Below are 57,671 nucleotides of genomic sequence, written 5' to 3'. Positions count from 1 at the left end.
GACCCGTACTAGTAAACAATCAACGCGTACTGGTTGGTTTTGATGTACAACAGTATACTGAATTTTTAGCCTGACATTTCCAGAAATACAAACAATGAACACCACTATCTTTATCTCTGATTTACATCTGTCTGAACAGACGCAGCCATTAACAGAATTATTTCAGCACTGCCTGCAACAATGGCAAAATAATATTGATGCTTTATATATACTGGGCGATTTTTTTGATGTCTGGATTGGTGATGATGACAACAGCGAATTTATTCAGCTCATCAAAACTCAGCTAAAAAACTTCACAGCTAACACCCCAGTATATTTTATTCATGGTAATCGCGATTTTTTGCTGGGCGAACAATTTGCAGCTGAAAGTGGTATTAAGCTATTGACAGCACCGAAGCTGATAAATCTCTATGGTCATGATTATATAATCATGCATGGTGATGAATTATGTACTGATGATGTGGCCTATCAGCAATTTCGTACCCAGTCCCGCAATCCGCTATGGCAAATGGCAGTACTGAGTAAACCCATCGCAGAACGGCGTCTGCTGGCTGGACAAATCCGACAAATGAGTGAAACACGCAAAAATAATGAAGGCAAGAGTGAAATTTCCGACGTGACTGAAAATGCCATTCAATCATTAATGGCTAACTATGCTCAGTCCACGCTACCTACACTGATTCACGGCCATACACACCGTCCGGCAGTGCATGAGTCACAGTTAAACAATCAGCCTTTCAAGCGTTATGTCATACAGGACTGGGCTGAAAACTACGGTGGCTACCTGGCTATTGACGCAGAAGGCGTACACGTACACGATCTGAAACGCTAAACAAATATATTGGTTGTGGTAATAATGTAGTCAGTACTATAACCAATATATTATTTCGGAAAATATTTACATATCAGTTACTTCGTCCCGACACTCATCGATCAGCAGGACAAGCCATTCTGCATTTGGATAATAGCAGTCGTTGCACGGACAATGTTTTGCAACATTACCGTTATACAAAATCCGTATGGCACTATTATTACTTCTCAACCATTTTTATTTGTACTATTGATCAATACATACAGTATTAATTGCGCTCAATTTATGGCTGGAATATTTAGTATTTGTATACACCGCTATTCAGTAGTAAATTTTGCAAACTTACCTAAACTGTAAAGCTAGAACATAGTCAGATTTTAGTAGCAATGGTTTAAAAAAACCGTGTTTATAGAACTAAACACGGTTTATATGAACTGGAAACTGTCTACTTGCTGCCACGCATCAAATCAAAAAAATCTGCATTATTTTTAGACTGCTTCAATTTATCAATAATAAATTCCATTGCTTCAATATCATCCATCGGATGCAGGAATTTACGCAGCAGCCACATTTTTTGCAGATGGTCATTGGAAACCAGCAATTCTTCACGACGTGTACCAGAACGATTAATATTGATTGCCGGAAACAGACGTTTTTCAGCCATACGTCGATCCAGATGCAATTCCATATTACCCGTGCCCTTGAATTCTTCATAAATCACGTCATCCATACGGCTACCAGTTTCAACCAGAGCTGTAGCGATGATGGTTAATGAGCCACCTTCTTCCACATTACGGGCAGCACCAAAAAACCGTTTGGGTCGATGCAGAGCATTGGCATCAATACCACCGGTAAGAATCTTGCCAGAAGCAGGAATAACGGTATTATAAGCACGCGCCAGACGAGTAATTGAATCCAGCAGAATGATGACATCCTTTTTATGTTCAACCAAACGCTTGGCCTTTTCCATCACCATTTCTGCTACTTGTACATGGCGGGTAGCTGGTTCATCAAAGGTAGAAGAAACTACTTCACCACGCACTGAGCGAGTCATTTCGGTTACTTCTTCCGGACGTTCATCAATCAACAGTACAAGCAATTCTGCATTAGGATAATTAGCGGTAATTGCATGGGCGATGTTTTGCAACATTACTGTTTTACCGGATTTTGGCGGAGCCACTAGTAATGCACGCTGACCAAAACCAATCGGAGCAATCAAATCAATGGCGCGGCCAGTAAGATTTTCGCCAGATCGAATATCCCGCTCTAGCACAAACTGGCGATCTGGAAATAACGGTGTCAGGTTTTCAAACAGAATTTTATGTTTGCACACATCCGGGTTATCACCGTTGATTTTATCAAGGCGTACTAGTGCAAAATAACGTTCGTTATCCTTAGGCACACGTACACTGCCTTCAATCGTATCACCAGTATGCAGATTGAAGCGACGAATCTGGCTTGGGCTGACATAGATATCATCTGGACCGGCCAGATACGATGTATCCATACTACGCAGAAAACCAAAGCCATCAGGAAGAATTTCCAGCGTACCAGAACAGGTAAACGCCTCTCCCTGCTTCATTTTGATTCGTACAATCGCAAAAACAAGATCTTGTTTACGTAAACGATTGGCGTTTTCAATGCCAAACTCCTCAGCTATGCCCAATAGTTCAGACACATGTTGGTTTTGTAATTCAGAAACGTGCATAAAGATATAAATGAACTTATTTATTAGAATTTAAGATAAAATGAGTCGACAGACTCAAAATAATTTAGGTCACCGATTCTTATATACATAAGAAATGTAAAAGAATAGTAAGGTTTTTATTGAATGTCGATTTGATTTAAACCTGCCACAATTGACATTAAAAAGATTTAGAATTGACCTCTTCTTATAAGATCTAATTCTATTCTGCGTGTCTGATAGTGTCAAGTTATTATCAACATTCAAATAACACTGGCAACAAGCATACCTGTAAAATACAAATCTGACATCCAAAATTACTGTTCAATAAAATTGGCATAACTAATTTTCTTATCAGTCCACATAAACAGCCCAGCAAAGCTATAATTCTGGTTAATATAAATTGTATATTGTTATATTAGCCGTTTATTTTTAAGCTTATACTGTTATTCAGTGCTTTAACTTACCTTATTTTTAAATTTAGTGTTTAAGTGTAAATTAAAACTAAAGGTATCAGAAAGACAACAGCTATAGCCGATTCGAACTGTCCAAACAAATTACCATTATCAGTTTTTGCAAAATTCGTTTTATGGCATTTCATTCAACCCTACTCTAAGTAATATCTCTTATTAACCAGATGTACCCATTCCATGTAGAGCTGAATGCTTAAAACAGATACTCTTTTGTACAGAACAGAAATTTATTTTTCCTGAGGCTGCTATAATTACTCTTCTTCCAATATTAAGAGAGAAATTATGAAACGCTGGTCTTTCACTATTATAGGAATCACTACTTTGCTGGCTATATCGGCCTGTAATTCCACTGATAACAATTATAAAAATACCGGCAGTGAGCCGGTAGCTGTTACCAAATCGGCTGCCACAAACCCACAGGTGGCAGGAGATGAGTTTCTGGCCAAAAATAAAACGGCAACAGGCGTAAAAACCACTGCTTCAGGTTTGCAATACAAAATTAATCATGCAGGTTCAGGTAAGAAACCTCAGGCTACAGATATGGTTACCGTCCAGTACGAAGGTCGCTTAATTGATGGCACCGTATTTGATAGCACCGCACAACGGAATAATAAACCAGCCACATTCCCACTTAATGGCGTAATACCGGGCTGGACTGAAGGTCTGCAATTAATGTCTGAAGGCAGTGACTTTACCTTCTACATTCCGGCAAATCTGGCCTATGGTGATCAAAGTCCGACTAGTGCCATTCCGGCTAACAGCGTATTAATCTTTGATGTAAAACTAATTAAAGTTGGTATGTAATCAATTATTAGAATCAGCAATGAGAAAAGCACTCAAACATTTGAGTGCTTTTTTTAATCTGGCTCCCCGACCAGGGCTCGAACCTGGGACCTGCGGATTAACAGTCCGTCGCTCTACCGACTGAGCTATCAGGGAATGAGGCGAAATTATAGCGTTTGTAATTTTACTGTCAAGCTTTTTAAACGCATTTGATACTAAAATTTTATTAAATCTTTAATTTCACGATAATTAAATACCACCAAGCAGATCAAATCAGATTACTCTGCCTGTTCATCCCGGCCAAGAATCATCGTACCAACCCCTTTATCAGTAAATATTTCCAGCAACAAAGCATGGGGGACGCGCCCATCAATAATATGAATATTGTGCACGCCATGCATAGCGGCTTGCAATGTAGCATTGATTTTAGGCAACATACCATTTTGCAAAGTGCCATCGGCGATTAAAGCATGGATATCAGCGGGAGTTAAGCGGGTAAGTAACTGATTGTTTTTATCAAGCACACCAACAGTATTGGTAAGCATAATCAGCTTCTCTGCTTCCAAACTTTCTGCCAGCTTACCGGCTACTACATCAGCATTAATATTAAAAGCTTCACCCTGCTCGCCTACACCAATAGGCGCAACAACAGGAATATAGCCATGCTCTACCATTTTTTTAATCAAAGCTGTATCAATCGCCTCAACCTCGCCAACCTGTCCGATATCCTGCTGTGCATTTTCAGGTGTTGCCACAAACATTTTCTTTGCTTTAATAAAATGATTGTCACGGCCAGTAATTCCCACTGCATGGCCACCATGTTGATTCAGTAGAGAAGTAATTTCCTTATTAACACAGCCCCCCAGTACCATTTCCACAATATCCATGGTTTCACTATCTGTTACCCGCATACCTTGAATAAAGTGATTTTTCTTACCTACTCTCTGTAACAATTCATTAATCTGTGGGCCACCGCCATGTACAATAACCGGATGAATCCCTACTAGCTTAAGCAGCACCACATCCTTAGCAAAACTTTCCTTCAATTGCGGATCAGTCATTGCATTGCCGCCATATTTAATTACCATAGTAACGCCGGAAAAGCGACGAATATACGGCAATGCCTCAGCGAGAATATTGGCTTTAGTTTTGGCTTCAATAGTATTAAGGTTGATAGTACAGTCTGTATTCATCATTTCTCCTAGTATAGGTGAATCATTTCTCTGCTTAATGAAATTAAGTTTATCGCCGGTTCAGATAAAATAAAACCCTATTTTGTCATAAGAAAATGATTTCGGATAATCGAAATATCCAAAGAAGGCAAAATGATAGGCTGGTTTTACCTATCATAGAATAAAAGTAGAACAGACTACAGACAAACGTACATTGAAAATAAGTGAACTATCTGGAAAACAGCTCAACTAAAATTAATTAATCCAGTCGTGCTTGGCTGGCTCCGGCACTAAAAAAAGTAGTCAGAATAGCCTGTGCTGCTACCTGATCCAATACCTGTTTGCGCTTTCTGCCAAATACGCCTGCCTCACTTAACAAGCTGTCGGCCACGGCTGAAGTCCAGCGCTCATCTACCCAATATACGGGTAAATGAAAGCGCCCATGTAGCCGGTTACCGAATCGACGGCATAAAGAAGTTGCCTCATCAGCTGCGCCATCGGCATGAGTAGGTAAACCAACAACCAGTACTTGAGGCCGCCATTCTTTAATTAGTGCTGCAATACGGCTGAAACATTGTTCATTGCTGACAACTTTAATAGTCTCCAGTGGATGTGCTGTGGCCAGCTCCGCTTCACCGACTGCCACACCAATTCGTGTGGTACCAAAATCAAAGCCAAGTACAGTACCATACTGAATAGGAGGAATAATTGTCTCAGGCATGTCCTACCAATCCACTCAGATTAGTAATATCAATATTTAATAGCTGCAAGGCTGCTTTATAACGTTGTTTATAAGGCATATCAAACAGAATCTGCATATCAGCAGGCGTTGAAATCCAGCTATTATTCGCCAGTTCCTGCTCTAGCTGGCCAGCAGACCAGCTAGAATAGCCAATAGTGGCGACAGCTTTATTTACTTCATTTTCCTGCGTAAGACCCATAATAATATCGCGTGATGTAGTGATAGCAATATCATCAGTAACCATTAAACTACTTTCCCATGATCCGGCAGGAGTATGTACCAAAAAGCCACGGTCTACCTGAACCGGTCCGCCCATCAATACGTTTTGTCCATGAAAACGCTCAGGAGTTGGTGTCTTGGCTGAATCAAACAGCAAATCCATCATAATTGGAGATGGTTTGTTTACAATAATGCCCATTGCACCGTCTGCACTATGTTCACACAGATAAATCACGCTTTCTTTAAAAAACGGGTCTTCCATCGCCGGCATGGCAATGAGAAAGTGATTGGCCAGAGAAAAACTTGAAGGAGTGCCTTGTTGTGCAGCCATATTGTGCTATTCCATGAAAATGATATCAGACTATACAGAATTAATTTATTGTTAAATTGGGTCTGTCTGGTTGTTTCTCAAGCCAGTGCTTTTCGCTATAATCCTATCTTACTCTAAACAAGATTATTTTATCCGGTACTTAAACCGTATATCTACTGATATTGCTGGTAGGCTATATTCAAAGCAGCCACACTCCATCACAGAAAGGCCAACTGTGTCATTAATCAAACCTATTGTTCTTTTAATTCTGGATGGTTTCGGCCATCGCGCCGATGGTGATGACAACGCTATTTTACTAGCACATACACCACATATAGATAATTATCGCCAGCATTATGCTTATGGCACTATTGATGCTTCCGAACGTATGGTTGGATTACCTATCGGCCAGTTTGGCAATTCCGAAGTAGGCCATCTAAATATCGGAGCCGGACGGATTGTGCCACAGGATATTACCCGTATCGATATGGCAATTGAAGACCATACCCTTGAACACAATTCTGTATTGCAACAGGCATGGAAGAATCCCAATCGCACAGTCCATTTGTTAGGACTGTTTTCTGATGGTGGTGTACATAGTCATATAGAGCATTTTTTTGCGGTAATGGACGCGGCAATAGCCGCAGGCATGCAAAAAATTGTTATTCATCCATTTCTGGATGGCCGTGACACTCCGCCTCAAAGTGCACATCCTTATCTACAGCGTCTGGAACATTATATGCAGCAGCATCCGCAAGTTTTATGTGGAGCAGTAGTTGGACGCTTTTTTGCCATGGATAGGGATAACCGCTGGGATAGAATAGAGGCTGCATACAACGCATTGTTTGGTGATGCCCCCTATCAGGCTGCATCACCCACAGCGGCACTGGAAGCAGCCTATGCGCGTGGCGAACAAGATGAATTTATCAAACCCACAGTTATCAGCCCAAAAGTTGGCCTAACCGATGGTGATGCCATTTTATTTCTTAATTTCCGTGCAGATCGTGCGCGTGAATTAACTCAGGCACTCACCTTTAGCAATTTTTCCGGTTTTGAGCGTAAGTATCGTATACAGCCCGGATATTTTGCCAGCATTACTGCTTATGGCACACAGTTTACCCATCCTGCGATGTTCGAGCGCCAGACGGTAACTAACGGTCTGGGCGAATTTCTGGCAACACAGGGACTTAGACAGTTACGCATAGCAGAAACTGAAAAATACCCGCATGTAACCTATTTTTTCAGTGGTGGAAGAGAAGAACCATATATTGGTGAAGAGCGGATTATGATACCTTCGCCCAAAGTCACCACATATGATTTGCAACCAGAAATGAGCGCCATTGGCATTACCGAGCAGATTATTGACAGCCTGCAGCATCATCGCCATGACGTTATTATCTGTAATTTTGCCAATGGTGACATGGTTGGTCATACAGGTTCACTTGATGCAGCCATTAGAGCCGTCGAAACGCTGGATAGCTGTGTAGCTCGTGTGGTTGATACAGCACTGGCCGTCGGCGGAGAAGTTATCATCACCGCTGATCATGGTAACTGTGAACATATGTATGATGAGCATAATCAGCAGCCACATACTCAGCATACAATTGAACCTGTACCGTTTATCTATATTGGCCGTAAAGCAATCATTCACACCGGTGGTGCACTGAAAGATGTGGCTCCGTCATTATTAACTGCTCTGGGACTGACACCCCCAGCAGAAATGACTGGGCAAAACCTGATTGAATTTGTAGATAAATAATGAAATCTCTACTCAGCCTTTACCTGATCTGTTACAGCATTGTTACTTCTGTGGTCATGGCTGCCAATAATCAGAAGATACAGCCAACTGGTGAGCTGAGACAGGTACATCAGGCCATATCCGTAACCCAGAATCAGATTACAAAAACCACCGTTGAGCAGAAAAAAATTGATGCTTCGATGGCTGCAACAGGTCAACAGCTGGAGCGTGCTAAGAATGAACTTAGCCGTATCCAGCAGCAGCAACGAGCCAGCATGCGGCAATTGCAGATACTGCAAACTAATCTGGATAAAACCCGTACTCAGATTACAGAAACACAGACCCAGATAGCACGTCTGCTTAATGCACATTATCGCAACCGTCAACCCAACAGTGTGTATTTAATGCTTAAAAAAGACTCTTCTGATCAGAAAGGTCGATCTTTGCAATACATTCGTTATCTGAATGAAGCGAATGAAAAGGTTATTCAACGTCTACGCAAACAGCAGTTGCGTATGAATGCCCAGCAACAGGCAGTAAATACCCAACAAAAACAGCTAGCCGCATTACGGCAACAGCAACAGCAGATTATTAACAAACTGCATGCACAACATGCAAACCAGTTAAATAAATACAGCGTTATCAACCAGCAGTTATCAGCACAACATAAACAGCTGCAATCATTAAAGGCTGATGAAAAACGATTGAATAAACTATTAAGCCGCCTGTCTGCGCAGGCAACCATGCGCCGACTGGCACACACTCCTGCCAAATCCAGCAAAGACAATCCTGATAAATCTAAAACTTCAGCTCAGGCACATACAACCACCAATAACAATATTAATCCAGACAACACCAAACTAATCTCTACTTTAACCGCAGAAGACATGGCATTGCAGGCTACAGAAGGTATCCAGACACCGATAGTTAAAGGGCTAGCTCAAAAACAAGGGCGTCTGCCACGGCCTGTTAACGGCACTATCGCCGGAAAATTTGGAGAAAGCAGACCCGGTGGCGGTATCTGGAAAGGTCAGTTTTTTGCCTGCAACCATGTCTTAGTGCATAGTATTGCCAGCGGTACTGTCGCCTATGCGGCCTTTTTACAGGGCTATGGCAATACTGTTATTATTGATCATGGTGAAGGCTATATCAGCATTTATACAGGCTTGTCTTCAATCAGCGTCTCAACCGGCAACAAGGTTGGAGCTAGTCAAAACATTGGTATCAGTGGTCATTTACCAGATGGTCAAAATGGATTATATTTTGAAATTCGTTACCATAATCAGGCAATGAACCCATTATCATGGTTACGCTAAAACTCATTATGGCATTATTCTATTACCTCAGGTAACTTTATAGTGTACACTTTGCCCGGTTTAGAATTTTTGTGAATCCTGTTACAAACAGGACATTTATCCCCTGAATTATCGTCGTTATCAGAAAGAACTACAGAAATAATGGCTAAATCTAGATTAAAAAAAGCTGCTTTATATACCTTAGGTGCTTTCAGTGGCATGATTCTTACGCTGAGTGTACAGGGTTATGCCAATGAAAAGTCTGAGGCTTTACCAGTAAGATCGCTGCATACAATGGCTGAAGTATATGGACAGATTAAAGCCAATTATGTCGAGAATAAAACCGATGATGCGATTCTGGAAGGTGCAATGAAAGGTATGGTCAATAACCTTGACCCACACTCAGAATACCTAACAGGTAAAGATTATACTGACTTACAGGAAAGCACCACTGGTGAATTTGGTGGTTTAGGTATGGAAATCAGTTCAGAAGACGGGCTGATTAAAATTGTGGCGCCAATTGAGGACACACCGGCTGATCGCGCTGGTATTAAAAGCGGAGATTACATTGTTAAAATCAACAATGAGTCTACCCGCAACATGACAGCAACTGAAGCCGTGAAAAAAATGCGTGGTAAACCAGGAACCAGCATTACGCTTACACTGGCACGCAAAGATGAGACCCAGCCTATAGTGGTACACCTGACAAGGGCAATCATCAAAGTTAAAAGTGTGCGCTATAAACTACTGGAACCGGATTATGGCTATGTGCGCATTACTCAATTCCAAGAACATACAGTAAGCTTACTGGCGGATGCCATTAAAAATCTGGAACAGCAGAACAAACAGCCACTTAAAGGTTTAGTACTGGATTTACGAGATGATCCAGGCGGTTTATTAAATAGTGCTGTTGGTGTATCCGCAGTTTTCTTGAAACCCGGAGTAAAGGTAGTCAGCACCAAAAACCGAGATAAAAAAGAAGGAATGGTCTTAAAAGCAATTCCAAAGGATTATGTCGTAAAAGGCAGTGATCCACTAATTAATATATCTGATGAAATGAAGACTATCCCAATCACAGTTTTAGTAAATTCGGGTACTGCTTCTGCTTCAGAAATCGTTTCTGGTGCATTACAGGATTACAAGCGTGCTGTGATTGTAGGTACACAGAGTTTTGGTAAAGGTTCTGTGCAAACAGTTATTCCATTATCCAATGGTGGTGCTGTTAAACTAACTACAGCTTTATATTACACTCCTAATGACCGTTCTATACAGGCACAAGGCATCGTACCTGATGTTGAAGTGAAAGATAAAAACCGCAAATTTGAAAGCCGTGAGGCTGATTTGGGTGGACATCTAAGCAATCCATTGGGTGGCAAGGAAGTTAATGGTGAACTGTTAAGTGGTCAGAAAAAAACTACTCTGCCGCCTACCGCCAGCGAACCTGCCATTCATAATATGGATGATAATGCTGATAAAGCTAGTACCAAGGACACTAAAGCTAGTACGCCAAAAAGTAACAAGAAAAAAGATGAAGATGATTGGCTTGCTCGACGTGAGCCCAACCCAGCTAAAGATGAGCAATTAAAAACGGCTCTTGACTTGGTAAAAGACCCAGTTAAATGGAATCAATCGTTAGGACTTGCGGCCAAAAAACCAGCCAAAGCCACCGATAAAAAAGATAAGAAATAAGCCACCATCTAAAAAAACAGATAGCTTTGCTATCTGTTTTTTTATTACAGTATACGCTTCCAATATTTCATAACCAAAATTCGTTACAAACAGTTATCAGCCATATAACTTATACAGAAAAAATTTCAACAAATTAAATAAGATTTATTCTGAATACACAATAAGATCCTCTGCGCCACCATACAAGTAATATTGCAGCCTTCATTTTCATTGGCTAAATCATTACATTTCTAAAATTCTATTACCCTATATCATATACTGCAAAGCATCTAATTAGCATTATAAGATTTAGATTGTATGTATCAGAAAGGACTAATATCAAATTGGCTAATTAATTCCAGACTATATTTCAGCTGTTTGAAAAGCTAAATGAGTAAAATCAATGCATTCATATATTTATAAAATAAAGGCCGCCATTAAAATAGCGACCTTTATTATAATTAATTGAAAAAATTATTTTTTCAATTCTTTTGCCAGATACAACCAAGTTTCAATCACAGTATCAGGATTGAGAGAAATAGTTTCAATTCCTTCTTCAATCAACCATTTGGCAAAATCAGCATGGTCAGATGGCCCTTGTCCACAAATTCCAATGTATTTATTTAACTTGCGGCAAGCTTGGATTGCCAGACTAAACATTACTTTAACAGCCGGATCGCGTTCATCGAAAGTACCTGCAATCGCACCGCCACTATCACGATCCACACCCAGAGTTAACTGAGTCATATCGTTGGAACCGATAGAGAAGCCATCGAAGTATTTCAGAAACTGTTCAGCCAGTACAGCATTACTTGGCAATTCGCACATCATGATTAGCCGCAGACCATTTTTTCCGCGCTCCAGACCATTGTCTTTCAAAGCTCGCACCACATGTTCTGCTTCTTTCAGAGTGCGTACGAATGGAATCATGATTTCGACGTTAGTCAGTCCCATTTCATCACGAACATATTTTAGCGCTTTACATTCAAGCGCAAAGCAGTCTTTGAAATCATCTGAAACATAACGTGCTGCACCACGGAAACCCAACATTGGGTTTTCTTCATGTGGCTCGTATTTATTACCACCAATCAGATTGGCGTATTCGTTTGACTTGAAGTCAGACATGCGCACAATCACTTTTTTCGGATAAACTGAAGCAGCTAGAGTGGCAACACCTTCAGCAATTTTATCAACATAAAAATCTACTGGAGAGGTATAGCCAGCCATACGATCGGTGATGGTAGCCTGCATCTGCTCATCCTGCTGGTCAAAATCCAGTAAAGCGCGAGGATGTATACCAATCTGGCGGTTAATAATAAATTCCATGCGAGCCAGACCAATACCATAGCCGGGCAAACCAGAGAAGCTGAAAGCCAGCTCCGGATTACCTACGTTCATCATGATTTTGGCAGGGGATTCCGGCATATTGTCTAGCAGTATTTCATTAACATCAACTTTCAATAAGCCTTCATAAACATAGCCTGTATCACCTTCGGCACAGGATACTGTTACTTCCTGACCATCTAGCAAAGCGGAAGTGGCATTACCACAACCCACTACAGCGGGAATACCCAGTTCACGAGCAATAATGGCAGCATGACAGGTTCGGCCACCACGATTGGTAATGATCGCAGAAGCGCGTTTCATTACTGGTTCCCAGTCCGGATCAGTCATATCGGTAACCAGCACATCACCTGGTAAAACCTTGTCCATTTCATCGACGCTTTTAACCAGTCTTACTTTGCCCTGACCCACTTTCTGGCCAATGGCACGCCCTTCAACCAGAACGGCAGATTTATCATTAATCTGGTAACGGCGCAGTATGCGACTACTATTTTCCTGAGATTTTACTGTTTCAGGACGTGCTTGCAGAATATAAAGTTTACCATCGATACCATCACGTCCCCATTCGATATCCATCGGACGGCCATAATGTTCTTCAATAATCAGCGCATACTGAGCCAGCTCAGTGATTTCTTCAGCGCTGATGGAGAATTTCTTCCGCTCAACAGGATCAACATCTACAGTCTGAACTGATTTACCAGCCTGTGCAGCATCGGTGAAAACCATTTTTATCAGTTTTGAGCCCATGGTTTTACGAAGAATGGCCGGACGGCCTGCACGAAGAGTTGGCTTATGGACGTAAAATTCGTCAGGATTGACTGCGCCCTGTACTACCGTTTCACCTAATCCATAGGATGAAGTAATGAATACTACCTGATCAAATCCAGATTCGGTATCCATGGTGAACATTACACCGGATGCGCCTTTATCAGAACGTACCATCCGCTGTACACCAGCCGAAAGAGCAACTACATCATGAGCAAAATTCTTGTGGACACGATAGGAGATGGCTCGGTCATTATACAATGAAGCAAATACATGATGCATAGCTTCCTTGACATTATCATAGCCACTGATATTCAGAAATGTTTCTTGCTGGCCTGCAAATGATGCATCTGGTAAATCTTCAGCCGTAGCAGAAGAGCGCACAGCAACACAAATCTGGTCTGTACCGGCATCAGCCACCATTTTTTCCCATGCAGCCTGTAAATCTGATTCCAGTTCAGGTGGAAATGGGGTATCCATAATCCATTGACGGATTTGTTTACCTACTCTTGCCAATTCGGCAACATTATCGACATCTAGCGCCTTGAGTTCGTTATTAATTCGTTCACTCAAACCTTCGTAGGCAAGAAATTTGCGATAGGCTTCGGCAGTGGTAGCAAAGCCACCGGGAACACGCACACCTTTTTCGGTGAGCTGTGAAATCATCTCGCCAAGAGAAGCATTTTTGCCGCCAACGCTTTCAACGTCAGTCATGCGCAAATTTTCAAACCAGATTACGTTATTACCGGCCATGATGGTTATCCAGTGTGGAGTGGGGAAGTTGAAGACGATCTATTCTAACTAGTCAGGTTTAAAATGTCATGTATTTTTGGCTATTTACCTGCACTTTGTAAGCATAGTTTAGCCTTAGTCAAACACATTTTACCTACAAATTATTGATAGTTTAAGTATTTTAATTATTAACTCGATTTTTAGTTAAAAATACTAATTTAATTGCTTTGCTGGCAATTTAAATTTATCTGAAAATTAGATTACAACTGCATATATATGCCAGAGTAGTGCAAATTAAATGTTATTTTTCTCCAAAACTGTTATTGAAAAAAACCAACACCAGAACATGAGCAAGGGGTAAATTTCATTTACAATAGGACATCCATTTAGTTGTGGCAATTTTTAACTTTAATCGTGTAAATATTATGAAATCAGTACGCCAAGTTTTTTTTGTTTCCGACCGCACAGGAATTACAGCTGAAAGCATGGGACTGGCTTTGCTGAATCAGTTTGACAATATTGAATTCAAATGTGCTACCTACCCTTTTATTGATACAGAAACAAAAGCACAAGAAATTGTTGCTTTAATCAATGAAGCTGCAAAGCTTTGTGATGCCCGCCCGTTGGTTTTTTCAAGTATTGTTGATGAAAATATCCGCACGCTGATAAAAACCAGTGCCGGTTTTCATATGAGTTTTTATGATGCTTTTATTGGCGAACTTGAAGATGAACTGGCCACTGCGGCAAACCACTCGATTGGTCGTACTCATGGTATGCATGATACCGAACGTTATGATAAACGTATGGAGGCCATTAACTTCACTCTAAATCACGATGATGGCATTACCGATCGTGAACTGCAAAAAGCCGATGTGATTCTGATGGGCGTGTCCCGTAGCGGTAAAACCCCCACTTGCCTGTATCTGGCTCTACAATATGGCATCCGTGCTGCTAACTATCCACTTATTCCTGAAGATCTGGAAAGCAACCAATTACCCAGAATGTTACAACCATTCCGGCAAAAACTATATGGATTGACTATTGAAGCTGATCGCTTGCATCATATCCGTTCTGAGCGGCGCCCTGATTCACGCTATGCCAGCCGTGATAATTGCCGGCGTGAAATTTTAATAGCAGAAGAGATGTTCCGTCGTTTCAACATTCCTTATACTAATACGACGCATATGTCTATTGAAGAGCTGGCTGCAAGCATTATTCTGGCAGCGAAGTTACAGCGCCGATTCTGAAGTTGTTTAAACCCATGCATTCTTGCCCCGAGTATTTTGGGGCTTTTTTATTATCAGTCATATTTTGTGTAGTATTCAGTTCAGACAAACAAAAACCGTTCTGCCTCATGTGTAGCAGGCATTTGCTTTCATATTTGATACTCAAAAATTTTTTCGCTTGAGTACTTTAACTTAAGAATTCTTGCCATTTTTTTAACGGCATGGGATTATGCAATACAGTGTTCAGAAATTCTCTTAACTATTAAAACTTTGAGACTGATTTATGCAATTGCGCCCAGTAATTGGAATACCATGTGACGTGAAGCAGATAGGTAAGTTGAATTTCCACGCTGTGGGTGAAAAATACATTCGGGCAATGCAGGATTGTGTTGGTGATGTAATTTTGCTGCCAGCTTTAGCTGACCAAACTGTACTACAGCGATTACTGACACTGGTAGATGGTATTTTTCTACCCGGTTCATATTCCAACATTGATCCACAATGGTATGGCGAAGCTATTATACGCGAGGGAACGCTACAGGATCCTGCTCGCGACCATACTATTTTACCGCTTATCCGCCAACTTATTGACATAGGTATACCACTTCTTGGTGTTTGCCGTGGCTTACAGGAAATTAACATCGCTCTTGGCGGCACACTTCATCAACAACTACAGGAAATCCCCGGTTTTCTGGATCATCGCGAACCAGCTAACCAACCAATTGAAGTGCAATATGATGATGCTCATGTTGTCAATTTGCATGCAGACAGCTTATTAATGAGGTGGCTGGCTACAGGCCAGCAACAATATGCAGTTAATTCTTTACACCAGCAAGGAGTCAAAACTTTAGCACCTGGGCTTAGCATAGAAGCAACCGCACCAGATGGCCTAATTGAAGCATTCAGGATTGATGCCGCACCCTTATTTGGCTATGCGGTGCAATGGCACCCTGAATGGTTGTATGGGCAAAAACCGCTTTCTAGCGCTATTTTTAAGGCATTTCGTGAAGCATGTATGCAATATAAATTGTATAAGCAAAAGGAATCATTTTAAGGTGACTTATGTATGATGGCATTTTTAACTGGCTCAAAGAACATGGTATTACCGAAGTGGAATGTATCTTGCCAGATATTACAGGTGTAGCTCGCGGCAAAATTATTCCCAAAGACAAATTCATATCTGAACCGGATATGCGTTTACCTGAAGCAGTGTTACTGCAAACGGTTACAGGCGAATATCCGCAATCCAGTCTGCTGGATGAAACTGATGCAGATATGGAATTAAAACCAGATCCTAGCACTTTGCGGTTTGTTCCCTGGGCACAGGAACCCACGGCATCACTTATATTTGACTGTTTTTCCCCAGACAATTTACCGGTAGAAACCGCACCACGCAATGTACTCAAACGCATACTGAAACTGTATGAAAATATGGGATTGGAGCCGATTGTTGCACCTGAGATGGAATTTTATTTGATTTCACCCAACCCTGACCCAGATGTACCATTACAGCCACCAATAGGACGTACCGGACGCAGTGAATTCGGCCGCCGCTCCTATGCAGTTGATGCCGTGAATGAATTTGATCCGTTATTTGAAGAAATATACGATTATTGCCACGAACAGAATCTTGAAGTAGACACCTTGATTCATGAAATTGGTGCGGCACAGATGGAAATTAATTTTCTGCACGGCAATGCGCTAGATTTAGCTGATCAGGTATTTCTGTTTAAACGTACTGTACGGGAGTCTGCATTTCATCACAAAATGTATGCCACTTTTATGGCCAAGCCTATGGAGTGCGAACCGGGCAGTGCCATGCATATACACCAAAGCCTGAATGAAGTTAAAAACGGTAATAATGCTTTCAGCAATGCTGATGGCACACCTTCTGAGTTATTTTTCCATTTTATTGCCGGTTTGCAAAAATATCTGCCTCTGACCATGCCATTTTTTGCACCGTATGTGAATTCTTTTCGACGTCTGACTCGTTTTACTGCGGCGCCGACCAATGTAGAGTGGGGTTATGACAATCGTACGGTTGGCTTACGTGTTCCTCGTGCCTGTGCCAAAGGCAGGCGCATTGAAAACCGGCTGGCCGGAGTGGACGTTAATCCTTATCTGGCGATAGCCTGTTCGCTGGGTTGTGGTTATCTGGGGATTAAAGAGCAGCTACAACCACGCGCACCTTTAAGCACTAATGCATATTCCCTGCCCTATCAATTTCCTACCACGCTGGAAGAATCCATAGAACGTATGCGCCAGTGTGAACCCATTCACGAGCTATTGGGACAGCGTTTTGTTGAGATGTACATTGCAGTCAAAGAACAGGAAGTATCTGAATACTTTCGTGTAATCAGTCCATGGGAACGTAAATTCCTGCTGTTACATGTTTGAATCATAAACATGGCCGATTTTCTGCCGGTTGCACTATTTGCAACAAGATCAGCATACAATTTATACCATTTAACAAAGGAGTACTTTATATGACTAAAAAAAACGATACCAAACATGCGGTAAAACATCACCTGCACCCATTTTCGGATAATGGCCAGCTGAAAAAAAATGGTGTGCGCATGATGGTTAAAGCTAAAGGTATTTATGTCTATGATAGTGACGGTACTGAAATCATTGATGGCATGGCCGGATTATGGTGCGTGAACATTGGTTACGGGCGCAAGAAACTGGCTAAAATTGCCAAGAAACAAATGGAAGTGTTACCGTTTTATAACACTTTTTTCAAAACCAGCCATCCGGCCGTAATTAAATTATCTGAGAAACTGATAGAGATTACGCCGGATGAATTTAATCATGTGTTTTATACCAATTCTGGTTCTGAATCAATTGATACCATGATGCGTATGGTGCGTCATTACTGGGCATCAGTAGGACAACCATCAAAAAAAATCATTATCGGTCGCTGGAATGGCTATCACGGCTCAACCATTGGTGGTGCCAGCTTAGGCGGAATGAAAAGTATGCATCAACAGGGTGATTTGCCCATAGCCAATATCGTACATATCGAACAGCCGTGGTATTACGGTTTAGCCAACGACAATGAGAGTGAAGAGGAATTCGGTATCCGTGCGGCTAACTGGCTGGAAGAAAAAATCTTATCCCTTGGCGCAGATAAAATCGCTGCTTTTGTTGGCGAACCCATTCAGGGCGCAGGAGGCGTGATTATTCCTCCAGCAAGTTACTGGCCTCGAATTGAAGAAATATGCAGAAAATATAATATTTTACTGGTATCTGATGAAGTAATCTGCGGCTATGGCCGTACCGGAAAATGGTTTGGCTTCCAAACACTAGGCTTTACGCCTGATATCTGTACTACCGCTAAAGGACTATCTTCTGGATATTTACCTATTGGTGCCGTGCTGGTAAATGATAAAGTCACCGAAGGCCTGCTGGCTGGTGGTGAATTCAATCATGGCTTTACTTATAGCGGACATCCGGTTGCAGCGGCAGTGGCGTACGAAAACCTGAATATACTGGCTGATAAAAATATTATCGAAAAAGTATATACAAAAACCGGCCCGTACCTACGTAAACGCTGGCAGGAAACATTCAGTCAGTTTAAATACGTTGCAGATATCCGAACTGAAGGGCTGATGTGTGGTTTTACGCTGGTAAAAAACCGTGAAACGCGGGAATTTTTTGAGGATTTTGGTACTACAGGTTTACTTTGCCGCGATATTTTTTTCAAAAACAATCTGATTTTCCGCGCCTGTGGCGACCATATAGTAGCAGCACCACCACTGATTATTTCCAAAAAGGAAATTGATACCATGTTATCCATTGCCGCTACCTGTATGCGTGAATTTGAAGAGCTTATGGATCAAAAGCTGAGCCATAACACGGATAGCACAGTCTGACATCCATAGATAACTAAAAGACCTGAGTGAATTCAGGTCTTTTAGTCAGTTCAAAATGATATTTTAATAGTTCTAATCACATTCCAAGCCTTTTAAAGCCACATTGGTTACTGGATTCAGCATGGGATTCACTAGCTGTTGTGTTAAAGTAAGAGAAACAGTCCGCTTAACCAATACCAAACCATATACTGCGGCCAGATGTGGCCACCAGCGATTACCCATGTACTCAATAGTGTTATGGTTTGTTCCGAAGCAGGCTGGGATACCGTAGCCCATAAACTGCCCTTCTTCCAGATACAGACCATAACGCTTCATTCTGTTAACCACTGTACTTGCAGATAAAAGATTTAAAGCTGGCTGGCAATGTATGCTGCGCTGATAAAACAGGCGCCAATAACCCTGAGCATTCAACCCAGTTAGTATGATATGGCCGCCCGGTACCAATACCCTTATCATTTCCGCCAATGCTGCATCATGGCAACATATCGTATCCAAACCATGCGGCCAGATTATTGTATCTATACTCTGGTTCGTCCAAGGTAAAGCTGTATTGTCTGCAACAATGGCCACATTTCCGTCTGCCTGTTCACTTTGTACAAGGTATTGCGAATCTGCGGCAAATACATCGTGAAACTGCCATTGTGACAAACTACATTGCAAAATGGTACCAAAACGCAACGCTGATAATTTATGCCGTATGAACTGCTGTTCAAGCTTGCTCAGATACAAACCAAAAGCATGCTCGCCCAGCCAGCCTTCCAATTGAGGATAACTCATTCACTACACCATCATGTATATTGTTAAATCAACGCCATAGCCGTTTGATTAAATTTATTGCATTTACATCATTACTGTAAAAATAGGGATTTATCCTTGACCGTAAAGAACTTCCTCTTTAGTATTAATATGATTTTGCACAAATTTTACGGTTATACGAATGGCTCAATTGAAGCATATGGTACTGGCACTCACCAGTCTGGTACTAGCTCCCTCTATCTCATTTGCCCAATCTTACACCAGTAATGACATTGGATTATCAATCATGAATCTGAATGCGGCCACCCTTAAGGGGGAGACCTATTCCAATCATGATATCTGGGAACGGATACGTCAGGATTTCCGTATGACTGAAGTCAATCCTGAAATCATTCGCAGACACGAACAATACTATTCAAGCCACGGCAATTACTTCAACCGCACCATTTTGCGCAGTCAGCCTTATTTATATCATATAGTGAATGAGGCAGAAAAACGCCAGATGCCGGCAGAAGTAGCTTTATTACCGTTTATTGAAAGTGCTTTTGTCAGCAAGGCTCAGTCTCGCGTGGGTGCATCAGGATTATGGCAATTCATGCCTAGTAGTGGCCGCCAGTATGGACTGGAACAAACCAACCTTTATGATGGCCGCCATGATGTATATGCTGCTACCGATGCCGCTTTAACCTATCTGCAATATCTGTATAGTTTATTTGGTGATTGGTCGCTGGCATTGGCTGCCTATAACTGGGGTGAAGGCAATGTGGGCAAGGCCATCAAGCGTGCCCAACTGGCAGGCATTGAGCCTACTTATGAAAATCTGCGCATGCCAAACGAAACGCGTAATTATGTGCCTAAATTGCTGGCCGTGCGTAATATAATCGAAAACCCACAGGCATTTGGCATCAATCTGGTGTCTGTACCAAACCGACCCTATTTTGAAGCCATCACCATCGACCAGCCGATTGACATTGATGCTGCTGCCCGTTTAGCCAACATTTCTACTTCCGAATTTTTAACGCTTAATCCGAGTTTCAAGAGTCCGGTATTTATTCCGAAAGAAAACCGCAAAATGCTGCTGCCAATTACTGCGGTAAACACATTTGAGCGTAATTACCGTAATGCAGATAAAAACAGCCTGCTGTCTTGGAATATCTTTAAAGCTTTTGCACCTACCAGTGTGGCAGATTTAGCCGCTCAGACTGGTATGAGCAGTGCAGAAATCAAACGTCTGAATAATCTGAGTAGTAATACCGTACCAACCGGCCGTAGCCTGCTACTCAGCAAAAACACTTTAAATAGCCAGAGTCTGGATTCTTTCAGCAATAGTGATACCGACTCATTACTGAATATTGCTACGGCACAGCCAGTGCTGCCTCCCAGTACATTCATCACTCATCAGAATGTAGCAGTAGCTCAGTCAAACGATGTCGTTAATGATAATCTGGAGACGCCAGACCTTACCCGTACGGCCAAAGTGGCTACAGCCGTGCTTAAAACCGAACAATCAGTACCGGAGAACTCAACAGCTCAGACAGTAACAATGGCTGCAACTACACCAACGCCAACTGATCTGCCTGCACCAGCAGCAGAAAATAATGATGCACTGATGCAAATAGCACAGGATGCTCAATTACAGGCTGCTGCTGCCGCTGCGGTACAAAAAGCTCTGGCACAGGCTGAGCACGAAGAAGCACAGGTTTCCCGTGTAGCTGAAAATCGTTCTGAACGTACTGCGCGCAATATAGTTAATGTTGCCGACAGCCGCCGTAATATCGCTCATAAAGTGAATAAAGGTGATACTCTATTCTCCATTGCCCAGCGCTATAATATCAATGTTGCCGATCTGGTAACAACGAATAATCTGCGTGGCCACAATCTACAGGTGGGACAGGTACTGAAAATCAATACCAATGGTGACAACAAACGCTTAATGGCATCTGTTCGTAAGAGTAATACCAGTGGTAAGGGCAACATTGTTCCGGTATCGTATACAGTTAAAAAAGGAGATACACTTAGCAGTATTGCTCAGCGGCTGAATATCCCAGTGAGCAAATTGCAGAAAGTTCACGGCAAACAGGTATTGCGCCCAGGACAGAAAATCAAACTAACCAATATGTAATATTGGTCAAAACAGTATTATTAAAAACGGGGTTGGAGCATGACGCACCACCCCCGTTTTATTGTTGAACTCTTTTCTGAATAAATACACAGATAGTTTCTGATCCATTAACCATACCAATACACACATACTGATTTAGAATGGCGACAACTTTTGCACCTTCTTGCCAATTCTTTTATACCACGCCAGCAATCTTTACTACAAAATGGATTTTTAACAACAGCTTAGATATTGTCCAGATCGTATTTATAATCTGCTCAAATGGTTTCAAAACTTACGCAATTTTCGCGCAAAAAAGTACAAAAGCTGAATTCCAAATTTTCACCTAGAACACCCGTACTTCGTATATTTCAGCCTTTTATGTATGTGTTACAGAAAGGTTCAAAAGAAAGCACTACCCCACACTGAGCGATTATTTAAGCAATATAATTACTATTATCTTTACCTATCACCTAAATAAATTATTGCGCCTATGCCTTATAGCAATAGTGCACACATCATATACAGCCAGTACCTGTAACACTGGCAAACCAAACAGTATACGCAGTATTTTGCTCTTTTTCCGGTTTCTCTACCCCAGCAACATAACGATTAAAATGACACGACTAAGCTGCCAACTCATATAGTTATCAAGATACTGCTGGTGATACTTTATCTAACACATGATGGTTTACAATGAATACTAATAAATATTCTGCGCGCAGAATGATGAATATTAGCAAACATAATTTTTTATAAGCTGCTAGAATCCTGACAGTAAGATACAGAAATTGATTAAGTCCTTTTCAATATCCAGAGAACTTTTTATTATGCTTTATTTTAGTATTAATAGCCCAGATAACCATCATCTTGGTTTTCTGGTTTTGATGGACAATGATGACTCTACTTATACCAATGGAGCCAGCGGTTATTATGCAGTTAAAGCACAGGCGGATGAAGCAGATATTCAAGCCTGCTCAGTACAATGGCAGATATTGCAGCAATTATCCCAGCATGACAGCCTAAGTTGGTACAGACAATCTGATTATGTGCAATTATGTGATGCTGAAAACAATATTATCGGCCGTCTACAACAACAATATCTTAGTCTGTGTGGTCAGCATTTTCTGCTTAACGACCTTACCGGCACCCTGTAACCATTCAGTACCTTTTTGCAAGATCATTTATGTCTACTCCTGATATATTGCCGTCTGGCAGCCAGTTTGCTTTTGCCCGTACCAAAAGATTTCTGCCCCTATTTGGTACTCAGTTTTTTGGCGCATTCAACGATAATCTGTTTAAAACCGCATTATTTGTGCTGATTAGCTTTTATGGTTTAGGCTCCAATTCTTGGTTACCGGCCAGCCAGATGCTTAATGCCGGAGCCCTGCTGTATATTCTGCCTTATTTTCTGTTTTCTGCCCTGTCCGGCGAATTATCAAATAAACTGGATAAAGCAATACTGGCACGCTGGATAAAAGCCACAGAAATCTGCATTATGCTGGTAGCCGGCTTTGGTTTCTGGCTGCATTCTGTAGCAATATTAATGTTGTGTCTGTTTCTGATGGGTACACATTCCACCCTGTTTGGCCCTTTAAAATACGCTATTTTGCCCGAGTATTTATCATCATACGAACTGCTAAATGGCAATAGTCTGATTGAAAGTGGTACTTTTTTATCAATACTGCTCGGGCAGATTTTCGGTACTATTTTGGCAGGTACAGACACCGTCTGGCTGTTTGGCACCCTGCTGTTTGTAGCCATGTTGGGACAACTGGCCAGCATGTTTATGCCACGTGTACCGGCGCAGATTCCCCAGCAATACATTGATACAAACATTTTGCGCAGTACCAGACAATTACTTAAACAAACCTATCAGCAGAAAAGCGTCTGGATAGCCATAATCGGTATTTCATGGTTCTGGCTAGTGGGTTCCGTTTACATCACTCAGCTACCTACTTTTACCCGTCTGAATCTTGGTGGTAATGAAGCTGTATTTAACTTGATACTTACCTTGTTTTCATTAGGCATAGGTAGTGGTTCAATTGCCTGTGCACGTCTGAGCCGCCATCAGTTACATCTCAGTTTGGTTATGCTGGGCGCCTTTGGCATCACTATCTTTGGTCTATTGCTGATTTGGGTCACTAAGGCACAACATAATCTGCCCATCGGGGGAATCGGTACATTTTTAAGCCGGCCTCACAGTCTGGCAGTCATGCTATTCATTATTGGTATCGGCTTTTGCGGTGGTTTCTTCTCCCTCCCCTTGTATACATGGCTTCAGACAAGCAGCAGCGACAAATTTCGTGCACATGCAGTTGCCGCCAATAACATTATTAATGGCCTGTTTATGGTCTGTGCAGCAATATTGAGTGCAATACTTATCTGGCTGTTTAACAGTATTAATGTTCTGTATTTTATTGTCGCTTTGGGAAATGTTCCAATTTTATTCTACTTATGGCGTAGCCCGGAATTGCGCCTTGATTTTAAGAGATTTATTTTACGCAAACATTAAAACCTTTACTTGACAGCTTTAAATTGGCGTTTTGAAATGGGTATAATACCGGATGGTTTTAATAAACTGCAATTTGATTAAAGCCAATTATCTCATTTCATTAGCTCGGGCAAGGCATTATGTCAGATAACGACACGATTCATATTCGCGGTGCACGTACACATAATCTTAAAAATATAGATCTGGACATTCCCCGCCATCAACTGGTAGTTATTACCGGTTTATCAGGCAGTGGTAAATCTTCTCTGGCTTTTGATACTTTATACGCAGAAGGACAACGACGTTACGTTGAAAGCCTGTCGGCCTATGCCCGTCAGTTTCTGCAAATGATGGAAAAACCAGATGTCGATTTAATTGAAGGTCTGTCTCCGGCTATTTCCATTGAACAGAAAGCCACTAGTCACAACCCCCGCTCTACTGTAGGCACAGTAACTGAAATTCACGATTATCTCCGCTTACTGTATGCTCGGGTAGGTACGCCATATTGTCCGGAACACAATCTGCCACTTTCCAGTCAAACTGTTTCACAGATGGTAGATCATATTCTGGCTTTGCCGGAAGATACGAGGGTAATGATTCTGGCACCGGCCGTGCGGGGGCGCAAAGGTGAATTCATAGACTACTTCGCTGATTTGCAGGTACAGGGTTTTGCCCGAGTACGGGTTGATGGAGAAGTATATGCGATTGAAGAAATACCCAAGTTACAGAAAAACATCAAGCATGATATTGATGTAGTCATCGACAGAGTAAAAGTACGCGCTGATATTAAACAGCGTCTGGCTGAAAGTTTTGAAACCGCGCTGCGCCTTGGCAATGAACGTGCACTGGCTATAGAAATGGACAGTAAAGAAGAACATTGGTTTTCTGCCCGCTTTGCCTGCCCTGTATGCTCATACAGCCTACAGGAACTGGAACCGCGACTGTTCAGCTTTAACAACCCAGTCGGTGCCTGCCCCAGTTGTGACGGACTGGGCAGCATGAATTATTTCGACCCTGAGCGCGTGGTTATGCATCCAGATTTATCTCTGGCCGCCGGTGCCATTAAGGGCTGGGATAAACGCAATACTTTTTACTTCCAGATGATTCAGTCATTGGCTAATCATTTTGATTTTGACGTTGACACTCCCTTTAACCAGCTAAAAGAAAAAATTCGGAATATTGTGCTGCATGGTTCCGGCAAAGAACAGATTGAATTTACTTATCTATCGGAACGAGGTACTAAATTTACCCGCAGCCATCCTTTTGAAGGTATTTTGCCCAATCTGGAACGGCGCTATCGGGAAACTGATTCTGCCACGGTGCGTGAAGAGTTAGCCCAATACCAGAGCCATCGTGCCTGCCCGACCTGTGGTGGCGCACGTCTACGGACTGAAGCGCGTTACGTTTATGTGGGCGGTAAGCCATTACAAGAAGTAAACGCATGGCCGCTCACAATTACACTGGATTTTTTCCAGAATCTGAATCTGGATGGTAACAAAAAACAAATTGCCGAAAAAATTCTCAAGGAAATCAATGAAAGGCTTGGTTTCCTGATTAATGTTGGTCTTAACTATCTGTGTCTGGCGCGTAGTGCAGAAACTTTGTCTGGGGGAGAAGCACAGCGTATCCGTCTGGCTAGTCAAATTGGATCCGGTCTGACCGGTGTGATGTACGTACTGGACGAACCCTCTATAGGCCTGCATCAGCGCGATAATGACCGCTTACTGGATACATTGAAACACCTGCGCGATCTAGGCAACAGCGTGATCGTGGTGGAACATGATGAAGATGCCATTCGTGCTGCAGATTTTGTTGTCGATATGGGCCCGGGAGCCGGTGAACACGGTGGCCACGTGATAGTAGCAGCCCCACCCAAACAGGTTGCCAGCTGCAAAGAATCAATAACCGGCCAGTATCTCAGTGGCAAAAAATCCATTAGCATACCAGCACAACGCACTCCTGTAGACAAAAAACGCTTATTGGTATTAAGTGGAGCCAGCGGCAATAATCTCAAAAACGTCACTTTGACATTACCGCTTGGGTTGATTACCTGTATCACCGGCGTCTCCGGCAGTGGTAAATCCACTCTGATAAACGATACTCTGGCAAAAATTGCAGCACGTGAACTGAATCGTGCCAGTGAAGATCCGGCACCGTATGAAAATATTCAGGGATTAGAAGAACTGGACAAAGTAATCAATGTCGATCAGTCGCCTATTGGTCGTACGCCGCGTTCCAACCCTGCTACCTATACCGGTTTATTCACCCCAATCCGCGAACTGTTTGCTGGCGTACCGCTGTCACGAGAGCGCGGTTACAGTGTTGGGCGGTTTTCATTTAACGTGAAGGGTGGACGCTGTGAAGCCTGTCAGGGCGATGGCGTAATCAAGGTCGAAATGCATTTTTTGCCTGATATCTATGTTCCCTGCGAAGTTTGTCATGGTAAACGTTATAATCGCGAAACACTGGAAATCCAATACAAAGGTAAAAACATCAGTGAAATTCTGGAAATGACTGTTGAAGAAGCCTGTAGCTTCTTTGATGCAGTACCAACGGTAAAACGCAAACTGCAAACCTTACTGGATGTAGGGCTGGGCTATGTACGTCTGGGTCAGTCAGCTACTACCTTGTCCGGCGGTGAAGCTCAGCGTGTTAAGCTGGCACTGGAATTATCCAAACGCGATACAGGTCGTACTCTATACATACTGGATGAACCCACTACCGGTCTGCACTTTGCCGACATTGCCCTGTTACTGGAAGTTATCCAGCGCCTGAAAGGTAAAGGCAACAGTATCGTTATTATCGAACATAATCTGGACGTAATCAAAACAGCCGACTATATTGTTGACCTTGGACCGGAAGGTGGTGATGGTGGTGGTACCATTATTGCAGAGGGTGCACCTGAAGAAGTGGCCGCTAACCGCAAAAGCTATACTGGTAAATATCTGAAACCAATGCTGGGCAAATAATCTTTCATCTTGTCTGGCTGGTACAGCCAGACAATTTTTGGTTACAAGTGGCTACTTCGCTGATTAACCATAGCATACCCATATGTAAAAAATACAAGCAACATGTATTTTGTGTTATGTTAAACAGTATATTTTATTGTTTATCTTAATTAAGGTTAAATATGAAAAAATTGTTATTTGCATTACTATCTGTGGCCGCAATTAGCACCGTACTCACTGCATGCAGCCAAAAAGATGAATCTGCGCCAACGGCAAGCACCACCAGCACTCCTGCTTCAACTACAGAAACGGTACTTAAAGTAGCAGCGTCCCCTGTACCTCATGCTGAAATTCTTCAAGTAGCCAAATCACTGTTGCAAAAAGAGGGCATCGATTTACAGATTGTGCAAATGACAGATTATGTGCGCCCGAATATTGCTCTGGCTGAAAAAGATGTAGACGCCAACTTTACCCAGCATAAACCTTATTTGGATAATTTTGTGCAAAAGCATAAAATGCAATTAACACCAGTTGTCAATATTCATGTAGAGCCAATGGGCGTTTACTCTAATAAGGTTAAATCTCTCAGTGAAGTTCCCGATGGCGGTTTGGTCACCATCCCCAATGATGTATCCAATGGTGGCCGTGCCTTATTACTGCTGCAAAAAGCTGGCTTAATCAAATTAAAAGCTGATACAGGAATAAGTGCTACAGTACGCGATATTGTAGACAATCCGAAACACCTGAAAATTACCCCGATAGATGCGCCACAGTTGCCACGTACTTTAAATGATGCCACTTTAGCTGTCATTAATACCAATTTTGCACTGGAAGCCAAACTGGTACCGACGAAAGATGCTTTGTTTATTGAGGAAAAAGATTCACCATATGCAAACATTCTGGTTGTACGCACTGGTGATGAACATCGTGAAGCAATTCAAAAATTGAAAGAGGCTATGACTTCGCCTGAAGTGAAAAAATTTATTGAAGAAAAATATCAGGGCGCAATTATTCCGGCTTTCTGATTAATTGTATATTACTGATCAATAAATATAACCCTTATGCCTACTGGCGTAAGGGTTATATTTTACATCTGGAAAAACATCGATAACTCATTACAAATCGCGCGGGTTAAGCGCTTGCCAGTGTCCTAAAGGTAAATCCAGAGAAAAAACATTTAACCGTCCAATACCAACCCGTACCAGACGTAGGCATGGCCAACCAACTCTGGCACACATGCGTCGCACCTGCCTGTTTTTACCTTCACTGATGCGAATCTGCAGCCAGAAATCTGTTACTGTCTTGCGAGTGCGGATTGGCGGTACACGTGGCCACAGGCGCTTACTATCCGCAGAACTCACCACACTCACCTGTGCCGGAGCTGTAACAAAATCGCCCAAATCTACGCCCCGCGCCAGTTGCTGCAAGCGTTCCGCATCAGGCTTCCCCTCTACCTGTGCCCAATAAGTTTTCACCAACTTGTATTTCGGATGAGCAATCTTTGCCTGCAAACTTCCGTTTGCTGTTAACAATAATAAACCCTCACTATCTGTATCCAACCGGCCGGCAGGATAAACATCCGGTAAAGGCACATATTGCTTCAGAGTAGGATATTTTTCATGGGGACTGAACTGACAAATCACCCCATACGGTTTATTCAGAACAATCAATTCAGGCACAAACATTATTTATCCATTCAACAAATCAGGCTGCCAAAAATACTTTTGACAGCCTAATTAAACAACAATACACAGAATTAACTCAGCAATAAAGCATCATCAGTTACTTTTTCACCCTGAGTATGTTCAAACATTTTTAACAGATCTGAGACATTCATACCGGTACGCTTATCACCGGCCACATCCAGAACTACCCGCCCCTGATGCAGCATAACAGTACGCGAACCATGATCCAAAGCCTGCTGCATTGAATGAGTTACCATCATTGCCGTTAGCTTGTTTTCACTTACAATCCGATCTGTCAGCTCAAGTACAAAAGCGGCTGTTTTCGGGTCAAGTGCAGCAGTATGTTCGTCCAGTAACAGAATTTTGGAACCCTGTAATGAAGCCATTAGCAGACTAACAGCTTGCCGCTGCCCACCAGAAAGCAGACCAATCCTGTCACTCAGGCGATTTTCCAGCCCCAGATTGAGCATAGCCAGCTTTTCCCGAAACAGTTCACGGTACTGGCGTTTAATCGCCGCGCGTAAACCGCGTCTGCTCCCGCGCCTGAGTGCTAAAGCCATATTTTCTTCTATGGTCAGTGCTTCACAGGTACCGGCAAGCGGATCCTGAAATACCCGAGCCACCAACGGTGCGCGTTTATAAGCCGGTTCATTGGTCACATCTTTATTATTAATGGTAATACTGCCAGAATCTATCAGAATATCACCACTGATAGCATTGAGAAAGGTTGATTTGCCGGCACCATTGCTACCGATAACAGTAACAAATTCACCCTCAGCAATATTCAAACTCATGCCACGCAAAGCTGGATTTTCAATAGGCGTTCCTGCATTGAATGTCAGGCGTAAATCATCTGCGCGCATCATGCTTTTAATTTCCTTTTAAAATAACTTTTGATTGCAGGCAAACGCAATGCCAACACCACCAGAATGGCCGTTACCAGATTCAAATCCTGTGGTCCAAAACCAATATGTTGCAGCGTATCGCTCCCCAATGCCAGTGCAATAAACGCACGATACAGTACAGCTCCGACAATCACAGCCAGCGTAATTACAAAAAAACGCTTACCAGGAATTAATGTTTCACCAATAATCACTGCCGCCAGACCAACAACAATCGTACCGATACCAATAGAAATGTCAGCACCACCCTGCGTCTGCACAAATAAAGCGCCGGCCATAGCAATGAATGCATTAGACATTGCCATGCCTAACAGCAGAATCCGCGCGGTATTTACCCCTTGTGCACGTGCCATGCGAGCATTTACGCCGGTAGCACGCATTGATAAACCTATTTCAGTGGCAAAAAACCAGTCCAGAAACAACTTAGCTATCAACACAAAACCGAATATCACAAGTGGCTGTACCCAATACTGATTGCTGAAATCAGCATTGAAAAACGGCGTGAAGACACTGGGCTGATCCAATAAGGGTAGATTAGGTGCGCCCATAATACGCAGGTTCACAGAATACAAGGCCACCATCACCAGAATGCTGGCTAAAAGCTGCATGATTTTCAAAGAAACATGCAACCATGCAGTCATCAGACCAGCACAGGCACCGGCAGCGCCACCAAGTGCCGTAGCCAGCCACGGATTAATTCCATGAGTCACGCAGACTGCAAATACCGCTCCACCCAGTGGAAAACTGCCATCAGCAGTTAAATCGGGAAAATCCAGAATACGAAATGAAATCAGCACCCCCAGAGCAACAAGGGCATATATCAGCCCGCTTTCTAAAGCACCAAATAAAGCTATAGAAGACATATCATCCAATTAATAAATTGTAGTTGAAAATAAAAACAACATCGGCAAAGCCTGAATCAGCCTGCCGATGTCACGGTATTCAGTTTGAAAACCGGTTATCCTAATCGATCACGGTAGCTTGCTTGAGTAGCTCTGGTGATAAAGTAATACCCTGTTCTGCGGCATTTGATTTACTCACCATTAAATCCAGTTGCTCGACAGACATACGTTGCGGTGCAATATTGCCTGCCTGTTCACCTTTCAGAATCCGCCCTACAATCTTCCCGGTAGCAACACCAAGCTCATGATAATTTACGCCCATAGCCACAGCCGCCCCGCGTTTTACTGAACCAGTATCTGACGCTACCAGCGGCATTTTCATGTTCTTGGCAACCTTGAACATGGATTCATAGGCAGAAACCACATTATTGTCCAGTGAAGTATAAATCAAGTTTGCCTTACCCTGTAGGCTTTTTGTAGCAATCGGCACATCAGTCGTGCGCTGCGCCGGAACCGCTGCCACATTAATACCGTCTTTAGCCAATAAAGTCTGCAATTGTCCTAAAACTACCGTCGAATTAACTTCACCCGGACTATACACATAGCCAACAGTTTTCAGATTGGGTACCACCTGTTTCATCAAATCAATCTGTGGTTGCAACGGTAGTTCATCAGACACACCGGTTACATTAGTTTTACTCGGCTCCCAGTTGGCAACCAGCTTCGCTGCCACCGGATCGGTTACCGCAGCAAATACCACCGGTATTTTACGGGTTGCCGCAACCATAGATTGCGCACTAGGTGTACCAATAGTGACAATCGCATCCGGATTACTACCGGCAAATTTTTTGGCAATCTGGCCAGCTGTAGCTGTATTGCCCTGTGCACTTTGGAAATCCAGTTGCAGGTTTTTTCCCTGCTCGTAGCCTTCAGCACGTAGCTCATCTATCACCCCCTGACGCACTGCATCCAGTGCCGGGTGCTCTACTATTGCCGTAATCGCCACTTTTTTCATACCATTATCACTGGATTTGCTGCCCTGTTCCGATGGCGAACAAGCTGTAAGCAAACAGGCAGCAGATAAACCCAGAATCAGTAATTTTTTTTTCGCTCCAAGCATATTGGATTCCTCAGCACAAGATTATTTTGAAGCAATTTTAGCAATAAATTTGCTTACACCTACTTAAATAAGCAAATGATGGCTTAAATTATACAAAAAACAGCCTGAATACGTAATTAAAATTATTTAAATAAACAGTTTTACCCCGAAACAAAATGCCAAATTGTATATTTTGAAGCAATAAAATGCCAAATACCAGACAAAATTGTTAAAATAATGCTCATAACCAACAATCCTTGCCACATATCACTTTTCTTCCCAGAACAAGCAAGCTGAATTTCAGCCTGCTTACTACAGCGGCAGGAAATTACATAGCCAGATTTGCCAGCACAACCGCTGCTGTCGCGGGCGCGGCACAATTAACTGATAGCGCAAAACATTAGCCACCCCATCCTGCTCAATCTCCCTGAGCAATGCAGAAGCAATCTTCAGCATGGCCAGACTGGCACCCTGACGACCTTTATCTACTGATGGTAACAACGTCATCACTGTTTTAAACTGCTTTTTTAACTCATCTAACCATGTATTTAATAAAGCCGTAAATTCTGCACTACCGCGTCCATTTAATACCACATGAGCCGGCACATTAAATTCCTGTAACATCGCTACTGGAATATAAAGCCGTCCCTGCCGTGCATCTGCACCAATTTGCGAAAACAGTTTTACAAGTTGGCATAATTCACCAACTTTTCCGGCAAATTCCAAAGTTTGTTGTTCAGTAAACCCCAATATCCTGCTACCCAAACATCCTGTAACCATACCTGCCTGAAACGCATACTGATGTAACTGACTCCTATCCTGAAATCTAGCCTCAGTCAGTTCCGTAAAATGCGCTTTAATCAAGGCCAGCAACTCAGACTGTGGCAAAGCATATTCTGCAATAAGCGGTTGCAGAGCCTGCATCAGTGGATGTGACGGCATGGCTTTAGCAGAATAAAGCTCGTGTATCTGCTGTTGCCACCAGTTAAGTGTAGTTAGCGCCACAGTGACGTCTGTACAATCATGCACCACTTCCTGCAACTCCTGTTGCAAAGCATATAGCACCATCAGTGCCTGACGCCGTGAACGACAAAGAAAAGGAAAACGAAATGCCATAGCACTTTTGCTATGGCATATTTTCTGATAACAATATTCAAGTGGCTGCACAGCAATAAACTATTTTTAATTTAAACAGCTATTGTAACCTGTCGTGGCTGTTCCCCAGCAATATCTATACACAGAAATTTAACTTTTCAGCGTATCTTTTTTCACCTCACCTGAACGCAGAATAAAGTTTAGCCGACCTTCCCAGAACTCAATCAGGAATAAATCATTTTCAGATAAATGGTGCTGCTGTATTTTTTGCTCCAGCCACTTTTCATCTTTATTTATTCGCTCCAGTTCCGTTTTACGAGCTTCGCCATCTTTAAATAAAATCAATGAAGGATATTTGCCCTTGTCAGTGAGCACAGTTAATGAACCACTTGGTTCAATCTGCGCATAACTGACTTCCTGAAAAGAGGTAATTCCCTGTGCATGTAAAAGCGAAGCTACATTCAAAATATCAATTTTATTTTTTTTGCGCAGAATATTGTCCATTAAAAAGCGCCCGTCTTTCATAATGGGAATCGGTTCGCCAATGGCAAACATCCTGAAAAAACTCACATGTTTACAGATCCAGTTTAAGAGAGAAATCAGACCAACACCAATTAACAACACAAAAATATATTGATGAATCGGAATATCCTCATTATAAATAACCCCACCGATAATTCCGCCGAGTACAAAGTTACCGATAAAGTCTACCGGTGTCATCTGATTCAATTGAGTTTTACCCGTAAAATTCAAATGCAGAATCACAATCAGAAAGCCAATAAGAAACTTGGCCAGTACCCATAAATAGTATTCCATAAGAAATCCTAACTGTATTTCAAAGTTAAACACCCAGCCAACAAATGTTGCCCCAGGCTCCTTCCCCCATACAAGCTTAATTCCCAACTATACTGATACAGTATGAATACAAAATAACATGTAAAACTTTTATATAAATTTAATCTAATATTATTTTAATTTTTTGATAAAAATATATTTTTTTACTCAATATTTCTACACTTATCATAAGTATATATACAGTTTTGTTTCATCACCTATCTAGTGGCAGACAAATCATTTCAAACTTCTTATCCTCCTGCCTGTTTCAGCAGTAAATAAAAATGATAGACATCACCTTGCCATACAAATAAAATGACAAATAAAGTGTAACCAGATTGATACACTGATTTCAGCTATAATTGACTTCTTTACATATTAAATTAAACATCCATGTCAAATCAGCGCCTCATCATTGGTTTTCATGCAGTTAATGCCCGTTTATGGCAAAACCCCGCTAGCATTATTGAGCTTTATGTACTTGAGGGTAAACATGATGCTCGGATGCGTGATGTATTAAGCAAGGCTGAAACAGAAAATGTGCGTGTCATCGTTGCAGATCAGGCACGCCTTGATATCCTAAGCAAACACGCACGCCATCAGGGTGTAGTTGGATTTATTGATGCATCAAAACAGCATGTAGATATTGAAGATGTACTCGAAAACCTGAATGAGCCACCATTATTGCTCATTCTTGATGGCATTACCGACCCGCATAATCTCGGTGCCTGCCTGCGTGTAGCAGATGTTATGGGCGTGCACGCGGTTATTGCCCCCAAAGACAAAAGTGCCGGCCTGAATGCCACAGTAAGTAAAGTAGCCTGTGGCGCAGCCGAAACTGTACCCTATATTACCGTTACCAATCTGGCTCGCACCATCCGGGAGCTGAAACAACATGGTATCTGGATTATTGGCACTGACATGCAAGGCAGTGATGATTTATACCACTTTACAGCGCCCAGAGCAGTAGCTTGGGTAATGGGTGCGGAAGGAAGCGGAATGCGCCGTTTAACTCGTGACCTCTGTGACACACTAGTCTCCATTCCCATGTTCGGAACCGTTGAAAGCCTGAATGTTTCCGTAAGTACAGGAATTGTCCTGAGTGAAACGCGTAGGCAGCGGATACTAGACAGCAATGGCTAAAATTGTAATAAATATTTATCCCTGATAACCATTACCAGATTAAGGAGATGCAAATGATTTGGTTCATTGTTGCCCTGATACTATTTGTATTGGAAATGTTCAGCGGTACCTTTTATCTTCTGGTAATCAGCGCCTCATTACTCAGCGCTGGCTTAGCTGAGTGGCTGCTGCAAACCAGTAATAATATTAATGCGGTAATTGCTACGGTTTTTTCCATTGTAGGCATCATCATTGTACGTCTGTGGCAACAGAATCATCCGCGTGAAAACAAAGCCAAGGCAAGTGATAACCCAGATTACGGCCAAACTGTAGTGCTAACTAAGCCACTAGCCAACGGCTTATGGCAGGTACACTATCGTGGCACCACATGGCAGGCACGTTTTATCCAGCCTACCACAGCCAAAACTGGTGACAACGCTCAAATCATCAGTCACAACGGCAATATCTTAAACCTTACTTCTCAAATATCCACGACTTGTCAGGAATAACCATGATTTTATCCTTTCTTTTGCTCGCTGCAATCGTTGTCTTTATCAGCATGGCATTTAAAGTTGTACCTCAGCAGGAAGTCTACATTGTCGAACGCTTAGGCCGCTATCATGCAACCATGGTAGCTGGTTTGAATTTCATCATCCCAATTATCGACCGTGTAGCCTATAAACATACTTTAAAAGAAATTCCGCTGGATGTACCCAGCCAAGTATGTATCACCCGTGACAATACGCAACTCACAGTGGATGGTATCATCTATTTTCAGGTAACTGATCCTAAACTTGCTTCCTATGGCTCCAGCAACTTTGTCGTGGCCATCACGCAGTTGGCACAAACTACCCTGCGCTCCGTAATCGGTCGCATGGAGCTGGATAAAACCTTTGAAGAACGTGATGATATCAACCAAACAGTGGTTGCCTCTCTGGATGAAGCAGCCGTTTCATGGGGCGTGAAAGTTCTGCGTTACGAAATTAAGGATTTAGTACCACCACAGGAAATCTTACGTTCAATGCAGGCACAAATCACCGCCGAACGGGAAAAACGTGCGCGTATTGCTCAGTCTGAAGGGATTAAACAAGAGCAGATTAATCTGGCAGCTGGTCAGCGTGAAGCCGAAATTCAAAAATCTCAAGGGGAAGCACAGGCATCTATTAATGAATCTCAGGGTGCCAAAATTGCACAAATCAATCGCGCTGAAGGGGAGGCTGAAGCCCTTCGTCTAGTAGCTCAGGCCACCGCGGATGCAATCCGCCAAGTTGCCGCCGCCGTTAAAGAACCAGGTGGTACAGAAGCAGTTAATCTGAAAGTGGCTGAACAATATGTCGATGCTTTTGCCAAATTAGCAAAAACCAATAATACCTTGATTATGCCCGCCAACGTAGCCGATATCGGCAGCTTAGTTAGTGCCGGCATGAGCATTATTAAAGGCCAGAACAATAATATAGCTAAATAATTTTCCGGGTCATACATACATTCAGGCTGCTGGTCTAAATTAACCTGTAGCCTGAATTTTTTTAGAAAAATTAATTTAATATAGCTTATCCTGTCCGATAAGCAATCCAGCACTGATTTACTAGATCATTCTAGTAAATACTATGATTCCGCAGTTAATGGCCATAACCAAGCCCAGACATTGCGGCCTTCACTGCGCAATACCATAAAAGTACGACATGCAGCTGCCGTATTCATACTTTCTACACCTATATTTTTCTCAACCAATTGTACGGTTAAACGTGGGTGAATAAACACATGTTTACTGCCCGTTCCAATCAGAATAACTTCCGGTTTCTCCTCTATAGCCTGAGAAAAATCTTCAATAGTTAACTCTTCAGCAGTATTTTTATCCAAAGGTATTACTTCTGTTGCTGTAATACACACTGGCCCGACATATTGCTGGCCATTTATTGTAATTTTGCCAGTATCAAACTCCTCAATCCATAAACCCTGTTTATCGTGGATTTCATCAATCTGCATCAAATATTCCTTATACGTCTCTACACAATCTAATATAACAGTAACAGTAGTAGTCAAAAAAGCTAATTTCAGCTAGCATAGTAGATTAGCGTAAAATTGCAAGTATTAGGAAATCATACAATTAAATAGGTCTAATTGAAGGAGTACAAATGCAGCCTCTACGCATTGGTTTGCTAGGCGTTGGCACAGTTGGTGGTGGCACCGTCAAGCTGTTACAGAATAATGCAGATGAAATCACCCGCAGACTTGGGCGTGAGCTGATTATTACCCGGGCAGCCAGCCGTAATATTGAGCGCACCCGCGAAATATGTGGACATAACACACTCATCAGTGATGATATATTCGATGTAGTCAACGCTCCTGATGTGGACGTTGTAGTAGAACTGATTGGTGGCACAACGGTTGCCAAAGATGCTGTAGTTCAGTCTATTAAAAACGGCAAACATATTGTTACTGCTAACAAAAAGCTACTGGCTGAATACGGCAACGAAATCTTCCAGCAAGCAGCAGAACATAATGTTATGGTAATGTATGAGGCGGCCGTTGCAGGCGGTATTCCCATTATCAAAGCACTGCGCGAAGGATTGGCTGCCAACCATATCGAATCTATCGCCGGTATTATCAATGGCACCAGCAATTTTATTCTGAGTGAAATGCGTGCCAATGGCAGTACGTTTACAGATGCATTAAAGCAGGCACAAATATTGGGCTATGCCGAAGCTGATCCCACCTTTGACATTGAAGGGCATGATGCTGGCCACAAACTCAGCATTATCTCAGCACTGGCGTTTGGTACACCGATTAATTTCAGCCAATGTTATCTGGAAGGCATCAGCCATCTGGAAAGTCTGGATATCTGCTATGCAGAAGAATTAGGTTACCGCATCAAATTACTCGGCATCACGCGAAAAACACCAGAAGGCATTGAGCTACGTGTACATCCCACCCTTATACCCGAAAGCCGCTTACTGGCCAAAGTAGAAGGCGTAATGAATGCAGTATCAGTTCAGGCCGATATGATTGGTCAGACACTTTATTACGGTGCCGGTGCCGGTGCCGGTCCTACTGCCAGTGCCGTGATGGCTGATATTATAGATGTTACCCGTTTGCAGAATGCAGAAGCCAGCTACCGTGTTCCTTATCTGGCTTTTCAGTCAAATTCATTACAGAACATCTCTATTTTACCAATGGACGAGATTACCAGCAGCTACTATCTGCGCGTATCCGCCTGTGATGAGCCAGGAGTATTGGGGGAAATTGCCAATATTTTGGCTGCAGAAAACATATCCATAGAAGCATTGATTCAAAAAGGTATTATCAACAAAGAATCCGCCGAAATTGTTATCCTGACACACTCAACCAAAGAACGCCTAATTAAACAATCTATAGCTCGCATTCAGGCATTACCACGAGTACTGTCACCAGTAACCATGATTCGAATGGAAAGTTTGCACCCACGTTAATTTATTTTGCAGAAACCATAATTGTTATGTACGGGCAATATTGCCCGTACATAATTATTTTTATCATTCACACAAATAAATCCAACCTCAAATACTATAAACTGATATTTTTATCTGGTTGTCTATTTTATAGAGGTAGAAAATATCAACGATATATAATATAAAATTAACACAAATATCAATATTTTATTTATTGACTGATAATATTCAAAATCTCCTGTTGAGAGCCTTGCACCTATTTCGCAATATCAATTTATTAAATCAGTTATGCAAACTCATTTTTCATAAACCAAGCATAAAAAAACACAGCAAATCAGGAAAATTTGCATTCTACAAAACAGATATGCAAAGCACTTGGTATAACTGGAAATTCAATAAAAATATTGTTTCTATCTGATACATTGATCACTGCATCAATCCCAGAATAATTAAACCTCAAACAAATTTTAATCTATTCCCACAAAAATATATTACATTGATATAATACAATATCATGAGTATAAAATCTTCAACCCAAAATGGCACGCTTATTTCATCATCAACCAAATAAGTTTCAATTACATTCAGCTCGGTATAGCATTCTTGGATATAGTCTGACCCAACTATTAATATCATTAGCGATCATCATAATACTTGCCATTATGGCCTACCCCTATTACCGCCAGCACGTGTTGCAGGCAAGACTCCAGCAGGCACAGGCTGCTTTACTTACAAACAGCCAACATCTGGCCAAACACTACCAGAAGCACATCAGTTACAAAAAAAGCGCAAACAGCTGGCCAACATTACCCATCAGCCAGAACCAGCATTTCTGTTTCCGCATTCAAGGTAATCCCCGCTATACCCGTGAAGAACATTACACACTCAAAGCTGTAGCACTGGATACCGAAGCCGAACCACGTATACTCAAGCTTAATCAGGACGGCAAAGTCTTTCTTTGCCAAAGCAGTACCAGCCGCTGTGACGAAAAAGCGCATTTTTTCAGTGGCCACAGCCAAACCGACCTGAACTGCCGAATCTTTAATGACTAGCCATTTCAAGGCCACAGCAACATTTTAATAATGAAACTGTTACAATACGTGCTCTTTTTATAACATACATCTAAACTTAGTCTGGTTGAATCATGAGTATTCTGTCACTGGATAACGCCTGCTTTGCAGTTGGTCATCATCCTTTATTAGATCATGCTTCTCTGCAAATGGAAGCAGGAGAGAAAATTGGCTTTATCGGTCGAAACGGCGCGGGAAAATCCACATTACTGAAAATTTTGGCTGGTGTACAGAAACTAGATGATGGTCTGTTAACCATTCAGAGTAATCAGAACATAGTATATGTGCCACAAGAATCCTTCTTTGACCCGCAGGCAACAATTTTTGACACCATTGCCGAAGGATTGGGTGAGCTACAAAATCTGCTGCGTGAGTATCATCAGCTTAGCCAGAATGTTAGTGACGAAGCCAGCCTGAATCGTTTAACAGAGCTACAGAATGAACTGGAAAGCCGTAATGGCTGGCAGTTTGATGCACTGATTGCACAAACCTTGAGCGAATTAAAACTGCCAGAAAATGAACTCATCAGTAATCTCAGCGGTGGACAGAAAAAACGGGTTGCTCTGGCACAGGCATGGATACAGAAACCTGATATCCTGTTATTAGATGAACCTACTAATCACTTAGATATAGAAGCAATTGAATGGATGGAAAACCTGCTGAGCAATTTCGCTGGCAGCCTGATTGTGGTCACACACGACCGCCGTTTTCTGGATCACGTAGCCACGCGTATTGTTGAATTAGACCGCGGACATCTGCGCAGCTATCCGGGCAGTTTTACTGCCTATAGTGAGAAAAAGGCACAGGAACTGGCTGTAGAAGCCGAGCATAATCGCCTGTTTGACAAATTTCATGCTCAGGAAGAAGCTTGGATTCGCAAAGGTATTGAAGCCCGCCGCACGCGCAATCAGGGACGGGTAAAACGGCTAGAGCAATTGCGGCGCGAACGCGCAGCTCGGCGCGAAGTTCAAGGTCAAGTTAGCTTTAACTTAAATCATGGTGAATCCAGTGGCAAAATCATAGCCGAAATCGAACATGCAGGCTTTGCCTATGATGAACACATCATCATGCATGACTTCTCCTGTGTTATACAGCGGGGAGACAAAATTGGTCTTATCGGGCCAAACGGGGTTGGTAAAACCACATTTCTAAAGCTGATTTTAGGAGAGCTACAACCCACCTCAGGCAAAATCCGTCTGGGCTCCCGTCAGGAAGTCGCCTATTTTGATCAGTTTCGCAGCGCACTGAATGAAAACGATACAGTTTTTGATACTATTGGTGAGGGGAACGACTATATAGAAATTGGCGGGCAACGCAAACATATAATCGGCTACCTTGAAGAATTTCTATTCTCACCGGCCAGAGTTCGCAGTGAAGTCAAATCACTTTCTGGCGGTGAGCGCAACCGGCTGTTACTGGCCAAACTATTTACCCGTCCTGCTAACATACTGGTTCTTGATGAACCCACCAACGATCTGGATATCGATACTCAGGAATTACTGGAAGAATTATTGCGCAATTACAATGGCACAGTATTTCTGGTCAGCCACGACCGTACTTTTCTAGATAATGTTATTACCCAGTCTATTGTATTCAATGGCAACGGCCAGTTAAAAGAATACATCGGTGGTTATCAGGATTACATTGATGCCAGTAAACGTGAACAAAGCTTGCAGGCACCAGCACAAACAGTAAACAAAAATACCAGCAGCAACGATAAAATTCGCATCAAAAACCGGCGCAGTGATAAACTTTCATATAATGAACAGCGCGAACTTGCCAATTTACCTGATGAGCTTGCCACGCTGGAAGCCGAACAAACTGAGTTAAATGAAAAACTTTCCGATCCAGAAATTTTCAAAAAAGACTACAAATTGGCAGCCCAATGGCAGACACGCATTGCCGAAATTGAAGAGCTTTTGTTAGAAAAGCTTGAACGCTGGGAAAGCCTTGAAGCAAAACAAAAGCTCCAGAACTGATATTCATAGAAATAAACAGCTAGTGAATTAATTCCACTAGCTGTTATTCAAAAATAGGATTTATCTTTTACGATGGTGCTTACCACCATCACTCCGCCGCATACAAGTATCATAACGGCGTGTAACATTAGTTGCATACCAGTTAGTATTGTAATCCTTACTTAACTTCGGCCCACTAATCACCACCTGCGGCATAATCGCATAGGGTGGATTTTTACCAAACTGGCGCTTATACAGAGAAATCACATTTTGATACGTAGCCGTATTCTCAAATTCCGCCTGTTTTTCCTGGAGCAAATCTGCCCGAATCTGTTCTGGCTGCATTGCCATACCATGATCCGCAAATAACTGATTTAATGCTGTTTCAGTCTGACTGGGCATAGATTGAGCATTATCATCCTTATCATATAGCAGCAAGTCTCCATCCAGCGACATATTCAAATTAAGCAGTTTATTAATGTCCTGCTGAAAAGCTGCATTGCGACTTGAATACATGCCTGAATTATAATCAGCAAAACGGTATTGTGCATTATCATAGTTAGCCGGATATTTCATCAGCCGGTGAATACCATAATATAAACCACCCTCACGAGTATACATATAATCACGTAACTCATTCACTGAAGTATGGTCGCGCTGATACTGACGCGCATATTTCACCGATACCTGCATTGAGCCAATAGTAGTAATCGGATTATTTTCTTCTCCCAGATCCTTGCCTATAAATTTGGCTGCCGCACTGGCAATCGAATCAGCATAAAACTGCTTAGCAACATAAGTAAAAATCTGCCGATAAATTAAATCCAGTTGCTGTTCTGTTTTAACCGAGCGCATTTGTACCAGAAAACTATTTTCCTTACTCGGTTTATTAAGCAGCACATAAGTAAAATAACGCGAAACTGCTGGTCCTAATGCCGGACCAAACTGTCTGACAAACTTTTGTGGTACCTCAGTCTGAAATGCTTTAATTGCCTTGTTACCCAAATCAGGAACAGTTGGATTGGCAACAAAGTTTGATTCCTGATCCACCACAGCAATCACACTACATACATTTTCCCGTGTCTTGCTGATTTTCAGCTCATCCATAATCTGACTGATATCTGCTGCCCATGCATCCCGCTGCGCTACCCGAGCCGGTATCAGCCGGCTTATTTGAGCGGGCTGGATAAATATCTGACTGTTATCCGGCGAATTTTCATCTGCACCAGACCAGTTTGTATATTCCTTACAGGCAGACAAGCCCCACAACAACATTCCTGCTAACGTTATCCGACCAGCTGCTTTCAGTAAAAATCCAGTATTCATACCATACACATTCATCGAAGCAAATCAGTTCATCGACCTATCCAGTACAGCATTATTTTCTAGCATCCCTGTTGCGCCAAAACCATACCCAAACCCACAGCAATACAACAGTAAAAAATAATGCACTCCATATCGGCAGAGGCACCCACAGAATACGCTGTACCTCTCCACAATTGCCAGTCCCACGAATAATTGGTTCGTACAAATGAAGCAATGGTGCATCCCGCAGCCGGAATGTCCACGGTGCGCCACAGGAAGGCTGATCTATTAAAGGCAAATGTTGAATATATATTTGATAAATCGCCACGCCTAATCCAACCACTGACGCCACACTCACCACAACAACATTAATCACGCGCTCTATACAACTGCGATTAGGACAACAGGCACACAAAAAAGCCAGTAAAGTAGTAGCCATTACCGCAAGCCTTTGTGCAATACACAATACACACGGATTCATACCCAGAATGTATTGACCGATAAATGAACCGGCTGTACAAAGCACACCCAGAAAAAACACACACCACAATGCCTTACGAAAGCTCATTTTCAATCCTCTCAAGCTGGCTGCCACTAAAAGCTGTCCTGATCACTTACTAGCTGGCTACAATAAAACAGACGATAGCCAGTCATAGCCTTATGCACCAGCAACCGTCATATTATCTATCAGAATAGAACCCACCTTATGTGTACTGCGCCTTAATGCATCATCTGCTGCACCAGCCATGGCCATAAACATATCCTGTAAACGCGAAGCAATCGTAATACCCTCCACCGGATAGACAATTACCCCGTTTTCCACCCAGAAACCGGCCGCACCACGGGAATAATCACCAGTAATGCCATTCACACCCTGCCCCATCAACTCTGTAACCAGCAAACCCGTACCCATCGTCTGCAATAGCTCAGCCTGAGTAGTATGCGTATGATTCAGATATAAATTATGAACCCCGCCAGCATTACCAGTTGTAGTCATACCTAACTTGCGCGCACTGTAGCTACTTAAAAAATAGCCAGCTACATGGCCGCCATCAATAACCGTACGCTCATGAGTAGCGACACCTTCAGCATCAAAATAAGTACTGGCCAGTGCCTTTTTCACATGCGGTTTTTCAGTCAGGCACACCCATGGTGCCAAAATTTGCTTGCCTAGACTGTCTACCAGAAAACTGGTTTGCCGGTACAAAGCACCGCCACTAAGCGCGCCTACCAGATGACCAATCAGACTGCCAGCTACCGTAGTATCGAAAATCACCGGATATTTCCCTGTAGCTACAGACTGACTATTCAGACGCCGTACCGTGCGTGCAGCAGCTGTCTGGCCAATAGTTTCGGCTGTATCCAGATCACGAGCATCACGTGCCAGATCATACCAGTAATCACGCTGCATACCTGCATCATCAGCCGCTACCACACTACAGGAAATACTGTGCCGGCTGCCACGCTGATAGGCGCAAAAATCATTACTGTTGGCATATACATATTGATAATGGTCAGTCTGCACCTCAGCCCCCTCCGAATTACTGATACGTTCATCCGTATCCAGTGCAGCCCGTTCTGTACGCTTAGCAATAGCAATGGCTTCATCTGCAGATAAAGACCAAGGGAAAAATACCTCTGTATCACCCAGCTCCGTTGCCAGTAATGCAGCATCAGCCAAACCAGCACAATCGTCCTGAGCAGTATAGCGAGCAATATTCAATGCCGCCGTTACCACCTCCTCAATTGCTTTTTCATTAAAGTCGGCCGTACTGGCTCGCCCTTTAGCCTGCCCCAAATAAACAGTAACATCTAAAGATTTATCCTGCTGATATTCAATATGCTCAACATCTTGCTGGCGCACCTGCACATTCTGTCCAACAGATTCACTGATATCAATTTCAGCTGCATTTGCCCCTTGTCCTATGGCTTTGTGCAATGCCTGCTGACTTAACTGTTGTAACTGTTCGGCACTGTGATGAAACATAATTAACCTCATACAAAGAAGCTTGCATTCTAGCATGCTGATTTAAGCACTGGCAGCAGCGATACATACATGCCAACTGAAATAATACGGATTTTTTGTTAAAATAGACACTTGAAATACAGACACACATGTGACACATACTATATGAATAGCAAGCCTGATAGCCAAACCATTGCAGAACAAGAATGGGTAAGCAAAACCCAGATGAAAAAGCAAATGAACGATTTGCAACAACTAGGCATGGAACTGACCAAACTTTCTACTGATACCCTAAAAAAAATGAATCTGCCCGAAGATTTATTACAGGCAGTAGTAAACTATCAAAAAATCAGCTCCAACAGTGCCCTTAAACGACAGGCACAATATATCGGTCGCCTGATGCGTGAAACCGACACCGCACCAATCAGCGATTATCTGGCACGCCTCAAAGGCGAGAACAGCGCACATAACGCCTACCTGCAAAGGCTAGAAAACCTGCGCCAGCGCCTGATTGCCGATGATAGCAGCCTTACTGAAGTCATCAGCCAGTATCCGCATATCGACATTAGTGCCCTGCGCACTTTAATTCGTAATGCTCGTAAGGAACAGGAAGCTGGTAAACCACCCAAAGCATTCAGAGCAATTTTTCAATTACTGAAAACCGAAATCAACGAAGATACCCCCTCCTGAAACAACAGAATCTATCGCCGAAATTAACAACGGCCATTCCCCCTGTTTGATTAAGCCAATTTCAACGCCCGAGTCTGGAGAAACATCATGAGCGATATTTTAAATAAAATCATTGCTACCAAAAAAAAAGAAGTAGCGGCAGCCAAAAACACTGAATCCATAGCTGAAGTACGTGCACGGGCTTACAACCAAGTACCGGTACGCCCTTTTCTTGATGCCATTCATACCAAACATCAGCAAGGAAAAGCAGCCATCATTGCCGAAATCAAAAAGGCCAGCCCATCTAAAGGGCTGATTCGCCCCGATTTCTCACCGGCAGACATCGCCCGCTCCTATCAGAAAGGTGGTGCCGCATGTATGTCTGTTCTCACCGATGTCAGCTATTTTCAGGGCAGCCTTGCCTACCTGAATACAGCCCGCAACGCCTGTAACCTACCTGTATTACGCAAAGATTTCATCATCGACATCTATCAGGTTTATCAATCCCGGGCGCACAATGCGGATGCAATCTTACTTATTGCAGCAGCACTCAGCCAAACCCAGCTAAATGAGTATGAAGCTATTGCCCACGAACTGGGCATGACAGTACTGCTTGAGATTCACAATGAAGAAGAGTTGGAAAAATGCATTAACATGCGCACCCAATTATGGGGCGTAAACAACCGTAACCTGCGTAACTTCGAAGTGGATTTACAACAAACCATTAAACTTCTACCGTTACTGACGGGCAAAACCGTGGTTACTGAAAGTGGCATCTTTACCACAGACGACATTCACCTAATGCAGCAACATCAAGTAAACACTTTTCTCATTGGTGAAAGCCTGATGCGCAAGCAGAACATTGCTGATGAATTGAGCATACTCGTCAATGCCTAAAGCATTCATACACATCAACTAACTACTTTAATCATCATAAAAGGAAAAAATCATGGCCGTGATTATTAAAAATGCAGAAGAAATTGCAGCGATGCGCGTCGCTGGCCGGCTTGCAGCAGAAGCACTTGACTACATAGGCCAGTTCATCAAGCCAGGTATAACCACCAACGAAATCGACAAACTGATTCATGATTACCACATTAACGTTCAAGGTGGCTATCCCGCACCACTGGGTTATGGTAACCCACCATTTCCCAAATCCTGCTGTACCTCAGTTAACCATGTCATCTGTCACGGCATTCCCGATGACAAACCATTAAAAAATGGCGACATCCTCAACATCGACGTCACCATTATCAAAGACGGTTTTCATGGCGATTCCAGCCGCATGTATGCAGTCGGTGAAATTAGTCCGCAGGCACGCCGCCTGATCAACATCACCCATGAAAGCATGATGGCAGGTATTTCAGTAGTCAAACCGGGAGCTACATTAGGAGACATTGGCTATGCATGCCAGCAAGTTGTCGAAAATGCCGGATATTCCATGGTGCAGGAATTCTGCGGACATGGTGTCGGCCGAGGTTTCCACGAAGAACCACAAGTGTTGCATTATGGTCGTCGCCATACCGGCTTAAAATTGCAACCCGGCATGATATTCACCATCGAACCAATGGTTAACCAAGGTAAACGTCAACTGCGCATCCTTAACGACGGCTGGACAGTCGTTACTAAAGACCACAAACTTTCTGCACAATGGGAACATGAAGTATTGGTGACCGAAAATGGTTACGAAATTCTCACCATCAGCCCACTGACAGGCAAACCTTAAAGCGACCAAAAATTGCAAAACTTAACACAAAAAAGAGCATTAACATCTTATTCAAGGTAAAAAGTTTTAATTCTGGTTAGATTAGAATTACTCAATATTATTCTAAAGCACCATATTTTTTATAAACCAACTGCAATATTATGTTGAATGTAAAAACTATTGTGATAATATTGAAGTCCATAGATAATTATGCATATTGGTATAACATTAGTCATTACTTTAATGACTAAACTTACCAAAATAATTAAATGTTTATGAATGATCATATTAATTAATTCTACTAACACATAGACAACTTGTTTTTAAGGTATAACAATATGAAAGCTTTTAAACCTATCAGCAATGTGCGCGAAATCCGTAAAAAACTCGGACTAAATCAAATTGAGTTCTGGAGTCAGGTTGGCGTTACTCAATCTGGTGGCTCCCGTTATGAAGCTGGTCGTAACATTCCGAAACCTGTTCGTGAACTGGTACGTCTCGTACACGTAGAACAGCTGGAATTAAGCAAACTCAATCGCACAAATATGGAAGTAGCTGAACTGCTTAAAAACGAGCATCCTGAAATGTATCAACAACTGAAAGCAAAAGCAGAAGGTAAATAACACCCTTACCAGCTTTCTCATCAAAGCTCCGTACCAGAATTTGGGCGGAGCTTTTATCTTGTTTATTAAAATTTCAACCTTATAATAAAACCCAACAAATGAACCAGGAAGTAGCCATGACACACTCAGCATCTACCTTGATGCCTTTTTTCGGACTGATTCGGGTAAGCGGCGAAGACCGCGCCTCATTTCTGCATAATCAGCTCTCCAACGACATTAACCATCTATCGGCAGGTCAGGCCTGTTTAGCTACCTATAACACAGCCAAAGGCCGCGTAATAGCCAACATAGTAGTATTAAAAAGAGACGAAGATATCATTCTCATTGCCGCAGCCGACCTGTGTGAGACATTACAGAAAAAGCTACAGATTTACATCATGCGCAGCAAAGTAAAACTGCAAAGTATGGATGAATGGAGTGTCGCTGTCAGCATACCGGCCATTACAACCGTACAGGCAGAACCCGTGCCCCAATATGTATTATCAGCTACCCAGAAAAACCAAATCTGGCAAATAACCCTGCCAGACAACACCACTATTCAGATTGGTAAAATCAACCAGCTGCCACCATTAAATACAGAAACAGCTAAAGCATGGCAGGTACAGCAAATCAATAGTGGCATTCCATGGATCAGCGCAGCCACCACAGAAACTTGTGTGGCACAAATGCTCAACCAGCAACTGATTGGCGCTGTCCACTTCAAAAAAGGCTGTTATCCCGGTCAGGAAATCATTGCCCGTGCTCAATATCGTGGTCAGGTTAAACGCGGGCTGGCTCTGCTTGAAACAACCGCTATACTCACTGCCGGCGATACCATCACAGACAGCAACAACGAAGAAGTCGGACTCATAATCAATCAAGTACAACAAGAAACAGCCACCTTAGCTCTGGCCGTAATCAAACATAGCGCAGCCGAAACACAACTACAATGTAATAATCATCCCCTAACCATAAAAAAATGCTTTTTTACCACAGTTATTACCGGAAATACCTGAAACAGCAAATAATCATCCGTAGCAGATATTTTTCATACAAACTGCCGCCAAGTATATTTAATAGATTTTTGATATTCAAATAAAAAAAAGAAAGTGCCTATATAAAATAAACATTAGCTGATTCCGGTTTTTTCCAAACGCTGGTTGTACCCCAACAGACTCACCAGAAACTCAATTCCAACCATTAAAATCCGCTATTAGCACCGATAAATCACACAACTAGCAGATTTCATATCAACCTGTGCTACAATACATACTTCTACAAGACGGCCATAGCCGTCTTGTTTTTATTGTCAGCAGAATACAAAAACATGAGTCAGATTGCCCAAGAAGCGGCACGCCGCCGCACATTTGCGATTATTTCCCACCCAGACGCCGGTAAAACTACCCTTACCGAGAAACTATTATTGTTTTCCGGAGCCATTCTGTCTGCCGGTACCGTAAAAGGTAAAAAGTCTGGAAAATTTGCCACCTCAGACTGGATGGAAATCGAAAAACAACGCGGCATTTCCGTTGCCTCTTCTGTCATGCAGTTCGACTATCGTCAGCATGTCGTCAACCTGCTCGATACACCCGGCCATGAAGACTTTTCCGAAGACACCTATCGCGTACTCACCGCCGTAGACAGTGCCCTGATGGTAATAGATGCAGCCAAAGGCGTAGAAGCACAAACCATCAAACTTTTAAACGTCTGCCGATTACGTGACACCCCCATTGTCACCTTCATGAATAAATACGATCGAGAAGTGCGAGACTCACTCGAATTGCTTGATGAAGTTGAAAATATCCTGCATATACGCTGCGCCCCTATTACCTGGCCAATTGGCATGGGCAAAAACTTCAAAGGTGTATACCATATCCTCAATGATGAGATTTACCTATTTGAAGCCGGTGGCGAAAAATTACCACACCAATTTGACGTAATCAAAGGCATTAACAACGCCCGTCTGGACGAACTTTTTCCCATAGAAATACAGCAACTGCGTGAAGAAATTGAGCTGGTACAGGCAGCTTCAAATGAATTCGATTTAGATGCCTTTCTGCGCGGCGAACTTACCCCCGTCTTCTTCGGTTCGGCCATCAATAACTTTGGCATTCAAGAAATTCTTAATGCCCTGATCGACTGGGCGCCGGCGCCACAACCACGCGAAACCCTCGAGCGAGTGGTTGAGCCTACTGAAAACAAATTCTCCGGTTTTGTATTCAAAATTCAGGCGAACATGGATGCCAAACACCGCGATCGCATTGCATTTTTGCGCGTATGCTCCGGCGAATTCACCCGAGGCATGAAAATCAAACACCTGCGTTTAAACCGCGATATAGCAGCCTCCAGCGTCGTAACTTTCATGTCTCACACGCGTGAACTGGTTGAAGAAGCTTTCGCCGGAGACATTATTGGCATTCCCAACCACGGCAATATCCAGATTGGCGACAGCTTCACCGAAGGAGAACGCCTTACCTTTACCGGTATTCCTTTTTTTGCACCCGAATTGTTCCGTGCCGTGCGAATTAAAAACCCGCTAAAAATGAAACAGCTACAAAAAGGATTACAGCAACTGGGTGAAGAAGGTGCCGTACAAGTATTCAGACCACACAATGGTGGCGACCTAATACTTGGCGCTGTAGGCGTATTACAGTTTGAAGTAGTTACTGCCCGTCTGGCCAATGAATATGGCGTTGATGCCGTATTTGAATCAGTCAGCATCTGGTCAGCACGCTGGGTATCCTGTCCCGACCGGAAAAAACTGGCCGAATTTGAAAAAGCCAATATACTCAACCTAGCTACTGATGCTGGCGGCAACCTCACCTACCTTGCCCCCAACCGCGTTAACCTTTCACTTACCGAAGAACGTTGGCCAGATATCAGTTTCCACGAAACACGGGAATTAACAGCCCAGATTAACAACTAAACGCACTTATTCATCTCAACAAAGCAGCTTATCTAACAAAGAATAGGCTGCTTTTATTTTTACCCCCTCAAAATCAAATTAACCTGATCATATATAAATTACAAATTTAAAATGCAATAACCATATTATATAAAATATACTTTGCCATAAATATCACATCGATAATCCAGTTTGATATATGACAGAAAATACAAAATAATAAAATATCAAATATTTAAATAAACTGGAGACAGAAAATCTAAACCTTAAGCAAATATTTGCCGAGCTTAATCAAAAAAATTGCCAACTCATACACTGTTATTTATTTTTCATTAAAGCCCTAGTAGAGATTAATGGAGACAAAACTCTACTTTTACTTAAGTACCCTACTATTTCGAAGTTAAATTACCTAATCAGTGATATTCACCAAACAGACACATATTTTAAAACCCTCTTAATCAATTGATTAAGAGGGTTTGATCATTTCATTATTACTTATCAGTATTAGCAACTTCTGGTGCAGAGGCTGCCGGCAATTCAGCATAATCTGGTTCATTCTCTGGTTCAGGCTCAATATTCCATATTTTGCCATTCAGATAAACTTTACCATTGATTAGTTTCAAGTGTGTTTTCACAATACCATTAGTCACCTGTATATAACCACGTGCCTGCATAGATTTAATTGCACTATCGATCATCAGACGTATAGTCTGATCAATATCTTCCAGAGCTTCAGCACCGCCGGCACTCGCATCTACAGTAAACAGCGCCCGTGCCTGACTGATGGCAAAATTTTCTATAATGGCCTGAGGAATAGCAAAATCCATTTCCGCATCCATCTTATTCAGCATCAGACCCAGTTGTTGCATATCCGAAGCAAGCAAACTTTTAAATCCCAGATTACCATGTATATCAATCAGCCCCTGCGGCATTTGCAGTTTAAAAGTATTGAGTTTAAGAAGTGGGTCATGAGTAAACAAACCCAGTCCCTCATTGCGTACTGCCTCTACAATTGCTGCACGTAACTGCTCATTATTCAAATTCTGAGTTGATAATTGGGTAATTTTATTATTGATTGCTACCAGACTGGCTGCATCCAGATGCTCAGCCGAAGCATCAATATTCAGCGGGCCATAGATATCATTCCCATACTGCAACTTGGCAAAACCAAACTTACCATTACTATTAATCCACTGATCCTTTTCCTCAGTAGAAGTGGCCAGTTTCAAATCCTGAATCATAATTTTGGTAGGCATACTATTGCCAGCCGGGCTGATAAAGGCACCAATCTGCAAGTTAGTAACCAGATTAACCAACTGATCCAAACGGATAGTATTGTCTGTAGTATCGTTCCAATTAAAGGTAATAGTCTTGATACCCAGATTACTATTACCTAAAGCCAGTGAAGTTTTACCATATTCAGTATGACTGTTAAGCTGCAAATCCTGATAAGAAGCGCGCCCTTTGGTAGCAAGAATCATATCCAGCCCTGGGCTGACAGTATGACTGTCATAACTATTAAAATCTTTAGCGTAATCTATCGTTGATTCCAGCCCTTGCCAGCTGATTTTGATACCAGACAATTCTTCATAATCGAATTTTGGTATTACCACATGCATCTGGCCACTGCCACTTAAATTAATTGTATTTTCTAACTTAACAGGAGCTTCCTGCCCAAAAAAGCGCGCTAAAATCTGCTGCGCCTGTGGAGTGAAGCGCAATTCAGTTGTTACATGCGCGCGAACAGGACGAATACTGCCAGCAAATAAACCATGCTGAACATGATTAACCAAAGTAACTGGTTGTTGCAGCACCGTGCGAACATTATCAGGCAATTGCTGCTGCACACCGGCAAAAAAACTCGGCTTAAAATGTATTTGTATGGTTTCTGTAGAAGTAAACCAGCCACGCCGATAGCTCTGTTTATCAATAACAAGAAAAGGGCTTTTAGCCATTAAAGCGCGTTGGTCGTCCAGACTTTGCTGGGCTTTGACCCCTAAATAATAAGGTAATGCCAGCGCAATAAGCAATATAACTGCCACAATTGCGACAATAGTCGTTAGAATTCGTTTATTCATGCTCGAAATGTCTTAAATATCCACATTCTGGAAGATTTCAGGATAACATCAAACTAGCCGTTTGTCCGCCGTGTTTGCCCCTGATAACATCTTATTTTAAGATTTAAGATAATTATCCCTACCAAATTAATAAAGATATCAATTATCCAGTATCCCCCTAGTTTGTAGCCGCTGTCGTTGTTGCTCAAATAAACAGATAGTTGCAGCCATGGCTACATTGAGCGATTCTGTTTGTCCACTCATTGGGATAATCACATGTCTGGACACTGTTTGTAGTATTTTTGCACTCAAACCACTACCTTCATTACCGAAAAGCCAGCCCGCTGGTTGAGTCAAATTTAATGAATAAATACTTTTAGCTGATGTGCTTAGTGCAGTAGCATATAATAGACAGGTGTAATCTGCGCACCATGCAGCTAAATCAGTCACAGTCTGAATCTTCAGATAAGCGTGCGCGCCCATTGCTGCACGCAATACTTTAGGTGACCAAACGTCAACACTGTCTTTACTCAGCACAATATTATCAATACCGGCAGCCAGTGCACTGCGTAAAATAGTACCCACATTACCCGGATCCTGAACGCGTTCTAACAGTACCACATCACCAATGTTTGCTGTATCGGGATCTGCTAATAACTGTACAATTGCAACTGGTTCTTTTGAATTGACTAAATCACTGATTTTATCTAATAAATAATCAGCAACAAATACCACCTTCTGTTCTGGTAATTGGGCTATTAGGGCAGCGATTTCATTATCAAACACGCGCAGTTGTGGCACATACAATGTTTGAATTGAATGCCCCGCCTGCATAAATGTCTGAATAAGATGTATTCCCTCCAGCACCGCCTGCTTATGTTGAAAACGATAATGCGATTGCGCAATCAAACGAGACAGATGCTTAAGTTCACTATTGCTAGCAGATTGAATAATTTTATGGCTCATCCAGTTATCGGGCTTTCTGTTAATAGCTGATTATATTATAATTGATAATATATGCGATAAGAATTCTATTATTTCTCATTTTGCTTATTTATAGCATAATCTAATACTGCCTCATGACTTTCATTTTTACTTATGAATGGCTCTTAATATACCAGTAAATAATTTTATATTATCTTTGTTATTATTTCTGGCAACGCCTGTTAGTCAATAATCGTATATATTCCGCTGCAAATACCTACACCATTAGAAACGATAGCGTAAAACGCAATATTCAGCAATTGCAGCAGTATTTTGCATACATGTAAATATTAAGCAATAAATTAGCTGTTTTCTATTAGTCTTATTATCAAGTGATTTCTGATAAAGAGTATATTGTGCATCATATTAATATAACTATCTTTAAATGCCACATTAACATGAGTTCCTAGTTCTAATAGCTGTCTGACTGTTCCCAGCTATTTCAGTACTGTTGCCTATTTTAATAAAAAAAATTTATTATCAACATCTATTTAAAAATTCGCTGACAACAAATTATTAAAATTTTTTCATTAAATGATTTAATTTTCATTTAAAAAACATTATTATTTTGGGTATTATCATCCAAGATATATTTCTCAGCAAGCATAACCAACAAAAATAAGTTAAAAATAGCCTACTAGTTAGTAATATGCCATAAAAGCCATTTTATACAATTCTCACAACTAATATTTTAATTGTGTAAGAAGAATATGGCGAATATCGGCAATTTTGGTAAGGGTACGCAGCTGTGCAAATAATTGTTCGGCTTGTGGATAGACCAGTTTTAGCTGCGCCAACCACTGTTTTAATCTTGCTACTGGATAATTGTGATTGGCTGCATCTTTATTACAGCAACAATTAAAAAAATCGTTAATCCATGGCAAAATTTCTAGCCATGATAAAGAAGGAATTATTTCACCTTGATTATAAGCTGCAATTTGTCTTGCCAGATCCGGCCGTTGAACGGCACCTCGCCCTAACATGACATCCTTACAGCCACTAACAGAGCGAATTTGCTGATAATCGGCCAGCGTAAATACGTCACCATTAGCAATAACCGGAATACTAACAGACTGCCTGATGCGGGCAATCCATTCCCAGTGTGCTGGTGGCCGATAGCCTTCGGTTTTTGTGCGCGCGTGTACGGTAAGCTCGCCGGCTCCGCCTTGTTCTATTGCCTGTGCGCAGGCCAGTGCCAGATTCTTATTCTCATAGCCTAGGCGCATTTTGGCGCTGAGCATGATTTTAGCCGGTAAACTCCGGCGCACAGTTGCCACTATTTCTTCTATTTTGTCCGGATATTGCAAAAGGACAGCCCCACCCTGATGCTGATTCACTGTGGGTGCGGGACAACCAAAATTCAAATCAATATGAGTAGCACCCAGTTCGACCACTTTTTGTGCGTTCAAAGCCATATTTTCAGCATGGCTGCCCAATAACTGTACTACTACGGCTGTACCAGCTTGTGTCTGATTGCTATGTGCCAGTTCTGGCATGTATTTTAGCCATATAGAACGTCCATGTACGGTATGAGTAATACGTACAAATTCAGTGACACAGACATCAAAGCCACCAATGCGGGTTAGCAGATCACGCATGGGCGCATCAATCAACCCTTGCATAGGCGCAAGATGTAATCTGGGCGAATTCATTTTTGTTTGCAAACTAACTTGATTCACACGAATAACCGGTGCTTGAACTATAAAAAACGACGCAACCTGTTTTCATCAACAAGTTGCGTTGCTAATTATAAGATAAAAAAGTAACGATGGGGTTTAATCGCGTAATGTTTCAATCAGGTCAATCAGTAATTCTACTTCTTCATTCTCTAAGATAGAAAAACCTTCGCTCAGACCTATGTCTTCCAGCAACATTTCGCCTGCCACTGTTTCATGCATGGTGCTAAATGCTTTCTGCAATGTTTCAAGCATACTGGCATGACGCGGATGCAACAGCACGACATGATATAAATCATTGATCTTACTTTCAATCAATAAATTTAAGCGGCTGCGGGTAAGTGAGGTCAGTTTATAGTATGCTGAAGACATAAATAAACCAATATCACCCTCCCCCTGAATCAATCCACGCGCAACTGCTGAAAATGATTCACTGCTAATCCATGTTAAGTCTTTTTCTTCTATATCGACCGCTTCTAATAAGCGTAACGCGATCAACTTAACATCATAATTTTCTGTACACAGAACCGACATACCCGGTTTGATGTCTTGCAGTGATTTTATTTCACTCTCTGCTGAGCTGCTAATTACCATTTCATCGAAACGGTTTACCGGACGGACTACAGGTAAATAGCCCAACTCGCGCATCAACTTGGCAGCATCAAATGGATTGGCATAGATAATATCAACTGTATCGCTGTCTATAGCCTTCCGCTGTTCTTCTGCATTGGTAGCCATAAACAAATGCACAGGAGCATCTATCAGCCGTTGCAGACGGGTATTGAGAAAATGCCAGCCTGCATAGAATTCTGGAGAAAAATCGGGCGCAATTAAAAAATTAATAGTCATGAATTACCCCGTTCTTCTTTTATCAGTCCCTCATAGAGACCCTGCATTTCCACTATCTTGCTGCGTGATGGCTTGCGACGCACTGATGTATAACCCTGAATGACTCCATCACGGATATTGGGAATAATAGTGGCATAAACCCAGTAAAAACCACCGTCCTTGCGCAGATTTTTTACATAGCCGTGCCATTTTTTTCCTTGTTGCACTGTGTCCCACAAGTCTTTATAAGCTACTTTTGGCATATCGGGATGGCGCAGAATATAGTGCTCAGCACCCATTAATTCATCAAGTGACCACCCACTCATATGCACAAATACTTCGTTGGCATGTGTAATGATACCTTTCAGATCTGTTCTTGAGGTAATCAGACAGCCATCAGGAAATTCTGTTTCTACATCAGTACAATATACGGTGCGCGTTACCCCATCGTAATGTGTCAATTCAAATGTACGGTGTTCAGTTTCAGGCACCTGCATTGGTGAAATCATTATGACTCCATTTTCTTGAATGTGGACAACCAAGCAAATAATACATAAGTCGAAATTAAGGTATATATATTGCGCCAATTAGCAAAAGAATACAAAGTATTTAATTAATCCGTATACAAAAAAACTATTTATTTTGATGCAAATCAATATATGCCAGATATAATGTAAATGTTTTACTACATTGATTAATCTGATATAAAATATAATAGGATTTTTGTTTGTCAAAATTTCACACTAAAATGCTATCTTTTTCCTACCGAATCTGAATGATAAAGCCCTGCCCATTTCATGATATTGGCGACTTCAAACTCATTGAATTCATAATACTGCCCCCGTTTGAGTCTTTTGGGCAATGCAATCGGTCCGAAGCGTACCCGAACCAGACGGCTCACAGTAAGTCCCTGACTTTCGAACAGACGTCTTACTTCACGGTTGCGCCCTTCTTTGATGACAATTTTATACCACTTGTTAGCCCCTTCTCCTCCTTGTTCGGATAGATATTGTACTTGGGCGGTACCATCTTCCAGTTCAACACCATCAAGCAGTTTTTGTTTCTGTTCAATGCTCAGTTCACCCAGAACGCGTACGGCATACTCCCGCTCTACTTCAAAACTCGGATGTGCAAAACGATTTACCAGTTCACCGGAGGTGGTGAGTATCAATAAACCACATGTATTAATATCGAGACGGCCTATTGCTACCCAGCGGCTGCTGACTGTTTGTGGCAATCGGTCAAATATGCTGGTACGTCCTTGTGGATCGTCGCGACTGACTATCTCGCCTTCCTGTTTGTAATACACCATGATACGTGGCAAGCGGTCGGGCCATTTAATGTTAATGGCTGATCCGCGCACACTAATCTCATCATCTGGGGTTATTCTGTCGCCTAGCTGAGCTACTTTACCGTTAATCCGTACCATGCCCTGACTGATCCACTGTTCCATTTCTCGCCGTGAACCTACACCCGAGGCAGCAAGTGCTTTTTGCAGACGCACAGGTTCCATTTTTTCCAGATTGATACGCTGTTTTTTCAGTACCCGGGCACGCTGTAAAATTTCCTGATTCGGGGTACGCTGAATCAGTTTTCGGGCGCGCTGAACTTTGACTTTGGCAGTAACTTTTGTCTCAGGCTGTGAGGACAAGGACTGTCGGGCAGTTTCTTTCTGCTGTTTAAAAGCAGATTTAACTTTACCTGCGATATGTTTGCCCACTGTAGGTTTACTGCTCTTACTGGTTACGCCATCACGTATCTGGCGTTTGGTTAATTTTCTATTGGCTTGACTCATGTTTATAC

The 57,671-nt window shown here is 42.2% G+C and carries 50 protein-coding genes and 1 tRNA gene (2 of these 51 running past the window's edge); 27 read left to right on the top strand and 24 right to left on the bottom strand.

Going from position 1 to position 57,671, the window contains the following annotated elements:
- Positions 1 to 74: the 3' portion of a Spx/MgsR family RNA polymerase-binding regulatory protein gene (locus MJ761_RS03075; RefSeq protein ID WP_093090488.1), read on the top strand. It extends 280 nt beyond the left edge of the window; only the last 74 of its 354 coding nucleotides appear in the window; its start codon lies off the left edge, out of view; the stop codon is at positions 72 to 74.
- Between the two features lie 20 nt (positions 75 to 94).
- On the top strand, positions 95 to 832 hold the full coding sequence (locus MJ761_RS03070) for a UDP-2,3-diacylglucosamine diphosphatase (RefSeq protein ID WP_093090490.1): 738 nt from the start codon (positions 95 to 97) through the stop codon (positions 830 to 832).
- Positions 833 to 1,256: 424 nt separating this feature from the next.
- Here the strand turns inward: MJ761_RS03070 and rho are convergent, their stop codons facing one another.
- Positions 1,257 to 2,519, bottom strand: a complete 1,263-nt coding sequence (gene rho, locus MJ761_RS03065; RefSeq protein ID WP_037405575.1) for a transcription termination factor Rho — start codon at positions 2,517 to 2,519, stop codon at positions 1,257 to 1,259.
- Positions 2,520 to 3,250: 731 nt separating this feature from the next.
- Here rho and MJ761_RS03060 point away from each other — a divergent pair.
- A complete protein-coding gene (locus MJ761_RS03060; RefSeq protein ID WP_093090492.1) occupies positions 3,251 to 3,772 on the top strand; it encodes a BamJ family beta-barrel-assembly machinery protein in 522 nt (173 codons plus the stop codon).
- 59 nt (positions 3,773 to 3,831) lie between these two features.
- On the opposite strand, the gene MJ761_RS03055 is transcribed toward MJ761_RS03060, so the two are convergent.
- The 4 genes from MJ761_RS03055 to MJ761_RS03040 form a co-directional block, all read right to left on the bottom strand.
- Positions 3,832 to 3,907 (bottom strand) — tRNA-Asn (locus tag MJ761_RS03055).
- Positions 3,908 to 4,029: 122 nt separating this feature from the next.
- Positions 4,030 to 4,944, bottom strand: a complete 915-nt coding sequence (gene argB / locus MJ761_RS03050; RefSeq protein ID WP_037405577.1) for an acetylglutamate kinase — start codon at positions 4,942 to 4,944, stop codon at positions 4,030 to 4,032.
- Between the two features lie 238 nt (positions 4,945 to 5,182).
- Positions 5,183 to 5,629 (bottom strand): Holliday junction resolvase RuvX, encoded by a 447-nt coding sequence (ruvX, locus tag MJ761_RS03045; protein ID WP_369796815.1) that lies wholly within the window; start codon positions 5,627 to 5,629, stop codon positions 5,183 to 5,185.
- 7 nt (positions 5,630 to 5,636) lie between these two features.
- Positions 5,637 to 6,215, bottom strand: a complete 579-nt coding sequence (locus tag MJ761_RS03040; RefSeq protein ID WP_037405581.1) for a YqgE/AlgH family protein — start codon at positions 6,213 to 6,215, stop codon at positions 5,637 to 5,639.
- Positions 6,216 to 6,429: 214 nt separating this feature from the next.
- Here MJ761_RS03040 and gpmI point away from each other — a divergent pair, with 214 nt between their 5' ends.
- The 3 genes from gpmI to MJ761_RS03025 all read left to right on the top strand — a co-directional run bounded on the left by gpmI (position 6,430) and on the right by MJ761_RS03025 (position 10,916).
- Entirely contained in the window at positions 6,430 to 7,953 is a 1,524-nt protein-coding gene (gpmI, locus tag MJ761_RS03035; RefSeq protein ID WP_093090496.1) for a 2,3-bisphosphoglycerate-independent phosphoglycerate mutase, read from the top strand.
- Positions 7,953 to 9,248 carry a murein hydrolase activator EnvC family protein gene (locus MJ761_RS03030; RefSeq protein WP_093090498.1) on the top strand — a complete coding sequence of 432 codons (1,296 nt, stop codon included), beginning with the start codon at positions 7,953 to 7,955 and terminating at the stop codon, positions 9,246 to 9,248. Before gpmI ends, MJ761_RS03030 begins: the two co-directional genes overlap by 1 nt.
- A gap of 141 nt (positions 9,249 to 9,389) precedes the next feature.
- The gene (locus tag MJ761_RS03025; RefSeq protein WP_093090500.1) at positions 9,390 to 10,916 is read left to right on the top strand and encodes a S41 family peptidase; all 1,527 of its coding nucleotides are present in this window, start codon (positions 9,390 to 9,392) and stop codon (positions 10,914 to 10,916) included.
- Between the two features lie 453 nt (positions 10,917 to 11,369).
- On the opposite strand, the gene ppsA is transcribed toward MJ761_RS03025, so the two are convergent.
- Positions 11,370 to 13,757, bottom strand: coding sequence for a phosphoenolpyruvate synthase (gene ppsA, locus MJ761_RS03020; protein ID WP_093090502.1), 2,388 nt, complete (start codon positions 13,755 to 13,757; stop codon positions 11,370 to 11,372).
- A 404-nt stretch (positions 13,758 to 14,161) separates the two neighbouring features.
- On the opposite strand from ppsA, the gene ppsR reads away from it, so the two are divergent.
- The 4 genes from ppsR (at position 14,162) to MJ761_RS03000 (ending at position 18,837) form a co-directional block, all read left to right on the top strand.
- Positions 14,162 to 14,983 (top strand): posphoenolpyruvate synthetase regulatory kinase/phosphorylase PpsR, encoded by an 822-nt coding sequence (gene ppsR / locus MJ761_RS03015; protein ID WP_093090504.1) that lies wholly within the window; start codon positions 14,162 to 14,164, stop codon positions 14,981 to 14,983.
- Positions 14,984 to 15,245: 262 nt separating this feature from the next.
- Positions 15,246 to 16,016, top strand: a complete 771-nt coding sequence (locus MJ761_RS03010; RefSeq protein WP_093090506.1) for a gamma-glutamyl-gamma-aminobutyrate hydrolase family protein — start codon at positions 15,246 to 15,248, stop codon at positions 16,014 to 16,016.
- An 8-nt stretch (positions 16,017 to 16,024) separates the two neighbouring features.
- Positions 16,025 to 17,359, top strand: a complete 1,335-nt coding sequence (locus MJ761_RS03005; protein ID WP_093090508.1) for a glutamine synthetase family protein — start codon at positions 16,025 to 16,027, stop codon at positions 17,357 to 17,359.
- An 89-nt stretch (positions 17,360 to 17,448) separates the two neighbouring features.
- Positions 17,449 to 18,837 carry an aspartate aminotransferase family protein gene (locus tag MJ761_RS03000; protein WP_093090510.1) on the top strand — a complete coding sequence of 463 codons (1,389 nt, stop codon included), beginning with the start codon at positions 17,449 to 17,451 and terminating at the stop codon, positions 18,835 to 18,837.
- A gap of 72 nt (positions 18,838 to 18,909) precedes the next feature.
- Here MJ761_RS03000 and MJ761_RS02995 read toward each other — a convergent pair whose 3' ends face one another.
- Complete coding sequence (locus tag MJ761_RS02995; RefSeq protein WP_093090512.1) at positions 18,910 to 19,614, bottom strand: class I SAM-dependent methyltransferase; 705 nt, start codon at positions 19,612 to 19,614, stop codon at positions 18,910 to 18,912.
- Positions 19,615 to 19,774: 160 nt separating this feature from the next.
- On the opposite strand from MJ761_RS02995, the gene MJ761_RS02990 reads away from it, so the two are divergent.
- From MJ761_RS02990 to MJ761_RS02970, 5 genes are all read left to right on the top strand, one after another.
- Entirely contained in the window at positions 19,775 to 21,715 is a 1,941-nt protein-coding gene (locus MJ761_RS02990) for a lytic transglycosylase (protein WP_093090514.1), read from the top strand.
- A gap of 809 nt (positions 21,716 to 22,524) precedes the next feature.
- On the top strand, positions 22,525 to 22,851 hold the full coding sequence (locus MJ761_RS02985; protein ID WP_093090516.1) for an HLGFF motif protein: 327 nt from the start codon (positions 22,525 to 22,527) through the stop codon (positions 22,849 to 22,851).
- 29 nt (positions 22,852 to 22,880) lie between these two features.
- Positions 22,881 to 24,209 (top strand): MFS transporter, encoded by a 1,329-nt coding sequence (locus MJ761_RS02980; protein WP_093090518.1) that lies wholly within the window; start codon positions 22,881 to 22,883, stop codon positions 24,207 to 24,209.
- A gap of 119 nt (positions 24,210 to 24,328) precedes the next feature.
- A complete protein-coding gene (gene uvrA / locus MJ761_RS02975; protein ID WP_093090520.1) occupies positions 24,329 to 27,157 on the top strand; it encodes an excinuclease ABC subunit UvrA in 2,829 nt (942 codons plus the stop codon).
- Between the two features lie 161 nt (positions 27,158 to 27,318).
- Positions 27,319 to 28,161, top strand: a complete 843-nt coding sequence (locus tag MJ761_RS02970; protein WP_093090522.1) for a MetQ/NlpA family ABC transporter substrate-binding protein — start codon at positions 27,319 to 27,321, stop codon at positions 28,159 to 28,161.
- 90 nt (positions 28,162 to 28,251) lie between these two features.
- Here the strand turns inward: MJ761_RS02970 and MJ761_RS02965 are convergent, their stop codons facing one another.
- The 6 genes from MJ761_RS02965 to MJ761_RS02940 form a co-directional block, all read right to left on the bottom strand.
- Positions 28,252 to 28,821 (bottom strand): pseudouridine synthase, encoded by a 570-nt coding sequence (locus MJ761_RS02965; protein ID WP_176715018.1) that lies wholly within the window; start codon positions 28,819 to 28,821, stop codon positions 28,252 to 28,254.
- A gap of 71 nt (positions 28,822 to 28,892) precedes the next feature.
- Positions 28,893 to 29,687 carry an ABC transporter ATP-binding protein gene (locus tag MJ761_RS02960; protein WP_093090524.1) on the bottom strand — a complete coding sequence of 265 codons (795 nt, stop codon included), beginning with the start codon at positions 29,685 to 29,687 and terminating at the stop codon, positions 28,893 to 28,895.
- A complete protein-coding gene (locus MJ761_RS02955; protein ID WP_037490821.1) occupies positions 29,684 to 30,586 on the bottom strand; it encodes an ABC transporter permease in 903 nt (300 codons plus the stop codon). Before MJ761_RS02955 ends, MJ761_RS02960 begins: the two co-directional genes overlap by 4 nt.
- Before the next feature lie 100 nt (positions 30,587 to 30,686).
- A complete protein-coding gene (locus MJ761_RS02950; protein ID WP_093090527.1) occupies positions 30,687 to 31,685 on the bottom strand; it encodes an ABC transporter substrate-binding protein in 999 nt (332 codons plus the stop codon).
- Positions 31,686 to 31,976: 291 nt separating this feature from the next.
- Positions 31,977 to 32,780: a squalene/phytoene synthase family protein gene (locus MJ761_RS02945; protein ID WP_093090529.1), complete on the bottom strand. Its 804-nt coding sequence runs from the start codon at positions 32,778 to 32,780 to the stop codon at positions 31,977 to 31,979.
- A gap of 129 nt (positions 32,781 to 32,909) precedes the next feature.
- A complete protein-coding gene (locus MJ761_RS02940) occupies positions 32,910 to 33,575 on the bottom strand; it encodes a DUF421 domain-containing protein (protein ID WP_093090531.1) in 666 nt (221 codons plus the stop codon).
- Positions 33,576 to 33,986: 411 nt separating this feature from the next.
- Between MJ761_RS02940 and rlmB the strand changes: the two genes are divergently transcribed.
- From rlmB to MJ761_RS02925, 3 genes are read left to right on the top strand one after another with little or no spacing between them, the layout of a single operon-like run.
- Positions 33,987 to 34,736: a 23S rRNA (guanosine(2251)-2'-O)-methyltransferase RlmB gene (gene rlmB, locus MJ761_RS02935; RefSeq protein ID WP_093090533.1), complete on the top strand. Its 750-nt coding sequence runs from the start codon at positions 33,987 to 33,989 to the stop codon at positions 34,734 to 34,736.
- Positions 34,737 to 34,789: 53 nt separating this feature from the next.
- Complete coding sequence (locus tag MJ761_RS02930; RefSeq protein ID WP_037405603.1) at positions 34,790 to 35,224, top strand: NfeD family protein; 435 nt, start codon at positions 34,790 to 34,792, stop codon at positions 35,222 to 35,224.
- A gap of 2 nt (positions 35,225 to 35,226) precedes the next feature.
- Positions 35,227 to 36,180 carry an SPFH domain-containing protein gene (locus MJ761_RS02925; protein WP_037405604.1) on the top strand — a complete coding sequence of 318 codons (954 nt, stop codon included), beginning with the start codon at positions 35,227 to 35,229 and terminating at the stop codon, positions 36,178 to 36,180.
- Positions 36,181 to 36,320: 140 nt separating this feature from the next.
- Here MJ761_RS02925 and MJ761_RS02920 read toward each other — a convergent pair whose 3' ends face one another.
- Complete coding sequence (locus MJ761_RS02920; protein ID WP_093090535.1) at positions 36,321 to 36,701, bottom strand: Mth938-like domain-containing protein; 381 nt, start codon at positions 36,699 to 36,701, stop codon at positions 36,321 to 36,323.
- 149 nt (positions 36,702 to 36,850) lie between these two features.
- Between MJ761_RS02920 and MJ761_RS02915 the strand changes: the two genes are divergently transcribed.
- The 3 genes from MJ761_RS02915 to MJ761_RS02905 all read left to right on the top strand — a co-directional run bounded on the left by MJ761_RS02915 (position 36,851) and on the right by MJ761_RS02905 (position 41,192).
- Positions 36,851 to 38,164, top strand: a complete 1,314-nt coding sequence (locus MJ761_RS02915; protein WP_093090537.1) for a homoserine dehydrogenase — start codon at positions 36,851 to 36,853, stop codon at positions 38,162 to 38,164.
- Between the two features lie 641 nt (positions 38,165 to 38,805).
- On the top strand, positions 38,806 to 39,195 hold the full coding sequence (locus tag MJ761_RS02910; protein WP_176715019.1) for a type IV pilin protein: 390 nt from the start codon (positions 38,806 to 38,808) through the stop codon (positions 39,193 to 39,195).
- A gap of 92 nt (positions 39,196 to 39,287) precedes the next feature.
- Positions 39,288 to 41,192: an ATP-binding cassette domain-containing protein gene (locus tag MJ761_RS02905; RefSeq protein ID WP_093090541.1), complete on the top strand. Its 1,905-nt coding sequence runs from the start codon at positions 39,288 to 39,290 to the stop codon at positions 41,190 to 41,192.
- A gap of 60 nt (positions 41,193 to 41,252) precedes the next feature.
- Here MJ761_RS02905 and MJ761_RS02900 read toward each other — a convergent pair whose 3' ends face one another.
- The 3 genes from MJ761_RS02900 to pmbA form a co-directional block, all read right to left on the bottom strand.
- Positions 41,253 to 42,497 carry a DUF1615 domain-containing protein gene (locus MJ761_RS02900; protein ID WP_218060180.1) on the bottom strand — a complete coding sequence of 415 codons (1,245 nt, stop codon included), beginning with the start codon at positions 42,495 to 42,497 and terminating at the stop codon, positions 41,253 to 41,255.
- Positions 42,498 to 42,549: 52 nt separating this feature from the next.
- Positions 42,550 to 43,044: a disulfide bond formation protein B gene (locus MJ761_RS02895; protein ID WP_093090545.1), complete on the bottom strand. Its 495-nt coding sequence runs from the start codon at positions 43,042 to 43,044 to the stop codon at positions 42,550 to 42,552.
- A 90-nt stretch (positions 43,045 to 43,134) separates the two neighbouring features.
- Entirely contained in the window at positions 43,135 to 44,466 is a 1,332-nt protein-coding gene (pmbA, locus tag MJ761_RS02890; RefSeq protein WP_176715031.1) for a metalloprotease PmbA, read from the bottom strand.
- Positions 44,467 to 44,607: 141 nt separating this feature from the next.
- Between pmbA and yjgA the strand changes: the two genes are divergently transcribed.
- The 6 genes from yjgA to MJ761_RS02860 all read left to right on the top strand — a co-directional run bounded on the left by yjgA (position 44,608) and on the right by MJ761_RS02860 (position 50,344).
- On the top strand, positions 44,608 to 45,132 hold the full coding sequence (gene yjgA / locus MJ761_RS02885; RefSeq protein WP_093090549.1) for a ribosome biogenesis factor YjgA: 525 nt from the start codon (positions 44,608 to 44,610) through the stop codon (positions 45,130 to 45,132).
- 87 nt (positions 45,133 to 45,219) lie between these two features.
- The gene (gene trpC / locus MJ761_RS02880; RefSeq protein WP_093090551.1) at positions 45,220 to 46,008 is read left to right on the top strand and encodes an indole-3-glycerol phosphate synthase TrpC; all 789 of its coding nucleotides are present in this window, start codon (positions 45,220 to 45,222) and stop codon (positions 46,006 to 46,008) included.
- Positions 46,009 to 46,057: 49 nt separating this feature from the next.
- Entirely contained in the window at positions 46,058 to 46,837 is a 780-nt protein-coding gene (gene map / locus MJ761_RS02875; RefSeq protein WP_093090553.1) for a type I methionyl aminopeptidase, read from the top strand.
- A gap of 317 nt (positions 46,838 to 47,154) precedes the next feature.
- Entirely contained in the window at positions 47,155 to 47,439 is a 285-nt protein-coding gene (locus MJ761_RS02870) for a helix-turn-helix domain-containing protein (RefSeq protein ID WP_037405617.1), read from the top strand.
- A gap of 116 nt (positions 47,440 to 47,555) precedes the next feature.
- A complete protein-coding gene (ygfZ, locus tag MJ761_RS02865; RefSeq protein ID WP_093090555.1) occupies positions 47,556 to 48,434 on the top strand; it encodes a CAF17-like 4Fe-4S cluster assembly/insertion protein YgfZ in 879 nt (292 codons plus the stop codon).
- Between the two features lie 311 nt (positions 48,435 to 48,745).
- Positions 48,746 to 50,344, top strand: a complete 1,599-nt coding sequence (locus MJ761_RS02860; RefSeq protein WP_093090557.1) for a peptide chain release factor 3 — start codon at positions 48,746 to 48,748, stop codon at positions 50,342 to 50,344.
- Positions 50,345 to 50,814: 470 nt separating this feature from the next.
- Here MJ761_RS02860 and MJ761_RS02855 read toward each other — a convergent pair whose 3' ends face one another.
- The 7 genes from MJ761_RS02855 to scpB form a co-directional block, all read right to left on the bottom strand.
- Entirely contained in the window at positions 50,815 to 52,401 is a 1,587-nt protein-coding gene (locus MJ761_RS02855) for a YdgA family protein (protein ID WP_093090559.1), read from the bottom strand.
- 138 nt (positions 52,402 to 52,539) lie between these two features.
- A complete protein-coding gene (locus MJ761_RS02850; protein ID WP_093090561.1) occupies positions 52,540 to 53,346 on the bottom strand; it encodes a TrmH family RNA methyltransferase in 807 nt (268 codons plus the stop codon).
- A gap of 701 nt (positions 53,347 to 54,047) precedes the next feature.
- Positions 54,048 to 55,016, bottom strand: a complete 969-nt coding sequence (locus tag MJ761_RS02845) for a tRNA dihydrouridine synthase (protein ID WP_093090563.1) — start codon at positions 55,014 to 55,016, stop codon at positions 54,048 to 54,050.
- A 123-nt stretch (positions 55,017 to 55,139) separates the two neighbouring features.
- The gene (locus MJ761_RS02840; protein WP_093090565.1) at positions 55,140 to 55,889 is read right to left on the bottom strand and encodes a PhnD/SsuA/transferrin family substrate-binding protein; all 750 of its coding nucleotides are present in this window, start codon (positions 55,887 to 55,889) and stop codon (positions 55,140 to 55,142) included.
- Complete coding sequence (locus tag MJ761_RS02835; RefSeq protein ID WP_239348691.1) at positions 55,886 to 56,377, bottom strand: PAS domain-containing protein; 492 nt, start codon at positions 56,375 to 56,377, stop codon at positions 55,886 to 55,888. Before MJ761_RS02835 ends, MJ761_RS02840 begins: the two co-directional genes overlap by 4 nt.
- 242 nt (positions 56,378 to 56,619) lie before the next feature.
- Positions 56,620 to 57,663, bottom strand: a complete 1,044-nt coding sequence (locus MJ761_RS02830) for a pseudouridine synthase (protein WP_093090567.1) — start codon at positions 57,661 to 57,663, stop codon at positions 56,620 to 56,622.
- Positions 57,664 to 57,665: 2 nt separating this feature from the next.
- Positions 57,666 to 57,671: the end of an SMC-Scp complex subunit ScpB gene (scpB, locus tag MJ761_RS02825; protein ID WP_093090569.1), read on the bottom strand. 594 nt of this gene lie beyond the right edge of the window; 6 of the gene's 600 nt are visible here — the last part of the coding sequence; its start codon lies beyond the right edge, outside the window; it ends in the stop codon at positions 57,666 to 57,668.

Source organism: Snodgrassella communis, assembly GCF_914768045.1.
GTDB lineage: Bacteria > Pseudomonadota > Gammaproteobacteria > Burkholderiales > Neisseriaceae > Snodgrassella > Snodgrassella communis.
The sequence above is the reverse complement of the archived record's forward strand: the minus strand, read 5'-3'. Positions and strand labels throughout refer to the sequence as shown.

What these genes read in the sequence shown, in the direction of transcription:
- MJ761_RS03070 (WP_093090490.1), top strand. Translation starts at nt 95, where the DNA reads ATGAACACCACTATCTTTATCTCTGATTTACATCTGTCTGAACAGACG.
- rho (WP_037405575.1), bottom strand. Translation starts at nt 2,519, where the DNA reads ATGCACGTTTCTGAATTACAAAACCAACATGTGTCTGAACTATTGGGC.
- MJ761_RS03060 (WP_093090492.1), top strand. Translation starts at nt 3,251, where the DNA reads ATGAAACGCTGGTCTTTCACTATTATAGGAATCACTACTTTGCTGGCT.
- argB (WP_037405577.1), bottom strand. Translation starts at nt 4,944, where the DNA reads ATGAATACAGACTGTACTATCAACCTTAATACTATTGAAGCCAAAACT.
- MJ761_RS03040 (WP_037405581.1), bottom strand. Translation starts at nt 6,215, where the DNA reads ATGGCTGCACAACAAGGCACTCCTTCAAGTTTTTCTCTGGCCAATCAC.
- MJ761_RS03030 (WP_093090498.1), top strand. Translation starts at nt 7,953, where the DNA reads ATGAAATCTCTACTCAGCCTTTACCTGATCTGTTACAGCATTGTTACT.
- MJ761_RS03025 (WP_093090500.1), top strand. Translation starts at nt 9,390, where the DNA reads ATGGCTAAATCTAGATTAAAAAAAGCTGCTTTATATACCTTAGGTGCT.
- ppsA (WP_093090502.1), bottom strand. Translation starts at nt 13,757, where the DNA reads ATGGCCGGTAATAACGTAATCTGGTTTGAAAATTTGCGCATGACTGAC.
- ppsR (WP_093090504.1), top strand. Translation starts at nt 14,162, where the DNA reads ATGAAATCAGTACGCCAAGTTTTTTTTGTTTCCGACCGCACAGGAATT.
- MJ761_RS03010 (WP_093090506.1), top strand. Translation starts at nt 15,246, where the DNA reads ATGCAATTGCGCCCAGTAATTGGAATACCATGTGACGTGAAGCAGATA.
- MJ761_RS03005 (WP_093090508.1), top strand. Translation starts at nt 16,025, where the DNA reads ATGTATGATGGCATTTTTAACTGGCTCAAAGAACATGGTATTACCGAA.
- MJ761_RS03000 (WP_093090510.1), top strand. Translation starts at nt 17,449, where the DNA reads ATGACTAAAAAAAACGATACCAAACATGCGGTAAAACATCACCTGCAC.
- MJ761_RS02995 (WP_093090512.1), bottom strand. Translation starts at nt 19,614, where the DNA reads ATGAGTTATCCTCAATTGGAAGGCTGGCTGGGCGAGCATGCTTTTGGT.
- MJ761_RS02990 (WP_093090514.1), top strand. Translation starts at nt 19,775, where the DNA reads ATGGCTCAATTGAAGCATATGGTACTGGCACTCACCAGTCTGGTACTA.
- MJ761_RS02985 (WP_093090516.1), top strand. Translation starts at nt 22,525, where the DNA reads ATGCTTTATTTTAGTATTAATAGCCCAGATAACCATCATCTTGGTTTT.
- MJ761_RS02980 (WP_093090518.1), top strand. Translation starts at nt 22,881, where the DNA reads ATGTCTACTCCTGATATATTGCCGTCTGGCAGCCAGTTTGCTTTTGCC.
- uvrA (WP_093090520.1), top strand. Translation starts at nt 24,329, where the DNA reads ATGTCAGATAACGACACGATTCATATTCGCGGTGCACGTACACATAAT.
- MJ761_RS02970 (WP_093090522.1), top strand. Translation starts at nt 27,319, where the DNA reads ATGAAAAAATTGTTATTTGCATTACTATCTGTGGCCGCAATTAGCACC.
- MJ761_RS02965 (WP_176715018.1), bottom strand. Translation starts at nt 28,821, where the DNA reads ATGTTTGTGCCTGAATTGATTGTTCTGAATAAACCGTATGGGGTGATT.
- MJ761_RS02960 (WP_093090524.1), bottom strand. Translation starts at nt 29,687, where the DNA reads ATGATGCGCGCAGATGATTTACGCCTGACATTCAATGCAGGAACGCCT.
- MJ761_RS02955 (WP_037490821.1), bottom strand. Translation starts at nt 30,586, where the DNA reads ATGTCTTCTATAGCTTTATTTGGTGCTTTAGAAAGCGGGCTGATATAT.
- MJ761_RS02950 (WP_093090527.1), bottom strand. Translation starts at nt 31,685, where the DNA reads ATGCTTGGAGCGAAAAAAAAATTACTGATTCTGGGTTTATCTGCTGCC.
- MJ761_RS02945 (WP_093090529.1), bottom strand. Translation starts at nt 32,780, where the DNA reads ATGGCATTTCGTTTTCCTTTTCTTTGTCGTTCACGGCGTCAGGCACTG.
- MJ761_RS02940 (WP_093090531.1), bottom strand. Translation starts at nt 33,575, where the DNA reads ATGGAATACTATTTATGGGTACTGGCCAAGTTTCTTATTGGCTTTCTG.
- rlmB (WP_093090533.1), top strand. Translation starts at nt 33,987, where the DNA reads ATGTCAAATCAGCGCCTCATCATTGGTTTTCATGCAGTTAATGCCCGT.
- MJ761_RS02930 (WP_037405603.1), top strand. Translation starts at nt 34,790, where the DNA reads ATGATTTGGTTCATTGTTGCCCTGATACTATTTGTATTGGAAATGTTC.
- MJ761_RS02925 (WP_037405604.1), top strand. Translation starts at nt 35,227, where the DNA reads ATGATTTTATCCTTTCTTTTGCTCGCTGCAATCGTTGTCTTTATCAGC.
- MJ761_RS02920 (WP_093090535.1), bottom strand. Translation starts at nt 36,701, where the DNA reads ATGCAGATTGATGAAATCCACGATAAACAGGGTTTATGGATTGAGGAG.
- MJ761_RS02915 (WP_093090537.1), top strand. Translation starts at nt 36,851, where the DNA reads ATGCAGCCTCTACGCATTGGTTTGCTAGGCGTTGGCACAGTTGGTGGT.
- MJ761_RS02910 (WP_176715019.1), top strand. Translation starts at nt 38,806, where the DNA reads ATGGCCTACCCCTATTACCGCCAGCACGTGTTGCAGGCAAGACTCCAG.
- MJ761_RS02905 (WP_093090541.1), top strand. Translation starts at nt 39,288, where the DNA reads ATGAGTATTCTGTCACTGGATAACGCCTGCTTTGCAGTTGGTCATCAT.
- MJ761_RS02900 (WP_218060180.1), bottom strand. Translation starts at nt 42,497, where the DNA reads ATGAATACTGGATTTTTACTGAAAGCAGCTGGTCGGATAACGTTAGCA.
- MJ761_RS02895 (WP_093090545.1), bottom strand. Translation starts at nt 43,044, where the DNA reads ATGAGCTTTCGTAAGGCATTGTGGTGTGTGTTTTTTCTGGGTGTGCTT.
- yjgA (WP_093090549.1), top strand. Translation starts at nt 44,608, where the DNA reads ATGAATAGCAAGCCTGATAGCCAAACCATTGCAGAACAAGAATGGGTA.
- trpC (WP_093090551.1), top strand. Translation starts at nt 45,220, where the DNA reads ATGAGCGATATTTTAAATAAAATCATTGCTACCAAAAAAAAAGAAGTA.
- MJ761_RS02870 (WP_037405617.1), top strand. Translation starts at nt 47,155, where the DNA reads ATGAAAGCTTTTAAACCTATCAGCAATGTGCGCGAAATCCGTAAAAAA.
- ygfZ (WP_093090555.1), top strand. Translation starts at nt 47,556, where the DNA reads ATGACACACTCAGCATCTACCTTGATGCCTTTTTTCGGACTGATTCGG.
- MJ761_RS02860 (WP_093090557.1), top strand. Translation starts at nt 48,746, where the DNA reads ATGAGTCAGATTGCCCAAGAAGCGGCACGCCGCCGCACATTTGCGATT.
- MJ761_RS02855 (WP_093090559.1), bottom strand. Translation starts at nt 52,401, where the DNA reads ATGAATAAACGAATTCTAACGACTATTGTCGCAATTGTGGCAGTTATA.
- MJ761_RS02850 (WP_093090561.1), bottom strand. Translation starts at nt 53,346, where the DNA reads ATGAGCCATAAAATTATTCAATCTGCTAGCAATAGTGAACTTAAGCAT.
- MJ761_RS02845 (WP_093090563.1), bottom strand. Translation starts at nt 55,016, where the DNA reads ATGAATTCGCCCAGATTACATCTTGCGCCTATGCAAGGGTTGATTGAT.
- MJ761_RS02840 (WP_093090565.1), bottom strand. Translation starts at nt 55,889, where the DNA reads ATGACTATTAATTTTTTAATTGCGCCCGATTTTTCTCCAGAATTCTAT.
- MJ761_RS02835 (WP_239348691.1), bottom strand. Translation starts at nt 56,377, where the DNA reads ATGATTTCACCAATGCAGGTGCCTGAAACTGAACACCGTACATTTGAA.
- MJ761_RS02830 (WP_093090567.1), bottom strand. Translation starts at nt 57,663, where the DNA reads ATGAGTCAAGCCAATAGAAAATTAACCAAACGCCAGATACGTGATGGC.